Source organism: Sphingobium sp. ZW T5_29, assembly GCF_044987515.1.
Taxonomy (GTDB): domain Bacteria; phylum Pseudomonadota; class Alphaproteobacteria; order Sphingomonadales; family Sphingomonadaceae; genus Sphingobium.
Genome location: NZ_JBJDRM010000008.1, coordinates 112,225 through 169,895 on the forward strand (window position 1 = coordinate 112,225; position 57,671 = coordinate 169,895).

Sequence of the window (57,671 nt, forward strand, 5' to 3'; positions counted from 1 at the left end):
GCGCATCACGGGCGGCGCGAAACTGCTGGCATATGATGCATCCGTTGATCTGCGCGATCCGTGACCGGGCACCTTCAAATTCACGCAGCGACAGGATGCTGTGCTGATATACCGCTTTTGAAAAAATACCTGCCCCCGCCATGATTTCCCGCCCATGTTCACGGGCGGCATAACCATAGGGATCGGCCGCACTTTCGGCGGGAATATCGATGCGTAACATGGATAATATCCTTTCGCAGTCGTAAGTTCCGGCAGGCGAAGACAGCTCCGCCCGCCGGGTCAGTATAATAGCATCAGCCCGCGCCCGGCGCGCCGGGGAAGCCCATATAATATTGGCCAACCACCATGCCGCCATCGACCACGATCTCCGCGCCGGTCAGATAGGATGAATCGTCGCTTGCCAGGAAAAGGCTTGCCTTCGCGACTTCTTCCGGCGCGCCGACCCGTTGCAACGGCACATTGCCATAGGCCTGGTCGACCTGGTCGCGGCTGCGCCCTTCCTGATTGGTCATGACCGTATCGACACCACCGGGATGGACGGAATTGACGCGCACCCCCTTATGCCCCAGCTCCATCGCCGCGACGCGGGTCAGGCCGCGCACGCCCCATTTGCTGGAACAATAAGCGCCCAGGCCGTTCGCGCCCTTCATCCCGTCAACGGACGATATGTTGACGATCGCCCCCTTGCCGCGCGCCACCATGCCGGGGCCGACCGCCTTGATACCCAGAAATTCTCCGACAAGGTTCACGTTCAGGACCCTTTGATAGTCGGCCAGCGTCGTGTCGAACAATGTGCGGAACAGCAGGATACCCGCATTGTTGACCAATATATCAACGGGACCCAGGTCAGCCTCTACCGCGGCAACCAGCTTGGCCCAATCTTCCTCACTCGTCACGTCATGATGGTAAAAGCGCGCGGCGTCGCCCAATTCGGCGGCCAACGCCGCTCCTTCGGCGTCCAGCAGGTCAGCGATGGCGACCTGCGCTCCTTCCGCCGCGAACAGGCGGCTGGTTGCCGCACCCATGCCACGCGCACCGCCGGTTATGATTGCCGTCTTGCCTTGAAGTTTCACGTTTCACCTTCCTTCTGAAAGAAACGCGCCATTCAGTTGGCGCAGGACAATTCTGGGCGTGCAGCATCTTCAACAGCTCTGCCAAGAGGTGCGCCGCGCCTCATTGTCAGGAAAAGGATTGCGACGAGGGCTGTCCCGCCGATGATGAACCAGGCCACCGGGCCATAGCCGCCAGCCGCGTCATGCAGCACCCCTGCCAATGGAGGTAAGCTGAAGGTCAATGGCAGCGTGGCGAGACCATAAATCCCCAATATGCGTGGGAGCGAATGCTGCCCGAAAAGCCGGCTCGCCAACATGTTGACCGCAGGATACACGCCCGCCCCGCTCATGCCGATCAGCAACGCCGCAGCGGCCATCGGTGGATAGGCAGTCGTGGACAGCAGGACGATCCAGCTGGCGCACAACCCGCAGGACATCACAACCAAGGTTTGTGAAGCGCCGATGCGGCCGCACAACATCCCCGACAGCAGCGACCCCAGAATGGCGGCACCGCCCATGATGGATAACAACAGCGCGGCGGGACTGGCCGCAATGCCCCGTTCAATAGCGAACGCGACCAGATGCGACACGCCGGTGATCCCGGCTGCACTGAGATACCCCGCGCCGATCGTCATCGCCCAGAAAGCAGGGCTGCCCAGCACCGCGCGTACGGCAGGCATTTTATACGCTACATGACCATGCGGATCAGGCGCCGGTTTACCGATGACCTCAGGACCGTCCGATACGCCATGGATCACCGGCAGCAGCAGCAGGTGAAGCGCCGCGAGCGTCAAGTAAAATGACCCCAACCCATGGTCCTGGATCAGTGCCAGCCCAACCATCGGCAGCAGCGCGAGGAGCAGCGGCATGTTGGTGATGCCCAACGCCGGACCAGGATTCTGCGCATTCCAGTTGCTGGCGAGCACGCTGGACGGGAAAGAGCCCAGCATCGCCGTCCCTAGCCCGATGGGCAAGGCATAGAGCAGCAGGACCGTCACCATGTCCGGCGCAACCGCAAGCAAGGCATAGCCTATGAAGGACAGAGTCGCACCCAACATCATGGTCCAGCGCAGGCCGATGCGCGTGATCATCGCGCCGATCAGCGGACCGGACAGCCCTGTCGTCAGCACGCAAAGCGCCAGTCCGAGCGCGGCCGCCCCACGGCTTGCGCCAAATTGTTCCTGCAACGGCAGCACCGTGACGCCAAAGGCCCCATATGCGGAGCCAATGGAAACATTCTGGGTCAGGAAGGCGCGAAATACCATCCATCGCGCCGCGTGGGAACCGACGCTGGCGGATGGGCTTGCGCCGTCCTTCGTGCGTGCATGCATCCGTTTATATTCCCTGCTGGCCGCTGCAAAAAGCGCGGTTTAATGTCAGTTCGCGGCTAGCCTGTTTCAGTCAAGTTTCAATTGATACCGGCGGCACTGGCGGCATTTCGGGCGTGTTGTAGGAATAGCCCATTTCTTCGTAGCGTTCCGCGATACGCCAGCCCTTTTCCGTGCGCACCAGCCGGTCGCGATACCAAAGGCCGATGAAGAAGACCTGCTCCACATCATCCTCACCCTTGTACACCATGGGGTTGAATAGGACGGTGCGGCTGCGAGCGACGTCGCCCTCCAGATCCAGCTTGGTCGTCGCGATCATGTGCTGGTAGCGGGGGAAACGCTCCAGCGCGCCGGGCAGCCACGCCTTGATTTCGGCATAGCTTCCCTTGGCCCCGCCGGTTTCGCTGTAATCGATGGTGGCGTCGGGGGTGAACACGTCATCCAATGCGTCCCAGTCCCGAAAATCGATCGCATGGCTGTAGCTGGACAGAAGATCCGATATTTCCATGCGGTCGGAAATTTCCTGAAGGGACAGCATTGGATTTTCCTCCTCCACTCAATCGCATAAATGACCGGGGCCATTCGATTCGCGCTTGCATTGATTTTTACCTGATCATTATTGATATGCGTAGCCGAAGCGCGCAAGTATCGATTGACGTTGCGCTGGGGGAAGAGATTTCTCTATAGCGAAAACACGATGAAGAGCGGCTCGACCGGACTGCGCGACCATGTGCGATCCTGTCGGCACGGTCCGACGGGAGAAGGCGAGGATGACATTCTGTAAAGAGCCTGAGCGCCCGCATTCGCCTGGCCGCGCCCTTCACATCCTTTTCCATTAAACAAAGAGTGATGCCCATGGCCCCTTCATCCCCCACCGCAGGCACCGCGCCTCTCGACCGTGAAACCCTGTTGCAGCAGGCCCGCGACCGGGCGGGCCTTTCCGATTTCGGCGACCTTTGGTTCCTGGAACCGATGGACCGCTATATCGAAGCGTCAAACCTGGAAGGCGCGCTGACCCCCGCGGGCGTCGCGTCCATGACGGAGGTCATCGTCAAGGGCCTGGTCAGCCGCCTGCGCATGGTAGAGGATATCAAGCGCCACCCTGAGATATTGGATGAAAAGGTGGAGGTCGCGGGCATCATCCTGGGCCTGCCCCGCACCGGCAGCACCATATTCCAGCGCCTGCTGGCAAGCGCGCCGGGCATGACGGGCCTGCGCTGGTATGAAGCGCAGAATTTCGCGCCCTTCCCCGGTGAAGAGCGCGGCAATCCGGTGGAGCGCCGCAACTATGCCCAGTCGATGATCGACGGATGGCTGCAGCTTGCTCCCGAACTTGCCTCCATCCATCCGCTCGACCCCGAAGCGCCGGACGAGGAAATATTGGTGCTGGGCCAGATGTTCGTCAGCACGATGGTCGAAGGGATGAACTTCATCCCCAGCTTCGCCCGCTGGCTGAACGGCTATGACCAGTCGCGCGGGCATCAGGATTTGAAGACCATCCTTCAATATCTTCAGTGGCAGGACCCTGCCCGTCGCGGGACCAAATGGATTTTGAAAAGCCCGTCCAACCTTCCCTATGTGGAAACCGCAGCTCGCGCCTTCCCGGACGCGCTGCTGATCATGACCCATCGCGACCCGGTAGAGACCGTCCCGTCCTATGTGTCGATGCAGGCTGCGCTGTATAAGCTGAGCGCGACCATTTCCGACAAGGATGTCAGCGGTTTCTGGTTCCCGCGCCTCGCCGAATGGATGCGCATGTTCGAAGCCGCGCGGGAACGCATCGGCGAAGACCGCTTCATCGACATCGACTATAAAGAGGTCGGCAAGGACCCGATGACCCAGGCCCAGCGCGTGCTTTCGCGCATCGGCGTCCCTATGGACGACCGGCTGGAGGCGGCGCTCACCGAATTTCTGGCGGGGAACAAGCGGGAACAGCGCCCCATGCACGACTATTCGCTGGAACGGTTCGGCCTGGATGAAGAAGCGATCAAGGACGCATTCGCCGCCTATCGGGAGCGCTATATCGTCTAGAAGGAGCGCCAGGTGGCGGCGGCCTGCAATGGAGAGGATGAGCGGATGACACAGGACAGTCCGACGATTTCACGCCGACATTTCGTCGCGGCGGCAGGCGCCGTCGCCGCGACGACCGCCGCCACCGCCGAAGCGGCGACACCGCAACGCGCCGCTGGCCGCTTCGCCGGCAAGGTCGCATGGATCACCGGCGGCGCACGGGGCCAGGGCCGCAGCCACGCGCTGCGCCTCGCCGCCGAAGGGGCCGACATCATAGTGTCGGATAGCCTGACCGCCGTGCGGTCCATCGACTACGCCATGGCGACGCAGGCGGACCTGGACGAAACCGCAGCGATGGTGAGGTCGACGGGCCGCCGCGTGCTGGCGATCAAGTCCGACGTGCGCGATCCCGCGGCGGCGGCGGCGGTCGTGCGCGAGGGCAACAGCATGTTCGGCAGGATCGACCTGCTTGTCGCCAACGCGGGAATCTATGGCACTTCGCCCATGGCGTCGATGAGCGATGCCCTGTTCAACGATGTGGTCCAGACCAACCTGTACGGCGTGTTCCACAGTCTGCGCGCCGTGCTGCCGGGCATGATAAAGCGCCGGTCTGGCCGCATTGTCGCCGTCGCATCGCTCGCCGCACGCAGCGGACAGGTGAATTCCGCAGCCTATTGCGCATCGAAATGGGGGGTCATCGGCATGGTGAAGGCCACCGCGCTTGAAGTCGCGAAGAACAATGTCACGGTCAATGCCGTCTGCCCTACCGGAGTCAATACGCCGCTGCTCAACAATCCCGCCACCTGGAAACGCGCGCTGCCCGGCGACCCCAATCCGACCCAGGCGAAGTTCGAAGCGATGATGCGCGCCAACCCCTTTGCGCCGCAGGGCGTGCCCTGGGTCGAACCGTCCGATGTCAGCGACAGCGTGCTGTTCCTCCTGTCCGACGAAGCCCGGCATATCACCGGTTCCGCCATCGACGTGGCGGCGGGCAGCATGGCAGGGAATGTGGCCTGATGACAGATTTGCAATCATTGCTGGACGAACGGCAAATCGCGCGAGGCCTCAGCCGCTTTGCCCGAATATTGGACCAGAAACGCTGGGACGATCTGAGCGATGTGTTCGCAGACGACCTGACGTTTCATTACGGCGTGGGGGAACAGCAGGGCATGGCGGCACTGCGCGCCCAGATGCGCCGGTTCCTGGATATATGCGGCAATACGCAGCATTTGATCGGCAGCTTGCTGATCGACGTGGACGGCGATCAGGCGGTCAGCCGCGCTTATGTCCAGGCCCGCCACCAACGCAAGGATGACCCCGTTGGCCCGATATTCGATTCGACCGGAGAATATATCGACAAGTGGCAGCGCCGACCCGAAGGCTGGCGCATCGTCCGCCGTGACGCCCTATGGTTCCTCCATCATGGAGATCCGGGCGTGCTCGCCGCCGGTGACGCGGATTTAGGGTGAGCATGCTGAACGATATCGACAGGCTGATCGCCCTGCAGGAGATAAAGGCGCTGAAAGCCCGTTATTTCCGCACCTTGGACAGCAAGGATTGGGCTGGCCACCGCGCGGTCTTTGCCCCGGACCTGATCGCCGACTTCCGGGACTCATCGGGTGAACGCAACGACGCGATGTTGATCCATGGCAGCGAAGCCTATGTCGCGGGCCTGTCCGCCATGTTGGAAAATGTCGTCACCGTCCACCATGGTCATATGGCCGAAATCCAGTTCCAATCAGCAAACGAGGCGACCGGCATCTGGGCCATGGAGGACAAGCTGTGGGTGCCGGAAGGATCGGTCCTGCCGTTCCGGTTCATGCACGGTTATGGCCATTATCATGAAAGCTATGTGCGGCTGGGCGACGGCTGGCACATTCAGGCGACGCGCCTTTCCCGCATCCGCGTCGACCTATCTTGAAGATAACAGCTGCGCGGCAGGCGTTTCCACGCGATGCAGGATCAGGCGGCGGACGGTCGCCCCCGTTGGAGGGTCGCTCAACTGGACATGACCGGGCATCCATAACACAGCGGCAGCGGGGAATTGTGGATCGCCCCAAGAATTCGTGAAGTCGAGCGACATGCCAGCATTTTCCAAAGCGACCATCCGCGCCCAGGATAAAATATGTTCGCACCCTTCGACCCGATCGCCCGCAATATCGATCAGGAAAGCGGTGCGCGCGCCGTCCGCTGTGGCGGGTTCGCCCGATGACAGCGCATATTCCTCCACCCCCGCCGACGCGATGCGGCTGCGATCCATGAATTTTTCCTCGTCAGCTCGCATGATATCACCCACCGGGCCATTCATCAGCGCGGCGGCGGCGGCAATGTCGTCAGCCCAAAACTCGCTGATGGTGTCATAGTCCGGCACGTCACCACCCACGATGTGATTTCGGGCATAGCGCGTGAACGGGAAATGGCGCGCGCCGAGCGGGGCATGTCGATCCTCATAATAGGCATGGAACGCGGCCCGCGTGGAATTGGGCCGGTGGACCAGGGCGCAAATGCTCTTGGTCATGCAAGGCCATCCTTTCCGTCGATCAGCGCCAGCAGGGTCCCGGCGGCGGTATAAGGGTCGATGCGCCGGGCTTCTACATCCGCCAGCACGGCCTGACCCTTTGCGCACAGCGTCCGCGCGGCCAGCCGTTCACGCAGGATGCCCAACGTCTGTTCACGCTCGCGCAACCCCGATCGTCTGGCAAAGCCGTCGCGCGCTTCCAACGCGGCACGGTGCGCGAAGATGGCGTCGGCAATTTCCTTGCCACCTTCGCCACTGGTCGCGACAGCGCGCAGCAGCGGAGTGGACCAGCCTGCATCCCGCGCCACCGCCGCCTGTTCGCGCAGGTGGAGCATCAGTTCATATTGGCGCTGTGTCGCTTGATAGCCGTCACGGTCAGCCTTGTTGATGACGAATATCTCACCCGCTTCCATCAGGCCCGCCTTCACGGCTTGCACTTCGTCGCCCAAACCGGGCACGCCGACAATGATGGTGGTGTGGGCCAGGTTGACGATGTCGATTTCGTCCTGCCCGACGCCGACGGTCTCCACAATCACGATGTCATATCCCATCGCATCCAGAACCAGGCAGGCGTCATGGGTCGACCGCGACAATCCGCCCGCTTGCCCGCGCGTGCCCAGCGAACGGATGAACACGCCGGGATCGAGCGCGTGGCGGGCCATTCGCACCCGGTCGCCCAGAATCGCCCCGCCGGTGAAGGGGCTGGACGGATCGACGGCGATGACCCCGACGCGCAGGCTCCTGCCGCGCAGTTCCGTCACCAGCATGTCGGTCAGCGTGGACTTGCCCGCGCCCGGTGGACCAGTGACGCCAACGATCTGCGCGCGCCCGGTCGCGGGGAAGATGCCTCGCACAAGATCGGCGCCACGTGGGTCGCGATCGTCCAGCCAGCGGATGGCGCGCGCACCAGCGGCGACGACGCCGTCCAGCACCCCTTGCGCGATATCGTCCATTCGTTCAGGCCGCTTCCGAAGCCTGTTTCCCGGCCCACCATTGTTCCAGATATTGGACGATGTCGCGCGTGTCCGCGCCCATGGTGAATATCTTGTGCACGCCCGCTTCCTGCAGGAACGGCTGATCCTCCTGCGGAATGACGCCACCTGCCAGTAACAACTTGTCCCCGCCGCCCTGCTCACGCAGCAGCCGCGCCAGCTTGGGCAAGCTGCGCGTGTGCCCAGCCGACAAAGTAGAAATGCCCACCACGTCGACATCCTCCTGGATGGCGGCGGCGGCGACCATTTCGGGCGTCTGCTTCAGGCCGGTGAAGATCACCTCCATCCCCGCTTCACGCAGGGCATGGCCGATGATGGTGACGCCGACAGTGTGGGTGTCCATGCCCAGCTTGGCGAGCAGCACGCGAAGGCGGCGGTTTGGCTGTTCCTGCATCTCGTCAAACTCCTGCAAGCTGGCTGTCGGGAGTGTGGACGCCGAACACGTCGCGCATCGCGTTACACAGTTCGCCGTGCGTGGCGTAGAGCTTCACCGCTTCCAGACACACAGGGACCAGATTGTCGCCATTGCGCGCCGCTTCGCGCACCTTGTCGAGCGCGGCGTCGACCGCAGGCTGGTCGCGCCGGGCACGAAGCGCCCGGATCTTTTCGACCTGCTGCTCCTCCATATCATCGTTCAGGCGGAAGATTTCGATTTCCCGCTTTTCCTCCGGCAGGACGAGGTGGTTGACGCCCACCCATTTGCGGCGGCCTTCCTCCAGATCCTTGTTCCGTTCATATTGTTCGCGGCCTAGAGCGCGCTGGAAATAGCCGTTCTCGATCGCCTTCACGGCCCCACCCATGGCGAAGATCTTTTCCATCTCCACGAAGGCCGCATCCTCCATCTGTTTGGTTAGCGTTTCGACATAATAGGACCCGGCGAGCGGATCGATCGTTTCCGCCACGCCAGTTTCATGCGCGACAATGTGCTGCAACGCCGCGCCGACCCGGATCGCTTCTTCAGCGGGCAGCGAATGGGCTTCATCATGGAGCGGCGTAGTCATATTCTCGCCCGCGCCGCCCAGCGCGCAGGCGGTCGCCATGATGGCGAGACGGCCGATATTATTGAGCGGCTGCTGAAGCGTGAGCGCGATCGTGGTTGGCGACGTCATAAGCCGAATCTTGAGCGCTTCGGGCCGGGTGGCGCCATAGCGTTCCTTCATCAGCCGCGCCCAGCATTTGCGGAAGGCCCGCAGCTTGCAGATGCCTTCGAAGAAATCCATGTCCACATTGACGACGAAATGGTTGAGGTAAGGCGCAACCGTGTCGATATCCAAACCGCGTTCCAGCGTCGCGTCAATATAGGCGCAGCAGATCGCAAGGCTGAACGCGATCTCCTGCACCGGGTTCGCCTTGGCAGGCTGAAGCTGGGCGGAAATGATGGACAGGGGCGCCCAGTTCGGATGATGGCGAATGATATATTCAATCGCGTCGGTCGCGATGCGAAGGCCATGTTCGGGCGGATAGATGTAACGCCCGACACAGGTATATTCGATCAGGATGCCGTTGACGATGTGAAGAACGAAATCCTTGGAATCAACGCCCTTTTTCTCCAGCGCGGCAATGATCATGGCCAGGTTCACCGGCTGCGGCGCGTTACAAACGCTCATGAGATATTTGAGCTTGTCGAACGGCAAGTCGAACGCGTTTTCCAGATCTTCCAGACTGTCGAGCGCCATGCCTGCGCGCCCCACTTCGCCTTCTACCATCGGGTCGTCGCTGTCATAGCCATTGGTGGTGGCAAGATCATATTCCAGGATCAGGCCGGACAGGCCCTGATCCAACATGAAGCGCGCCCGCTTCGCCCAGTCCTCGCCTTTGCCAAAGCCAGTGACCTGCGTCATCGTCCAGAAACCGGAGCGGTGGCCGTTTGGCCGGGTCGATCGGGTAAAGGGATATTCTCCCGGAAAGCCGACATCCTTGAGATAATCGAAACCCACCGCGTCCAGATCGGCAGGCGTGTAGAGCGGCTTGATCGGCCATTTGAGCGCCTGGGTGACGAAGGGATCGCGGCGTTCCGGCTGCGCCGCGACGAAGGGCGCGCGCGTTTCCGCCTCCCATCGTTCGGTCTCGGCGATGATATTGTCATTGGCCGGGGCGAAAGCGCTGACAGGATGGTTCATGCGACTTCCTTCAGGATCAGAGGTTCGGCAACATCCCACAGGCGGCGCGCATTGCCGGGGTCGAGCGAGGCGGCGGTGACGCCCCACCCGGACGGCAGGGGCGGCGACCATATCGGCGCAATGGCGCAATCCTCCAGATACAGGCCGCCCCGTCCTGCCAATTCCGGTGCGACAGCGGCCCATACCGGCGTCGCCGCGCCTTCTTCCACCGTCTTCATGCTGCCTTGCGGCAAGGTGCCATCCTCATTCACCCAGCCCAGCCGAACGGCGTCCTGAAAGGTGACATGGCGACCCAGATTGGTCATGACCCCGCCGGGCGTGCACGCGTTCATGGTGACGCCCTGCGGTGCATGGCGGCGGCTATATTCCACGGCCAGCAGGTTGGCGCACAGCTTGGCGTGGCCATAGGCTTCGAACTTTTCATAGGCGCGCCGTTCGTAATTCAGGTCGTCCAGCCTCAGTTCCGCAAGATGATGCGAGCCGGATGAGACGATCACCACCCGGCCCCTGCGCGCGGCCAGGTTGGGCAGCAGCAGTTCGGACAGGAGGAACGGGGCAAAATAATTGACCGCCATCTGGCTTTCAAACCCGTCCTTCGTGCGGGTCAGCGGCGGTCCCATAAGGCCGGCATTGTTGATCAGCAGGTCAATCGGGCGCTCGCTCCACCGCGCGGCAAAGGCCCGGACCGATTCCATGGACAGCAGATCGACCCCTTCCACGCTGGGACGGGTGCGTCCATCGGTCGCGGCAGCGATCGCATCAGCAGTCTGCGCGCCAGCCGCGACATCGCGCACCGCCAGTGTGACCTCCGCCCCCGCCTTGGCCAGAGCAGACGCGATGGCCACGCCCACGCCGGACGAAGAGCCGGTAACGATAGCGGTGCGCCCGGCCAGATCGACGCCGCGCAAAATATCGTCGGCGGTCGGCACAGCGGCGCTGCTGTGGTTTGACATTCTCTCTCCTGATTTATCCGCGCAATTTACAGCAAGCTGCCGACCCAGCCAATCTGACCCTTGCGGATTGGCGCACGATTCATGAATATACCGCACGATTTCATAATGGAGCCGATCATGGCGATCCACATTGTCGACGCGCAACGGAGCAAGGACCTGGTGCAGGGGCACATTGCCCTGCCCGGCGTACTGATCGAACTATGCGCCTTTCCAGAAGTAGAAGCCGAAACGGTGGTGGTCACGGAAATGCAAGCGATCCTTTCGCTTGGCCTGTCGCGCCTGCTGGACGGGTCGGAGGGTCGGCTGGCGGGCAATGAGCGTTCACCCTTCATCCGTTTCGGCGCGCTGGGTTTTCGCCCGGCGGGCACACCGATGGAAATGCGCGTGTCGGGCGGGTCGTTCCACACACTGCGATGCCGGTTTGAAGACTGGCGGATCGAGCCTGCGCTGGGCTTAGAGCCACTGGGCCAAGCCGCGCTCGCCGCCTGTTTCGACATCAGGTCGCAGGCGATGGAGGACGCGATGCTGCGTCTGGCGAGTGAGGCGGAACAGCCGCAAGCAGACAGCCCCGGCTTGGCAGAATCGCTGGTCGCCACCTTGCTGATCGACCTTCGACGCTATCTGACGGGGGCAGAGTTGCGAGCGCATCGTCGCAAGGGCGGCCTGACGCCGCGCATGTTGCGCCGGGTGCTGGAACGGATCGACGCTCCCGGCCCACCGCCGGACGTCGACATGCTGGCAGCATCGTGCGGCCTTAGCCGTTATCATTTCATGCGCTGCTTTCGCGACATGATGGGCATCGGGCCGGGCGCATTCACGCGCCAGGCAAGGATGCGGCGGGCAAAGGCGCTGCTGGGCGGAAACGAGCGGCGCCCCCTGGCGGACATAGCGCGGAACCTGGGCTATTCAGGTGCGCCCGCATTTTGCGCCGCTTTCCGACAGCAGGTCGGCCGCTCTCCGTCCGCCTACCGCGCACTCATTCGATAGCGGCCCGCCCGCCCACATGCCCGGCGGCAGGATTTCGCAGGTTGCTCATCGGCGCTCATCGTTTCATAAGATGATATGACAATGCCATTACAGAATGCCCCTTCGCTTTCGAGAATTCAGGAAAACTGGCTCGCCGCGCGGGAACGCCAATTGCTCACCTGGCTGTGCAGCCGGATGCCTCGTTGGGTCACGCCGGACCGCCTGACGTTTCTGGGCATGGTCGGCGCGTTCATGATCTTTTTGGGCTATGTTGCCAGCGCCCTGAACCCGGCGTGGCTGCTGGTCGCCATCGCTGGCTATTTCGTCCAATGGTTCGGCGACTCGATGGACGGCAGCATCGCGCGCTATCGGCGGATCGAACGCCCATCCTACGGCTATTTCATCGATCATAGCTGCGATGGGCTTGCGACGTTGCTGATTTTGGCCGGTATCGGCCTTAGCCCCTATGTGACCATGGACATCGCGATGGTCGCGCTGGCGGGCTATCTGTTGCTGTCGATCCACGCTTATCTGTCCGCCCGCGTGATTGGCGAATTCAAACTGTCCTACCTTGCCGCGGGGCCTACAGAATTGCGGCTGATCCTGATTGCGCTGACGTTGATGATGATGGTGCTGGGGTCCGGCCCCGGACTGTTTGGCAGGGTGTCGGGCTTCGACATTTTCGTGGGGACCGCGGGGACCATCTTGATCCTGCTGTTCATCATCCAAACCCTGGTCACCGGGCGGCGGCTGGCGCAAACCGACCGGGGCGCGCAATGACATGCGGCACCGCCTGATCGCCGCTTGCCCATGATCCAGATACTGGTCGACGCCGACGCCTGTCCGGTGAAGGACGAAATATACAAGGTCGCGCTTCGCCATGACGTGCCTGTCATGGTGGTCAGCAACAGCCCTATCCGAATTCCCACCCATCCCCTGATCAGCCGGACGGTGGTCGGCGATGGATTCGACGCTGCGGATGACTGGATCGCGGAGCGCGTGACGGACGGCACGATTGTGATAACCGCCGACATATTGCTGGCGGACCGTTCCTTGAAAATGAGTGGCGTGGTGATCGCGCCTACGGGCAAGCCGTTCACCACCGCATCGATCGGCAACGCCATCGCGGTTCGCGCGATCATGGCTGATCTGCGGGCGGGCGGCGACAATGTCGGCGGGCCTGCCGCCTTCAGCAAGGCGGATCGGTCGCGTTTCCTGTCCACGCTGGACGAAACGCTGGTCCGACTGATCAGGACGCAGCGCCGCGTGGCGCAGCAACCGCTTTGACATTGACCGCTGGCGGCTGCACGGGTGGCCCGGTCAGCTTCGCGAGCATTCATGCAACTTCATAATTTCGATATCGACCGTTTCCTTCGGGATTATTGGCAGAAAAAGCCGCTGCTCATCCGCAACCCATGGGCGGCGTGGACCAACCCACTCGCCCCCGACGAGCTGGCTGGGCTGGCCTGTGAGGAGGATGTCGAATCCCGCCTGATCGAGCGGACGGGCGACAATTGGGCGCTGGATCACGGCCCCTTCGCGGCGGAGCGTTTCAGCACATTGGGCGACACGCCATGGACCTTGCTCGTCCAGGCGGTCGATCATCACGTCCCCGACGTCGCGGCGCTGATCGACCCGTTCCGCTTTGTGCCCAATTGGCGGATCGATGATGTCATGGTCAGCTATGCCAGCGATCAGGGCGGGGTAGGACCGCATTTCGACCAATATGACGTGTTCCTGTTGCAGGGACTGGGCAAGCGCCGCTGGCGGGTCGGGCCACTGTGCGATGAGACGAGCATATTGCTGCCCCATGACGATCTGCGTTTGCTCGCGACGTTCGAGGCAAGCGATGAATGGGTCCTGGAACCGGGCGATATCCTTTATGTTCCGCCGGGTTACGCCCATGACGGCATAGCCGTGGGCGACGACTGCATGACCTATTCCATCGGTTTTCGCGCGCCTTCCCAAAGCGAACTGATCGAAGGGTGGTGCGATCATCTGGTCGATACGATCCAGTGCGACGACCGCTATGCCGACCCGGATCTGCATGTGCAGGACAATCCGGGCGAGATTTCACCGGACGCGCTCGCCCGGCTGCACGGGATGATGACGCAAAAGCTGCTCGACGCGCAGGGCTTTGCCCGTTGGTTCGGGGAATATAATAGCAGCCGGAAATATGCCGAGGCGGACTGGCGTCCCGAAGACCCGGTCCAACCCGACGATCTGCGCGAACAGCTGGCCAAAGGCGCCGTCATTCTGCGCAACCCGGCCAGCCGCTTCTCCTTCATTCGCGGTTCGGGCGACGCCGTCATCCTCTTCGCCGATGGACAGAGCTTTGACTGCTGCGGTCAGACCGCAACGTTTGCCCGGCAGATTTGTGCGCAGGACCATGTCCTCGCCAGCCCGGACCTTGCCAATGAGCCGCCATGCCTGACCCTGATCGCCGCGCTGATCGATCAGGGCAGCATAGCCATTGAGGAAGATTGAGCATGACCCGCCTGATCCTGTTCAACAAACCCTATGGCGTGATGTCGCAATTCACCGACGTTCGATCAGAAACGGTGCGCCCCACATTGTCGGCCTTCATCGACGTGCCGGGCGTTTACCCTGCCGGGCGGCTGGACCTGGATAGCGAAGGCCTGCTCCTGCTCACCGATGATGGCAGGCTCCAGTCGCGGATCGCCGACCCAAAATACAAGACGCCGAAAACCTACCTCGTGCAGGTCGAAGGCGATCCGCAGGAAAGCGCGCTGGAGCAGCTGCGGCGCGGCGTCCGTTTGAAGGATGGCATGACCCTGCCCGCGCAGGCGAAACGCATCGACCCGCCCGACCTGTGGCCGCGCGACCCGCCGGTGCGGTTCCGCAAGAGCGTGCCGGACTGCTGGATCGAACTGACCATCAGGGAAGGCAGAAATCGGCAGGTGCGCAGGATGACGGCCGCCGTAGGGCACCCAACACTACGGCTGGTGCGGTGGCGGATCGGGGACTGGTCGATTGAAGGTATGCAGCCGGGCGAATGGCATGACGGCTGAACGAAGGAGAAGCGAAATGCTGCCAGCCCGCACTTTCAGCGTTACGATCAATCGCAATTGGCAAGAGCTTTACGATATGATCTGGCGTCCTGAATTTTTCCCGAAATGGGCGTCGGGCCTTGTGGACTCCGGCCTTCGGCAGGACGGCGACCATTGGGTGGCGGACGGCCCCGAAGGTCCTATCCGCATCGGCTTTTCACCGCATAACAGTTTCGGTGTGATGGATCATCATGTCGACCAGGGCGATGGCGTCAAAATCCATGTTCCCATGCGTGTCATCGAAAATGGGGATGGCGCGGAAGTCATGCTGACCTTGTTTCGCCAGCCAAGCATGGACGATGAACGCTTTGCAGCCGACATCAAATGGGTGAACCGCGATCTCAAATCCTTGAAGAGCCTGGTGGAGCGATAAAGCCGCTCAATCGAGCAGCAGGTGCATCCTTCCGGTAGCGACCGGCTTTTCACGATCCTTCTGCCAACAGGTTGCATCGACATTGACCACTTGCCGCCCGACGCGGACCAACCGCGCCTGCGCATAGCTGTCGATCATCAACCCGCCGCGCAGGAAATCGAACGACATGTTGATGGGCTTGGGCCAGGGTTTGCCCGCTTCCCGCGCGACCGCTTCCAGGCACGCCAGTTCCAGCAGACTGGCGATGACCCCGCCATATAGAAAACCCGCCCGGCCTTCCAATGAAGGGGCCGCGGGCATCATCAGCGTCGTCACGCCAGCTTCGTCAGCCATGGCCTGAATGCCAAGCATCCGTGCATAGGGCGTGTGAACGATCATGACTCTTCCATGAAGAAAAAGCTGGCGGTTGCAGAGGCGATTGGCCGATCCGCATCGCCGTCATGGACGCTGCAACGGGTAAATGCGACCTTTCGCGTCACATGATGGCAATGCGCACGCGCATGCAGAGCCTGTCCCGCGCGGGCCGGTCTAAGATAATCAATGTGCAGGTCCAACGTCGCCATGGGGCGCCACTGCCGCGTCCGCGCTATGATCGCCGCGCCCGCCGCAGCATCGACGAGCGACACGACCGGGCCGGACGATACCAACCCCGACTCCAGGTCCATCAGGAATCCGGGGGCGAAGGGGCAGGCCAGTTCGGCCCAATCGGGTCCATTATCAACGGTGTAGATGCCCAACAGCGCATGATGCCCGCGCGGCGGAAAGTTCTTCAACCGTTCAAAGGCATCTTCTTCTTCCGCCACTCACGCCGTCCCGCGCGGCTCACGAGGCAGGCCCAGGCCGCGTTCCGCGATCAGGTTGCGCTGGATCTGGTTGGTGCCGCCATAGATGGTGTCCGATCGCGAAAACAGGAACAGGTTTGGCAGCGTATCCCATTCATATTCCGCATGGTCGCTGATCTCGCCGCCCTGCCCCAACACGTCCATCGCCAGCTCGCCCAGATTGCGGCGCCAGCTGGCCCACTGAATCTTGTAGGTCAGCGCCGCACCATCCATGCTGGAATGATCCGTCTGCGACAACATCCGCAGCGCGCCATAGCGCATCAGGCGCAGGCCGACCTCCGCCTTGGCCAACCGCTGGCGGATCAACGGATCATTCGCCGCGCCATTGGCCTTTGCCACTGCGATGATTTCGTCCAGTTCATTGCGGAACCCCATCTGCTGACCCAGCGTGGACACGCCGCGTTCAAACGCCAGCAGCCCCATGGCAATGCGCCACCCCTCGCCCACTGCGCCTATCAGGCTATCCGCCGGACATCGTGCATCGGTAAAGAAGGTCTCGTTGAATTCCGCATCTCCGTTAATCTGGCGAATGCCCCTGATCTCTATGCCCGGCTGGTCGATCGGCATCATCAGGAAGGTCAGGCCCTTTGGCCCCTTTGACCCTTCCTCGGTGCGGGTGATGACGAAAATCCAGTCGGAAATATGGGCCAGGCTGGTCCATATCTTCTGTCCGTTGACGACCCACTCATCACCTTCCAGCCTCGCCTTGGTCCGCACGCTGGCGAGGTCAGACCCGGCATTGGGTTCGGAAAAGCCCTGGCAGAATATGGTTTTGCCCGCCGCGATGTCGGGCAGGAAACGCTGCTTCTGCTCCTCCGTGCCGAACGTCAGGATGGTCGGCCCCGCCAGTTCGACCCCGATATGGTTGACCCGGCCCGGCACGCCTGCGCGCGCATATTCTTCGGCAAAGATCACCTGCTGCGCCAGCGTCGCGTCGCGCCCGCCCCACTGGCTGGGCCAGCCGATGCAGGACCAGCGATGGGCGGCCAACTGCTGTTCCCATTCCTTTCGCCGTTCCGGGCTGCCGGTCAGCTTGGTAACGCCCTTTATATCGCTGAATTCGCCTGCCATCTGGCCGTTCAGCCAATCGGCGCATTCCTGCCGGAACAGTTCGTCTTGCGGTGAAAAGCCCAGTTTCATGCCGCTTCTCCCAATATCATCGCAGCAATCCTTTCGCGGTGCCAATCGCCGCTGCCCAGCATCGTCTGCAGCGAACGGGCGCGCTTGAAGAAAAGATGCGCATCATGTTCCCATGTAAAGCCGATGCCGCCGTGCAACTGGATCATGTCCCCGGCGCAGCGGAAATAGGTGTCCGTGGCAAAGGATTTGGCGGCGTGGACCGCCATCGCCGCGTCGTCGGCCCCTTCATCGATGGCGCAGGCAGCCCAGTATACGGCGGATCGCGCCTGTTCGATTTCAACCATCATGTCGGCCAGCCGGTGCTTATAAGCCTGGAAGGATCCGATGGGGCGGCCAAACTGGATGCGCTCTTTCGAATAGGCGACGGTGCGGTCCAGACAGGCTTGCGCGCCGCCCAGTGCTTCCGCTGCGGCAGTGATGAAGGCTGCGCGATGGGCTGCCGCCAGCGCGGCGGTCGGATTGGAAAGCCGTTCACCCGGAACATTGTTCAGCCGCACATGGGCCAGAGGACGCGTCTGGTCCATGCTGGTCTGCGGCGTGACACTGACCCCTGGCGCATCGGCGCGGACGAGCCAGACCTGACGCATGTCTGTGACGACGAACAGGTCGGCGCTGGCTCCATGGGTGACGAACCGCGACCCGCCGGTCAGCCGGTCCCCGTCCGCATGCAACGCGGCGTCATGAAAATAGCCGGCGATGGCCTCCCCGGAAATCAACTGGGGCAGCCATTGCGTCTGCTGAGCCTCACCACCGCCCGCCGCGACCGCCTGCGCCGCCTGAGCCAGACTGCCCAGCATCGGCAGGGCGGCGACCTGCGCCCCTGCCGCTTGCGCGATGATGGCCAGTTCGACCATGCCCAGCCCCGCACCCCCGGCGCTTTCGGGAAGGCCGATGCCGGACAGGCCCAGTTCCTGACAAAAGCCGTGCCATAACGCGCGGTCGATGCCGTCGGTCGCCATCGCCTTGCGTGTACGATCACTGGTGGCATTTTCAGCGAAGAAGGCTCCGGCCGTCTCTGCAATCATCATTTGTTCGTCGGAAAACGCGAATTCCATTTTTCGCCTGCCTTTGCATATCCGGCTGGTAATCAGGCCCACGCCCCACGGGGTGTCATGATGCCGCCTCCACCGACCATAGTCGATAATACGCATCAATGAACCGATGAAATTATGCTATACCAGCTTAACAATGACTTCAAGCATCAATTTGCGGATTTTTATCCAGTAGGAATTCCGTATTTCGATTAGGGCCCTTTCAGCCTCCGCTCTCCGCGTCGGTGATCCGCACAACCCTGTTGCTGAACTTGACCGTCCTGACCACCAGCGACGTTTCCACATGCCGAACCCCTTCGACCTCCAACACCTTGCCGGACGCCAGCTTATGCAGATCATCCAGATCATCGTAGAGGCAGGTCGCCATGATGTTGAACGGGCCAAGGGTGATCATCACTGCCTTCACCAACGGAATATCCGCTATGTTGCGCGCGATCTGGCGTACGTGGCCGACATCGGCCTGAATGGCGATGAAGGCGATGTTGGTCGCCTTTTCCAGCTTCATGCCGGTCAGCGCGGTGAAGGCGATCAGCCTTTCCTGCTGCAACCGTTTGATCCGACCCCGGACCGTGCCTTCATTGACGCCCAGGTCGCTCGCGATCTTGCGATTTGAAACGCGCGCGTCCTGCGCCAATATGCTGATCAGCTGGTGATCCAGATCGTCCAGATCGGGTCTGCTCATGCAAGCCTCCTGCTGTCGATCGGGCCGGTGTCCAGGCCATAGCGAACGACATCCAGCCCGACCGCAGGGATCATCGACTTTATACCCGGTACTTTCGACAATTGATCCGTGATCAGGGACGGCAGCTCATCAATGTCACGCAGCGTCAGCAGCAGGCTTATTTCATAGCTGCCGGTGACAAGGTGTGCGGCAAAGACTTCGGGGAATTCCGCCAGATCTTCCGCAACGTCCAACGCGGGCCGCCCGCTGACCTGGACGGCCACATGAATGATGACGTGATAGCCATGGACCGCAAAGTCCGACACAGCGACCACACGCAGCATCCCGGCTTCTTCCATCCGCCGGATACGCGTGGACACGGTGGAAGCGATCAGATTGAGGGACTCTGCGATCTGCTGATTAGTCGCGCGACCATTTTGCCGCAATTGTTCGACAATCTTGCGATCCGTGTCGTCGAACACGAAGGTTTCGCTCATAGACCTTACTCATCCCCTTTCAGCCGCTGGTCTTGCCAGCAAAGGGTCGACAGGTCGAATCGAAAGCGCGACATCCAGTGCGGCCCGGTCACGCTCCACACGCGCCCCAGCGGCCCAGCCGAGCAGCGCCGACAGGAAACCGAACGGGATGACGATGGTCAACGCCATGCGGAGCGATGCGGCGTCATTGCCCATGGCCTGGCTCAACCACCCCGTCACCCACGGCCCGATGAAGAATCCGATCAGGGTCGTCACCGCCAGAAATATCGCCGTGGACGCCGCCCGGATGCGGGGCGGCAGCATATATTGCAGCGTGGCGAGGAAACCCACCGACCATCCTCCCCCCAGCAGGCCCGCAGGAATGGCTGCCAGGCGTGCCATGTCGAAACTGCCTGCCCAACTCGCCAGCAGGATCGCGGCGGTGGCCGCGCCGAGCGCCAGCGCCGAAAGGCGGGACGGCCATTTCATACTGCGCCGGGAAAGCCGATCCGACAAGGTTCCGAAGAGCAGCATGCCCACCAATCCCGACAGGCCGAAATTCAACGCAAAGGTCGACTTCACCGTGACCGGGTCGAGCCCGTAGGCGCGCGTGAACAGTTCCGGGGCCCAGAAGCCGAACGACACGCCCGACAGCACGCCAAAACCGAACGCGAACATCATGAAGATATAAGCCGGGTTACACGCCAGGCATTGGATCAGCAGCCAAAGCGGCATCACCACCACCTGCTCCGCGCCAGTGCTGCTCCGTCGCGGTTCCCGGATCAGGAACAGGGCGGCCACGCCTAGGAACAGGCCGATGGCGCCCATGCTGTAAAAGGCCATGCGCCAATCATATACGGCCGCGATCGCCGGACCTCCCGCCTGCCCGGCAATCTGCCCGGCATAGGCCGCCACCCCCAATATTGCGAAGGCCAGGCCACGCTTTTCGGGCCGGAAATAATCCGACAACAACGAATAAGCGGGTGCGACGAACGCCGCCTCCCCCACGCCCACGGCGACCCGCGCCAGAGTCAGGCTGACAGCGCCGCTGGCCATGCCTGTTGCGATGGTCGCACCGCTCCACAGGATGCACCCCGCCGCGATGATATGAACCCGCGATGTCCGATCCGCCAAGCGCGCGAAGGGAACGCCCAGCACTACATAGAGGAACACGAACGCGGGACCCATCAACATGCCGACCGTGGCGTCGCCGATGCCGAACTGCGCCTTGATCGGGCCGATCAGCCCGGTGATCAGATAGCGGTCGGCATAGTTCATGATGTAAATCGCGAGCAGTGTCGCCAGCACGACCCACGGGTTTGACGCAATGCGCATCTTCAGTCCCGCAACAGCGAGCGGCAGCTGACGCACCCGTCACCCGCGACGATAGCTGCCCTGCCTTCAAATCCGCGCATCATTTTCTCCAAATATCTTAAAGCGTCGGACGCCTGTTCTTCCAGGGCGCAGCCTGTTCCAACTGACCCGCCAGCCGGAACAGCGTGGCCTCATCACCATAGCGGCCCATGAACATCACCCCGATCGGCAGGCCGGTAGCGGACATGGCGAGCGGCACCGACATTGCGGGCTGGCCCGTCATGTTGGCGATCTGGGTGAAGGGCGAAAATGCCCCCGCGCGCTGACCCCATGCGGCGAAATCCACGTCGGGGGTCAGGTTGATCTGCCCCAGCTTCAGCGGGGGGGCTGCAAGCGTCGGCGACAGAATGACATCATAGTTCGCCATGAACTGCGCCATCGCAATGGCAGCCGCCTGCAGCGTGCTATTCGCCCGCGCGAAGTCCATACCGGTCGTTTTCTGGCCATAGGCGACAAAGCCCAGCGTGATCGGCTCCAGCACATCCGGCCCGATCGCGACGCCGGTCGCCTTCGCGCGATCGGCCATATCTGCCGCGACCGATGATCCGATCAGCACGAAACTGGCCGCACCCATCGCCGCTATGTCCAGCTTTGGCGCGGCTTCCTCCACATGATGGCCCAGGTTCTCGCACAGCCGCGCCGCCTTGCGCGCGGCTTCCACACATTCGCGATCAACCGGCGATCCCGCTGGCGCGTCCAGCATCAATGCTATCCGCAAACGGCTGGGGGCTTTGCCCACCTGGGACAGGAAAGTGTCGTCAGGTGTAGGCGCGGCATAGCGGCTCCCCGGCTCCGGCCCCTGCGTCGCGTCCAGAATGGCGGCGGAATCGCGAACACTGCGCGTGACAGCATGATGCACCGACAATCCGCCCCAGCCTTCCGTGCGCGGCGGCCCCATCGGCACGCGTCCCCGGCTGGGCTTCATCCCGAACAGGCCGCAGCAGGACGCCGGAATGCGGATTGATCCGCCCCCATCCGTGGCATGAGCGGCAGGCAGCACACCAGCCGCCACCGCCGCCGCTGCGCCGCCCGATGACCCGCCGGTGATCCGGCTAACGTCCCACGGATTGCGCGTATCGCCGGTCAGCTTGTTCTCGGTCGTGCCTGTCAGGCCCAGTTCCGGGACAGTCGTCTTGCCGAAAATGACGAAACCCGCCTGCTCGATCCGCCGGACGAGTTCGGATGTCACCGCAGGACGATAGTCCTTATAAAAACGGCTGCCATTTTCCGTCGGCAGACCCGCAATATAGGTGTTCAAGTCTTTTAGCAGCCACGGAACGCCGGTGAACGGCCCTTGCGGCAGTCCATTGGCGATGGCCGCCCGACCATGTTCATAATGTTTCTGCGCGATGAAGTTGAACCGGGGATTGAGCGCTTCGGTTCTGGCGATTGCGGCGTCCAGCAGTTCGCTGGGCGAAATCTGCTTGTCCCGCACCAGCTGGGCCAGTCCCAATGCGTCATGCGTGTCCAGCGGACTGGAGCGGGTCACCGCGGCCTTGGCCGTTCCAGCCATCCCCGCCAACGCCGCCGCGCCAACATTTGCCATGCTTTCCCGGCGTGTCATGTCCATTCCTGCTCGCTCCCCTCAACGCGCTCCTGCGAAAGAGCCCAGTTCCGCCGTTTCCATTAGGCTCCTGCCTTCGCAGGAGCACGCAGCGTCGCGTCACATCAAATCACGCAACTTCAGGCCATCTTACGCCGCATCCTGATCGGCATAATAACGCGCATAATATTTGCGGAATTGCGGGATCGGACCGTCGCCATCGCAGATGATCGGATTGGGTTCGAACCTCTGCCGGTCCCACACGACCTTGTCCTGATCGAACTGCTTGCAGATGTCGCGGATGATCGCCTTGGCGACACCGGCCCGTTCCCCCTCCGCCTGCGCCTTGGGCTGGGTGAAGCAAAAGCGGACATGCACATGATCCAGTTCGACCGGCGCGAGGCAGGCAACCAGCAGCGTCTCCGAAATGCCGGTGAAGCGCGTCCAGCTTTGCCCCGGACCCATCGTGTCATAGCTGATACAGCCATCGACTTCGCCCCAGGGCGTGCCCATTTTCGCCTTCACATCCGCGCCGCGACCCCATTCACCCCAGCGCAATTCGCCCAGCGGCACATTGGCGGTGCCGTGAATGAAACGGAAATGGGCAACATCGACGCCATTTTCGGCCATGTTCTGGATCGAACCCCAGACATTCCATTCATGGATTTCATAGTCGGTCCAGTCGGGATCGCTCGCTTCCGGCAGCACTGCCACTTCGAACAGCGGCGCAACATCCTGTGGGTGATACCAGGCCCAGATAAAGCGGTTCGCTTCGGTAATATGCCAATTGCGCGTGCATTTGCGTTTCACCTGCGGCGGGATGTTGCGGGCATAGGGAATGTCCTTCACCACAGCCTCGTCGCCATCATAGCGCCAGGCATGGAACGGGCATTCCAGAAGATTGCCATGTACCTTGCCGCCATGGCCCATATGCGCGCCCAGATGCTTGCAATAGGCATCGAGCATGCGGACCTTGCCATCCTCCCCGCGCCAGATCGCCAGATCCTGAGAGAAATAGCGCAGCGGCTTCACCTCACCGACCTGCAGTTCCGACGACAGCAGGACCGGATACCAGCCGAAGGGGATGCCGATATCCAGGTTACGCTCCTTGATGGAGGCGCGATCCTTGACCTCGGCCATCCGCCAGTCGAGCAGATCCTGCCCTTTCAGTTTCTCAAGGATTTGCCACACGGCCACTGGCGGGGTGCGTGCATCGGTCGCGGCGGCGATTTCGGGATTGGACATGGATAGCTCCGTCAGATTATTCAAAGGTCAAAGACCTTGATGGCGTTTTCGCGCAGGAATTTCGGCCAGACTTCATCCTTGAAGGGCACATTCTGCATGTCGCTGAAAATGCGCTCCAGGCTTAGACCCATCGGGAAATATCCCGCGTAGATTATCTTGTCGGCGCCGCGCGTATTGGCGTAGTCGATGATCGCCTTGGGATAATGTTTTGGCGCAAAGGCGCTGGTCGAATAATAAAGGTTGGGCCATTTCAGCATCAGCTTGACGGCCAAAGCCTCCCACGGCTCCGCGCCATGGCGCATGACGACTTTCAGGTCTGGAAAGAACCAGCAAACTTCGTCCAGATGTTCGACCTTCTGCGTTTCCATTGGAATACGCGGGCCCGGAATCCCCGCATTCAGAAGTACCGGCAGCCCCAGTTCAGCCGCGCAAGTATAAAGCGGGAACATATATTTGTGGTTGATCGCCACCTGCGGCAGCGTGCCTGCTGGAAAGACGCTGATCGCCGACAGACCGACTTCGGCATGGATTCGCTTGATCCGGCGAACTTCCTCCATACCCTTGTTGGGATCACAGGGCAGGTCGAAGAAGAAACGATTCCCGAACATCTCCTTGGCGCGATAGGATGTGGGATTGTCGTTCCACCCGACCAGCGCCTTGTCGATGCCATATTGATCCATCTGATCGACAGTCCAGGACACGAAATCATCGACCTTGCCGGTCTGCGGAATGTCCTTGAACATATATTGCGCCGGCATCGCGAATTGCTGAAGCGTCTGCTGATCCTTGATCAGCGGGCGGAAGGGATCGAACCAGGCAGAACGGTCCTCGGCGTCGGGGATGCCCAGCATACAATCGATTATCTTTATGTCCTTGGGCATGCCCATGGCGAAACTCTCCTGTTCAGTTGTTGGCGGCCAGGACTGGCCACAGCGCGCGCAACGCGATCTTGTTGATTTTCTGGGCCTGGTTGCGCGGCAGCGGCTCGCGCGAAAAAGCGACGCGTGTTGGCGCCTTATAGGGCGCCAGCCGCCCCGCCACCCAATCGATGATGCTGCGTTCGTCAAGGCCGTCTGCCTGCACAACCGCGACCAGCGCTTCGCCCAGTCGCTCATCCGCAATGCCGAACGTCGCGCATTCGGTAACCTGCGGCATTTCGCTCAGCACCCGCTCGACTTCGGCGCAGTAGATATTCTCCCCGCCCGAAATGACCATGTCCTTGGCGCGATCGACGATGAAGATATAGCCTTCCTCATCCTGAAATCCGATGTCGCCGGTGCGCAGCCAGCCATCGGTCGTAAAGCTCTTCGCCGTCTCGTCCGGCCGGTTCCAATAGCCGCTCATGATCATGGCGCTGCGCACGATGATTTCGCCGGTTTCATCGGGGCCGCAGACCGTCCCATCCTCCCGCTCGATCCGCAGGTCCACCAGCGGCAGCACGCGGCCCGCCGATGCCCGACGCGCCAGGAAGTCGGCACCGACCGCCTGCGCAATCGCGCCTGATGTTTCCGTCATGCCATAGCCGACGCCGATCATGGAATGAGGGCAGAGCGCCCGCACCTCTTCCAGCAGGTTGAGCGGCAACGCCTGCCCGCCCGACCCGATATTCCGCACGGAACTCAGGTCAGCATCTCTGGTGCGCGCGCGGTGCACCATGTCCCACAACATGGTGGGCACGGCCGACAGCTGGGTCACACGCTCCCGCTCGATCAGACGCACGGCTTCTTCCGCGTCCCAGCGGCGCATGACGACGATCTTGCCGCCCGACAGAAATGGGGCAAGGAAACCCGCGCCCAGCCCTGAAATATGGAAGAGCGGATAGACCAACAAAATGGACTGCGGCGGCACCTGCGCGATGAGCGTATCGACCGGCACGCCATAGTCGCGGGCCATATTGTGCAGCACCATCGACCCGGTCAGTTGCGTGCCCATCAACCCCGTGATCAGGCTGCGATGGGACAATACCGCGCCCTTCACCCGGCCCGTCGTGCCCGACGTGAACAAAATGGCGCAGGGGTCGGCGGGGCCAGCGCTTTGGGGGGCCGCATCCTGGCTGCCTTCGCCGTCCGCTCCCTGCCCATTCAAGGGCTGCGTCACGTCGATCATCCGCCCTTCATAACCCGCTTGGCGCAAAAGCGCCGCGCGTTCGGCGTCGGCCAGGATCAGGTCGGGCGTGACTTCGTCGACCATCGCCAACAATTCTGTCGCCGACCCACGGCTGTTGAGCAGCGCCGCGACGCCGCCCAATTTCATGACCGCCAGGAATGCGACCATCCACTCCGCGCGGTTACGCATGCAGATGGCGACCCTTTGGCCGCGTCCGACGCCCAATTGCTCTGCCAGCTGGTCCCGCCATTCGAACATATCGGCAAAGCTCAACCGCCGCTCACCGTCAGGCCCGGCCATATCCACGACGCAGGTTTGATCGCCGAAGCGGCGCGCACCTTCAATCAGCTGATTAAGGTCAGATGGCGCGTTCACGAAAAAGCGCAGCCCGTCCTGCTCACCTATTTCAAAAGGCGTGCCGGGTGCGGTCACTGCCGCGAAAATGGGGTCGATCTTGCTCATGCCATCCTTGGGATCAATGCGCCGCTGGCGGGATAGTCCGACGAGGCGGCAGCATCAGGCCGCAGCCTTCCGTTGATCCCGACATCCTCATCCTCGACTCGCTTTACCTGCTCTGTCTGCGCATGAGTGTATTCCAGCATACGCGTAATTCAATCATATTTTTTCTCCGCATTTTTTTCGTGCCCGAATAAGCACCATGTGCGCAGCTAAAACCAGCGTTATCTTCTTGTAATTGCTAATTTTACTTGGCGCCTGTTCGCGCTTGCAAAACCGTAAATCGCCGCGTCACCACCGGTGATAACGATCATATTCGGAATTTATCATTTTACAAAATCCGCATTTTGAGGAATCCTCTCGCCACATCGCATCGCGGACGATCGCATGTGGGCGGTTGAGCAGTGGCAAGGTTGGGCATCGAATGAGCAAGGATTTCGAAGGGCGCGTGGCCATCATAACAGGTGGCAGCGACGGCATAGGACTCGCCACCGCGGCTCTGCTGGCGAAACGCGGCGCTCAGGTCGTCATCTGCGGTCGCCGCCAGGCGCTGCTCGACAATGCGCATGACATGATCACTGCGCAAAGCGGCGCCGTGGAAGCCATTCAACTCGACGTCGCCGACACTGACGCCCTGAACGCCATGATCGAATTCACGGCCCGAAAATATGGCCGCCTCGACATGCTGGTGAACAACGCGATGTCCACCCATTATGCGCCGATCAGCAAGCTGACGCTGGACCATTGGCGCAAGGATTTCGCCGTCAACAGCGACGCCGTCTTCGTCAGCACCAAGGCGGCGATGAAGGTCATGACGCCGGCGGGCAAGGGATCAATCGTCAACATCGCGTCCACCTGCGGAATCCGCGCGACGGTGAACATGGCCAGCTATTCCGCATCCAAGGCCGCGCTGGTCCATTTCACCGCCGCCGCCGCGATGGAGGCCGCGCCGCTGGGCATCCGCATCAACGCCATCATCCCCGGTCAGGTGCAAACCGCCCCGACGGAAATGTTTTCCGCGCGCGCCGCAGACGCTTCGACGCGCACGACCCAGGCCATTCCCATGCAACGCGGTGGCCAGCCAGAGGAGCTGGCGCAGGCCATCGCCTTCATGCTGTCGGACGCCGCCAGTTACATCACCGGTACCGCCCTGCCCGTAGACGGCGGAAAGGCAGCGCAGCTCTACATCCCAACCTAGCCCCCCGGCGACCAGCTTTCATCCATCTGGATGCCGCACCCGAACAGAATAGCTGCACAGCAGCACAATTTCGGAAGGCGCGCGGCCATCATTTACCAAATGTCATAAAATCAAGGGAGAGATAATCATGAACAGGCATAATGCATCCAAGGCGCTTCATCTGATAATCGGGGTCAGCAGCCTGGCCCTTACCAGCCAGGCACTGGCGCAGACTGCAACAACATCTGCCGAACCGGGCCTCGATGAAATCGTCGTCACCGCTCAAAAGCGCGCCCAGAATCTTCAGGATGTTCCTATCGCCATCAGCGCGATCAGCGCCGAAAAGGTTGAGCAGCTCGGCATCCGCGACAGCCGCGACCTGAGCGGCCTTGCCCCCAACGTCGTCGTGACCCAGGGCACCACCAGCAACAGCGCCGCTGTCTTTTCCATGCGCGGCATTTCCAACGGTGGCAGCGAAAGTTTCGGTGTCGACGCAGCCAACGGCCTTTATGTGGATGGCGTCTATATCGCACGCGGCGGCGCGATGGGCCTTAGCGTTTCGGACATCGAACGAGTGGAGGTTCTGCGCGGGCCGCAAGGCACCCTGTTCGGACGCAACACGACCGGCGGTGCAATCCACTTCATCTCCCGCGCGCCATCATCGACTTTCCGCCTGAAGGCAGAGGCTGGCTATGGCAATTTCAACGCCTGGAACGGCAAGGTCACCATCGACCCAGGTGAGATCGCAGGCATTTCCACCAGCTTTTCCTACAGCCATAGCGAGCGTGACGGGGTCATCGACAACATTCTGCAGCCGCGCGATTCCCGTGATCCTGGTGCGCGCAAGTCCGATGCGTTTCGCGCCGCCGCGCGCATCGACCTGGGCGGGACCGGCAGCATCCAATATATATTCGACTGGAACCGGATCAAAGGCACCCCCCTGCCCTTCGTCCTGACCAATGTGGCGGATGGCACGCCTAACGCGCCGATCACTATCGACGGCCAGCAGGTGCTGGTCACACAGCAGGCCCCGGTCGCCCAATATCTGGCTGGCGCAACCTTTGCCGACCCGTCATGCGCGGCGCTGGCCGCGCCGTCCCGCTCCTATCGTCATGAAGTGTGCAACAACATATTGAGCAGCGCTTTCGACAAGAGCTGGGGCCATAATATCCAGGTCCAGAATGACTTTGGCGGGTTCAAGGTCAAATCGACCACAGGTTATCGTTTCTGGAACAGCGACTATGTGACCGATCTCGATGGGATTGGCGCGTTCAGCGGTCCAGCTTTCTCCAACGCGACATTGTTCAACGGCATGCCCGCATTACTGTTGCAAAGCATCCCCATCATACCGGCAGCCGCCATTCCTTTTATCTCCGCCGCACCTGTGCCAACGATCAGCCAGGACCTGTTCTCTGTCGACAATGAACGGCGACACAAGCAGTTCAGCCAGGAAATAGAGATTTCCGGCGACACCGATTCGCTCGACTGGGTCGTGGGCGGCTTTTATTTCTGGGAAAAGGGGTCCGAAAACGGCGTTCAGAGCAGTGGGTTCGTCCTCGACACCAACTCCATCTTCCTTGGCAACTTTGGCCCACTCGGGCCGGACCTGGCTGCTGAGAATCCGGCACGCTACCGGCTTGTCCAGACGCTTGCCCGGCTCAATTACACGACCTCCGCCGAAAGCACTGCGGTTTACGGCCAATTCACCTTCTATCCAGGCGGTCGTGACAGTGGGGTCCGCCTGACCGCAGGGGGACGCTACACCTGGGATGAGAAGAAGATGCTGCGCCTGCAGAATGGCGCAGCGCCGCTTGCAAGCCCCGAATCGGGCGATGCCAAATTCAGCAAATTCACCTGGAACCTGATGGCGGGCTATGACATCGCCGATGGCGTCAACCTCTATGCACGCGCCGCCACCGGCTATCGTTCAGGCGGCTTCAATTCGCAGGACCCGGCGATCACCGGCACCAATCAACTCGGCAGCTTCGATCCTGAGAAGGTGACATCCTATGAAGTCGGCGTGAAGACGGAATTGTTCAATCGCCGTCTGCGCCTCAATGTCGCCGCCTATCATAACATCTATGATAATCTTGCCGTACTCGGCCCAGTCACGAATGCGCCCGTCGGCACTTTCGCCACCCGCATCATCAATGCTGGCAAGGTGATCTATAATGGCGTCGAAGCGGAAGCGCAGGCCGTGCTTTCCGACAATTTCTCGATCGACGGCAGCATCGGCTATATCGACATCAATTATAAGGAGTTCCTGGCCGGACAGTCGCCCACCCCCGGCGCGCCTCCGGTCAATATCGCGCCGGTCGTGACGCCGGGCTTTACGTCTCCGCTGACCGCCAATGTCGCGCTCAACGCGCAATTCCCGCTGAATTGGGGCAATGCAACGCTGCGCGGCCGGGTCGGATACACCCATGAAGACGGGAAGTATAATTTCAGCAGCTCCATCGGCTCGCCTTTCAACGAACAGGTCAAGGGCGACAATATCGACCTGATCGACGCGCAGATCGGCATAGACGGCATTCCGCTGGGCACGGGCGAAGGCGAAGTTCGGCTGTGGGTAAAGAACCTCACCAACGCGAAGGATTTCGTCCGCAGCGTCGATTTCGGCCAACTCGGTTTTGCGGGCGGATATTATGCCGAACCGCGGACCTATGGCATCACCGTCGGCATGAAGTTCTAAGGCACGTCTCCCGTGGGCATGTGCTGTCCTCCGCCTGCAATCCTACAGGCGGAGGACAGCGGTCGCGACACGTCGACGATCATGCGCATGCACAAGAACTGGCAGAGCGTAAGCGACCAGCGTGACCGGAAAATGCTTTAGTGATCGTTCGCGCTGAAAGCGCCATAGCCGGTTTCGGCCCGGACCCGTTGCGCCGGATAGCCCGCCCGGTCCACGGCTGCGCGCGGGGAACGGTCCAGCACGGAAATCAGCCAGATCGCGATAAAGCCCGCGGGTACGGAGAAGATGGCCGCGGAACTATAGGGGAATGGCGCAGCTCCGAAGTCAAAAGTGGCGGTCCAGACGGCGGGCGACAGCAACGTCAATATGAAGGCGGTCAGGAGTCCGATGGTCCCGCCGATCGCCGCGCCCCGCGTCGTACAGCCATCCCAGAGCAGGGACAGGATCAACACCGGGAAATTGCCCGATGCGGCCAGCGCAAACGCCAGGCTGACCATGAAGGCCACGTTCTGCTTTTCGAAGATCAGGCCAAGCAGGACGGCCAGCGCACCCATGGCCAGCGTCGTTAGCCGCGACACGCGCAGTTCACCGGTCGAACTCGCATTCCCGTGGCGGAACACGGTCGCATAGAGATCATGACTGACCGCCGACGCCGCCGACAATGTCAGCCCGGCCACGACGGCAAGGATGGTGGCAAAGGCGACCGCCGATATGAAGCCGAGGAAGATATTACCCCCAATCGCATGAGCAAGGTGGACGGCCGCCATGTTGCCGCCGCCCCGTAGCGCCCCTTCGCCATCCATATAGCTGTCGTCCGTACCCACGAGCACGATCGCGCCGAACCCGATGATGAAGGTGAGAATATAGAAATAGCCGATCCAGCCGGTGGCCCACAGCACCGATTTGCGCGCCTCCTTCGCGTCGGGGACGGTGAAAAAGCGCATCAATATATGGGGCAGGCCTGCCGTGCCGAGCATCAGCGCGAGGCCGAAGGAGATGGCGGACACTGGGTCCTTGATAAAATTGCCCGGCGCCATGATCGATTGGCCGCGTTCGGCTGCCTCCGCCGCAGGGGCGCCGCCTGCCAGCGCCGCCTGCGTCTTTACCTCGACCGCCTTGGCGAACAATGCTTCGAGCGAAAAGCCCGTCATTGCCAGCACCATCAGGGCCATGAAACTGGCCCCGCCCAGCAGCATCACCGCCTTGATAATCTGAACCCAGGTCGTCGCGCGCATGCCGCCGAAAAGGACGTAGAGCATCATCAACGCGCCGACGATCACCACGGCAACGGCATAAGGCAGGCCGAAAAGCAGCTTAATAAGCTGGCCCGCCCCGACCATCTGCGCGACCAGATAGAAGGATACGATCAATAGGGTGCTGATCGCCGCGAAACTACGCACCGGCGGCTGGGCAAAACGATAGGATGCCACGTCAGCAAAGGTGAAGCGTCCCAGATTGCGCAAGCGTTCGGCCATCAGGAACAACAGGATCGGCCAGCCGACAAGAAAGCCCGTGGAGTAGATCAGCCCGTCATAGCCATCATTGAAGATCTGGGCCGATATGCCGAGGAAAGATGCGGCGGACATATAGTCCCCAGCCATCGCCAAGCCGTTCTGGAAACCCGTAATCCCGCCGCCAGCGGTATAGAAATCGGACGCCGTGCGGGTCCGGGCGGCAGCGGCCTTCGTAATCCACAGGGTCAGTCCGACGAAGGCGACGAACATCGCAATGGCCACCCAGTTGACCGGTTGGCGCTGCGCTTCGCCTTCCAGTGCGGCGGCCAGCGCCGGATCGAATGGCAGGCAAAGCAGAGCGGCCGCAGCCAGCGCCACGAGCCGCATCATGCGCCATGATCCCGGACAATAGCCGCCATGCGCGCGTCAAAGCGCCGGTTGGCATAAGCGACATAGACGCCCGTCAGCGCAATGGCGAAGAGGATGAGGCCAAGTCCAAGCGGAATGCCCAGCGACGTGACGCCATCACTGATGGGCGTCGCAAGCAAATCTTTGTTAAAGGCGATCAGCAGCAGGTAAGCGGCGAACGCGCCGAACACCAGCGCGGACAGAAACCAGCCCAGACGTAATCTTTGCCGGACGAGGTCAACATAGCGCGGGTCCGCCAATATGCTGTCGACCAGCGCTACCGCCTCTTGCTCCCGAACCACTACAGCCCCTCCACATTCATTGGCGCGGAACCTGCGCGAACAAGGGGATGAATGCAACAGCCTGACATTGGCAGGCAGGACAGGGAGCTTGACCGCCGATCTGGTGCGCGTAAGCTCTCACCCCAGTGCATCATATAAGGTGGAAGCTCATGGACGCTCGCCTTTCCAGCGCCTGTCCGTTCGATCGGGGCAGCGATGATCGCAAATCCGCCGCCGCATCCGGGGGCGGCGGCACGGTCGATCCCGACATCCGCACCCAGGATTTTGCCGAAGCGCGCGCCATATTGCGCAACGGTCACGCGCGGCAGGCGGGTTTCCTGGCAGAGCAGGTGGGCAGGATCGGCAATGCAACCCGCCAGCCCATCCTGTTTCTGGAAGGCGAAGCGCACAGGGTCCAACGCAGCGCCACTGCGCGATTTTTCACGCCGCGCATCGTGACGACCCACTATCGGGAATTGATGGTCCGACTGAGCGATGGCCTGATATCCCGTTTTCAGCAGGAAAAGCGTGCCCGTCTGGACAAGTTAAGCCTGGAACTGGCGGTGGCGGTCGCCAGCCAGATCGTGGGACTGACCGACAGCGAGCCAGATGGTCTGGCCAGACGGCTGGACGTGTTTTTCACCGGTGATTTCCATCGGCCCCGCAACAGGGTGGCCGCCTTCGCATATTTCCTGCGGTCACAATATCGCGTGCTGGCCTTTTATTATCGCGATGTCGCGCCAGCGATCCGGTCGCGCAGGCGTCGGCGGCAGGATGACGTTATCTCTCACCTGATCGATCAGGGATATAATGGTCGGGAAATACTGACCGAATGCCTAGTCTATGGCGCTGCTGGCATGGCGACAACGCGCGAGTTCATCGTCATGGCCGCATGGCACATGCTGGACCGAGAGGATCTGAAGGCCGCGTTCCTGGCGGCCGATGAAAGCGGGCAGATCGCGCTGCTGGAGGAATTGCTGAGGCTGGAGCCGGTCGTGGGCTATATCTACCGCCGGATGCCCGACGATGCGCCCGCGCAGCCAGGCGCAGCGGTCGCGGTCGATGTGCGCGCGGCGAATACGGACCCGACCGCATTCGGCGAACGACCGTGCGAAGTGGTGCCGGGGCGGCAGGTCAGCGCCAAATATGGCAATGCCGGACTGTCGTTCGGGGATGGTGAACATCGCTGTCCAGGGGCACAGGTGGCGCTTCAGGAAACCTGCCTGTTTCTGGACCGGTTGATGCGGGTGCCCGGCCTGAAACTGGCGCGCGCGCCGACGCTGGCGTGGAACCCGCTGGTTACCGGCTATGAATTGCGGGACGCAATGATAATCTGCGATTAGAGGAGCACGCTTATCACGGCATCGCCGCGCTGGTGTCCGCCATTTTCGCGCCCCTGCTGCCCATCGGCTTTTCCGGCCCTGTGGTCGTATCCTGCGCGGTCTGCCGTTCCAATTCGGCATTGACCAGACCGCCAATCAGGACCGCATAGGCCGACACATAAAGCCACATCAACAGCACAACGACCGCGCCCAGCGACCCGTAAGTCGCGTCATAATCACCGAACCGGGACGCATAAAAGCCAAAGCCCAAGGTTGCCGCCAGCCACAACAAGGTGGCCAGAATCGACCCGATGTTGAGCCATTGCCACCGCGCATCCGACCGATCTGGCGCAAAGCGGTACATGCCACCAATAGCGGTGCTGCACAGGGCGGCGGCGGTGATCCAGGTCAGCACCTGCACCGCCGCGGTGGCGACCCATCCCCATCCGCCCACCATAACCCCGGCTAGGCTGAGCATCGATGCTGCCAGAAGCCCCATGATACCAACCATCACGGCAGCCATCACCAGGCCTGCGGATAACAGGGTGGACCGCAGTATCGACCGGCGATCCTCTTCCTCATAGATGATGTTGAGCGAACCGATCATGGCACCCGACGCGCGTGACGCACCGTAGATGGAGATCAGCAGCGCGATCATCAGGCCCAGCCCCTTCTGACCCGCCGCCGCCTGCGTCAGTTGCTTCAACTGGTCGTAGATCAGTTGTGCCGCGTCAGCCGGGACGAGGTCGATGATGGTCCGCATATGCTGGGCCACGGTCGCGGGGTCGGCGATCAGTCCATAGGACATGACCAAAGCACCCAGAAGGGGGACGAAGGATAGAAAGGCGTAGAAGGCCACGCCAGCCGACAGCAGGCTGAGATTGCGGCGTCCGTTATTGACCCACACCCGCCCGATCACGGCCTTCCATGCGGGCCAGGGCAACGACCGGGGCGTGTCTGCGCCAGCGCCCCTTTTCTTTTGCGTCGGCGACATATGGGTTGGGTTCATCTTTTTGTCCCCTCGATAATGTGCTGGAATCGCACCGACGTTGCGCATGCCCCTGATCCCGCATTCCATCAGCCAAAGCGCGAAGGTGGCGGAGGTTCCCTGACGTTTGCGGGGGAATCCGGCGTGGGTGCCGTCGGCCCGGTCATGAATCTGCCATCAAACAATCATCATTGTGCAACCTGACCGCCATCACGCCGTAAGCTGACGCGTTCAGTGGGACCCCACTCAAAAGGGGGACTTTACATGAAACATCTGTTTGCGAGCGCCAGCCGCGCCGCCATCATCTTGGGCTTTGCGATGCCAGCCGCCGTAATGGCAGGCACCATCACCGGTTCGGTATCGGACGGCACCGGCACGCGCGCGCTGCAATCGGCGCAGCTTCGCATCGTCGAGCTGAACCGCGTGGCCGAAGCCGACCGCGACGGGTCCTTCCGCTTCCCCGATGTCGCGCCGGGCACCTACACGATCGAGGCGCGCTATGTCGGCATCGATACGGTCCGCAGCACCGTCACCGTCCCGGCGGACGGCGATGTGAACGCGAACATATCGATGGGGTCGAAGGCCGATGCCCCGATCATCGTCGTCGGACAGATCGCCAACCTGACGAGCGCCCTTTCCCGCCAGCGCGCCGCCGACGGCGTGGAAAGCGTGCTGACGCGCGACGCGGTGGGGCAGTTCCCTGACCAGAATGTTGCGGAATCGCTGCGCCGCCTGCCGGGCATCAATGTGCTGAACGACCAGGGCGAAGGCCGGTTCGTGTCCGTGCGCGGGCTTGACCCCGAACTCAACGCGACTTCGGTCAACGGCGTCCGCCTGCCCGCGCCGGAAAGCGACGTGCGATCTGTCGCTCTGGATGTCATTTCCAGCGACAGCATCGAATCGATCGAGGTCAAGAAGTCGCTGACGCCGGACATGGACGCCGACACGATCGGCGCTTCGGTGGAAATCCACACCACCAGCGCCTTTGAACGGCGCAAAAACCTGCTGACCGCGAAGGCAGAGGGCAGCTACAACAACTATTCGGGTAAGCTGACGCCAAAGGGCAGCTTCGATTTTTCGCAGCGCGTGCCCGACAGCTTCGGCGTGTCGGGCGGCCTGTCCTATTATCAGCGCAAGTTCGAAACCGACAATATCGAAGCGGACGGATGGGACCAGGATAACGGCCTGACCTTCCCTGACGAGGTCAACTATCGCGACTATGATGTCGAACGGAAGCGGCTGTCGGCCAACCTCAATTTCGACCTGCGCGTGGGCGAAGCGACCAAATTATATGCGCGCGGCGTCTACAGCCAGTTCGACGACCAGGAATATCGCCGCGAAACCAGCCTGAAGTTCGACGCAGCGCCTTCGTCCGGCAGCGGCAGCAACGTCGAATATGACGACACAGACGGCGAAATCGCGGTGCAGCGGTCGATCAAGGACCGGTTCGAGCGCCAGCGCATCCGCAGCCTGGTGCTGGGCGGCGAAACCGACAGCAATGGCTGGCACGCCCGATATTCGGTGAGTTATGCCAAGTCCACCGAGAGGGAGAATGGCTCCATCGACCCCGCCAATTTCGAACGAAGCTTTGACGGGGACGGACTGACCATCGGCCTGGACTTTGCCGACCCGCGCAGGCCACTCTATTCCGTTGGCGGCGCGCCGGGCGCGGTCGCCGATTTCAGCGATCCTGCCGAATATGAACTGGACAGCATCCAGGTCACCGCCCTGTCCGACGCACGCGACCGCGAATGGGCGGGCAAGTTCGACGTCGGCAAGGAATTCGCAATGGATGGCGGCAGCGTCACCATACAGGCTGGCGTCAAGGGCCGCTGGCGGGACAAGAGCTATAATCTTGAAACCCAATATTGGGAAAATGACGACATGACGCTGGCCGATGTGGTCGGCAGCCAGACCTATCGCATCACCGACATATCGCCCGTCCCCGGCAAGACCAGCGCGCGCGCCTTTTTCAACGCCAACCGCGCAGACTTCGAACTCAACGCATTTGACTCGCTGCTCGATTCCAGCGTCGAAGATTATTCGGTCAGCGAAGACATCAGGGCCGCCTATCTGCTGGGCCGGTGGGACAGCAGCACTTTGCGCGTGATCGGCGGCGTGCGTTACGAACATACAAAGAATGACATCCGCGCCAACACGGTGACCACGATCGAGGAAGACGGCACGCTGCCCGACGGTTCGACCGCGACCGAAGACACGATCCTGATCGAACCAAACCGTTTCAACCGCAGCTATGGCGACTGGCTGCCCAGCCTGACCGTCCGGTGGGAGCCGCAGCAAAATCTGGTCCTGCGCGCGGCGGCCTACAAGAGCCTGGTGCGGCCCAAACTGTCCAAGCTGGCCCCGCGCTTCAGCATCGAGGAAAGCGACGCGGGCGCGCGCGAAGGATCGTTCGGTAATCCCGATCTAAAACCCTACAAAGCATGGAATTTCGACGCAGGCGTCGAATATTATCTGCCCAACAACGGCGCATTATCGGCGGGCCTGTTCTACAAGGACCTGAAGAACTTCATCGTCGATACCAATGTCGACGATCCGGGCACCTATAACGGCATCGCTTTCGACGAAGCCACTATCCCGATCAACGGCGAAAGCGCCAGGATCTGGGGCCTGGAACTGAGCTATGCGCAATCGCTGCGGTTCCTGCCCGCGCCACTGGACGGAATGCTGGTGCAGGCCAATTATACCTACACCGACGCGACCGGCGATGTGCCGACCGATGGCGATGCGACCGACCTGCGGGAAATCAACCTGCCTTCCAGTTCGAAACACACGTTCAACGTGGCGCTGGGATATGAAAAGGGTCCGGTTTCGCTCCGTCTGGCGGGCACCTACCGGTCCAGATATCTGGACGAACTGGGCGATACGGCGCCCGAAGACCGGATGGTGGACAATCATTTTCAGCTCGACCTGGCCGCGCGGCTGAATGTGACCCGCCGCGTGCAGGTGTTTTACGAATGGGTGAACATCAACAATGCCAAATATTTCGCCTATAATCGCGTGGGCGCTGGCAGAAACCTGCTGCAGTTCGAACAATATGGCTGGACGATGAAGTTCGGCGCACGGGTGAAATTCTGATGCGTATCCCTTCCCTCACCCCCCTCCTGCCGCTGCTGGCGCTGGCGGCCTGCGCCACTGGAGAGCGGGAGGTGCCGATCGACGTCCGCATCGCCCGTGCGACCCCCGCCGTTTCCGTGACGGCGCGGGGGGAAACGACGCCGGTCGGCACGTCCAATGCCGACGCGGCGGACGACCCGGCAATCTGGCGCAACGCGGCCGATCCGGCGCAAAGCCTGATCGTGGGCACTGACAAGAAGGCCGGGTTGTACGTCTATGGCCTGGACGGCAGGACCCGCGATTTCCTGGATGCGGGCCGGGTCAACAATGTCGATCTGCGCGAAGGCATTGCCATTCAGGGCAAGCCCGGCCTGCTGGTGGCGGCAAGTGACCGTAACGACCCCGCTCAGGCAAAGATCGCCCTGTTCCGCCTCGACCCCGCCAGCGCCAAGCTGACGGCGTTGGGCCGGGTCAATGCCGGGCAAGGGGAAGCCTATGGCGTCTGCCTGTATCGCGCGGCGCAAGCGACATACGCCTTCATCGTGTTGAAGGACGGCACGGTGAACCAGATCGCCATCGATGCTTCCGGGCCAACCCCCACCGGCCGGACCGTGCGGACCATGAAGCTGGGCACCCAGTCGGAAGGCTGCGCGGTCGATGACCGCACCGGCGTCCTGTATGTCGCGGAGGAGGATATCGGCCTGTGGCGTTTCGACGCACGGGCCGATGCCGCGCCGTCGCCGGTGAAGATAGCCGCCGCCGATGATCGCAATCTGGTCGCCGATGCGGAAGGCGTCGCCATCGCCCCGATGGGGGAACGGGACGGATATGTCATCGTGTCGAGCCAGGGCGACAACGCCTACACGCTCTACAGGATGAGCGGCGACAGCTATGTCGGACGCTTCCGCATTGTCGATGGCGCGGTCGGCGGCGCGGAAGAAACCGACGGCATCGACCTGATCCTGGGCGATTTCGGCCCCGCCTATCCGGGCGGACTGTTCGTTGCGCAGGACGGGTTCAATGCCGCCGCCGCCCAGAATTTCAAGCTGGTGGCATGGGACGACGTTGTAAAAGCATTGGGATTGAAGGACTGATTATCTTCCGGCCTGCCCCGCATTGATGGGGGTGGGTCGGATCAGACGCGTTCCACCGCCATCGCCGTTGCTTCGCCCCCACCGATGCAAAGGCTGGCGACACCCCGTTTCAGGCCGCGATTTTCCAGCGCCGCCAGCAATGTGGCGATGATGCGCGCGCCCGATGCGCCGATGGGGTGGCCGAGCGCGGTAGCGCCGCCATTGACGTTCAGCCTGTCAGCGGGGATGCCCAGGTCGCGCGCGGCGATCATCGCCACCACGGCAAAGGCTTCGTTGACTTCGAACAGGTCGACATCCTCCACCGCCCATCCTGCCTTCGCCAGCGCCTTGCGGATCGCAGGCACGGGCGCGGTCGTGAAATTTGCCGGTTCATGCGCATGGGCGGCGGTGGCGATAACCCGCGCGACGACTGGCAGGCCTAGCCTTTCAGCGACACTGGCGCGGGTCATCACCAGCGCGGCCGCGCCATCCGAAATCGACGAGGCATTGGCCGCCGTGATCGTCCCATCCTTTGCAAAAGCAGGCTTTAGCGAAGGAATCTTGTCCGGCCGGGCCTTGCCCGGCTGCTCGTCCGTGTCGATGACGGTGTCGCCGCCACGTCCCGGCACCGTCACCGGCACGATTTCGCGTGCAAAGGCTCCGCTGGCGATGGCTTCGTTGGCGCGCGCAAGCGACCGGATGGCATATTCATCCTGTTCGGCGCGCGTAAACTGATAATCGCGCACCGCCTGCTCAGCGAAAACGCCCATCGCCTTGCCCGGTTCATAGGCGTCTTCCAACCCGTCCATCATCATCGTGTCGATGATGCGATCATGGCCGATCCGCGCGCCCGACCGATGCTTTGGCAAGGCATAGGGCGCGTTGGTCATGCTTTCCATGCCACCTGCTATGACAATGTCGGCGGCGCCCGCACTCAGCGCCTCATGCGCCATGATCGCCGCCTGCATGCCCGACCCGCACATCTTGTTGACGGTAGTCGCTTCGGTATTAAGGCCAAGGCCAGCCCCCACCGCCGCCTGACGCGCGGGTGCCTGGCCCAGGCCGGCGGGTAGGACGCAACCCATATAGATGCGATCTGCGGCATCGGTCGCGATCCCGGCGCGATCCACCGCCGCCTTTACCGCCGCCGCGCCCAGTTGAGTAGCCGTCAGGGGCGACAGCGCGCCCTGAAAAGCGCCCATCGGGGTGCGCGCATAGCTGACGATGACTATGGGGTCGTCCTGCATCTTCATCTCCTTTGGCCGGCGTGCGGAGCAACGCTGCCCTGCCTATATAATCACGGAGCCACTGCCTGGGGTAATAGGTGAAACGGAAACCAGTGAAACTTATATAATCATCGGGCAGGTCGCTTTTAAGCGCCCGAACCGGACCGGTCCCGCAGGCTCAACCAATCATCATCAGGCTGGCATTGCCACCCGCCGCGGTCGTGTTGATGGAGGTCGAAACCTCTTCCAGCAACCAGTCCAGGCAATAGCCCGATCCTTCGGCATGAACAGGCACGATCGGCCCATCGCGGTCGGCCAAGGCCTGGGCCATGGCGACGATAGCGGCAGCGTCTCCTTCTACCAGTGCGGCGGCGTACGGTGCGTCAGGGCGCATGGGGAAACGGGCCGCTATCGCTGCAGGCAAGCTCGCGGGGTGCGCCATGCCTTCGATCACGCCACGATTGCCGGTAGCCAGTGTCGCCCCCATCTGCCGCAACAGTCCCTGCGCGGTCGAGGGCCGCAGCAGGATCAGGCCGCGCGGATGCAGCGCATAGATGTTGCGTTCGCCGACTGGCCCCGGAAGCGTCAGTTCAACCCCCAATGCCGATGCGCCGCCCGCCTGCCGGGCATAGGCGGCAGCCTGAACCTCCCCCTCTCCATCCAGCCAGTCGGCAAAGGCGTGCAGCAGTGCCGGGGGCGTGTTGTCATGTTTGAGAAAAGGCGGTGGAATCTGGACCAGACGGTTGAGATAGAGCGGCCCGCCCGCCTTTGGCCCGGTGCCGGACAGGCCGCAGCCGCCAAAAGGCTGAACCCCTACAACTGCGCCGATAATGTTGCGGTTCACATAGATGTTGCCCGCCTTCACGCGCGCGGTAACGCGGTCGATGGTTCCGTCAAGCCGGGTGTGAAGGCCGAAGGTCAGGCCATAGCCGGTCGCGTTGATCTGATCGATCAGGACGTCCAGCCCATCGCGCCGGAAGCGCAGGACATGCAGCACGGGGCCGAATACTTCACGGCTGAGATCGGCGATGGATTGAATTTCGATGATGGTTGGCGGGACGAAGGTGCCATGGGCGGCGACGGACGGCAGCGGGCTTTGTTCGACCGTGCGGCCCAGCGCCTTCATGGCGTCGATATGCTGGTTGATCCCATCCCGCGCCGCCGCGCTGATCACAGGGCCGATATCGACATTCAACGCGTCGGTGCGACCGATGCGCAGTTCCGCCAGCGCACCCCGCAGCATCGCAAGCGTGCGGTCGGCCACCTCCTCCTGCAGGCATAGGATACGCAGGGCGGAACAGCGCTGCCCCGCGCTGTCGAAAGCGGATGCAATGACATCCCCCACCACCTGCTCGGCAAGTGCGGAAGAATCGACGATCATCGCATTCTGCCCCCCGGTTTCAGCGATCAGGGGAATGGGTCCGCCGGATGAGGACAAACGCGGCGCAAGCTGGCGCTGAATCAGGCGGGCAACCTCTGTCGATCCGGTAAACATGACGGCGGCGGCTTCTGGCGCGCCGACCAGCGCCGCGCCGATGCTGCCGTCGCCAGGCAGCAGTTGAAGCGCGTCGTCTGGCACCCCCGCTTCATGCAGCAGACGGACAGCCTCCGCGGCGATCAGGGGCGTTTCCTCCGCTGGCTTGGCGAGGACAGGGTTGCCCGCAGCCAGCGCGGCGGCGACCTGTCCGGTGAAGATGGCCAGCGGAAAATTCCACGGGCTGATGCAGACGACAGGACCTAAAGCAAGCTGTTCCAGGCCGAAGTTGGCGCGGGCCTGCGCTGCATAATAGCGCAGGAAATCCACCGCCTCGCGCACTTCGGCAACGGCGTTGGGCAGCGACTTTCCGGCTTCGCGGACGATCAGGCCCAGTAGGATGGGCATCCGCGCCTCCATCGCATCGGCGGCACGATCCAGCATGGCGGCGCGTTCGGCGACGAGCGTGCTGGACCAACAGGATGCTGCGGCGCGGGCGGCGGCGGCGCGCGCTTGCGTTGGGGTCGCGTCGCTGACTTGTCCGACGACATCGCGATGATCGGCGGGGTTCAGCACGGCGCGGGCTACCCCTGCCCCGCCGGTCGGCGCGGCGGTCCAGGCCAGCGTCGCACTGTGGCGGAGCGCTTGTGTCAGGCTGACGAGCGCGCTTTCGTCAGTCAGGTCCAGACCCTGGGAATTGCGGCGATCGGGGAACAGGTTAGCGGGCAGCGCGACCAGGTCATGGCCCTGGCCGGGGCGATCCATGGCGCGCACGATATCAACCGGATCGGCCGTCAGTTCCTCCGGCGTCACCTGCGGATCGGCGAGGCGATGGACAAAACTGCTGTTCGCGCCATTTTCCAGCAGGCGGCGGACCAGATAGGCGAGCAGCGTTTCATGCGTGCCGACCGGGGCGTAGATGCGGCACGGGCGGTTCAGCTTCGCAGGGCCGACCACTTGTTCATATAGTGGCTCGCCCATGCCGTGCAGGCACTGAAATTCATAGTCGCCCGTTCGGAAATCCGGCCCGGCGAGGTGATAGATGGTACTGAGTGTCTGGGCATTATGGGTCGCGAATTGCGGAAAGACCGCATCGCTCGCGGCCAACAGCCTGCGCGCGCAGGCAATATAGGCGACGTCGGTATGCACCTTGCGCGTATAGACCGGGAATCCGGCAAGGCCGTCCACCTGCGCCCGCTTGATTTCCGCATCCCAATAAGCGCCCTTGACCAGCCGAACCATGATGCGACGGCCAGAACGGCGGGCGAGGTCGATAATCCAGTCAATGACGAACGGACAGCGCTTGCCATAAGCCTGGACAACGAAGCCCAGCCCGTCCCAGCCCGCCAGATCCGGGTCCAGCGCCAAGCTTTCCAGCAGGTCGAGCGACAGTTCAAGCCGGTCCGCTTCCTCAGCGTCGATGTTGAAACCGATGCCGTAGCTTTTCGACAGAGTCGCCAGTTGCTTCACGGCAGGCAGCAATTCCCCCATGATAGGATCCGCCTGCGCGCGGCTGTATCGCGGGTGGAGCGCCGACAGCTTTATCGAGATGCCGGGTCCCTCATTGACGCCGCGCCCTCCCGACGTCTGGCCGATCGCGTGGATCGCCCGCGCATAGTCGGCATGGTAGCGCGCGGCGTCGGCGGCGGTCGTGGCCGCTTCGCCCAGCATGTCATAGCTATAGGCGAAGCCCTTCGCTTCCATATGCGTCGCGCGGTCCAACGCCTCCTCAATCGTCTCACCAGTGACGAACTGTTCGCCCATCATCCGCATGGCAAGGTCGACGGCCCGGCGGATAACCGGTTCCCCCGCGCGCGCGATGAGGCGGGTCAGCGCCGCGCCCAGTCCGGGGTCGTCAGCACTGCCCACCAGCTTGCCGGTGACGACCAGTCCCCAGGTTGCCGCGTTGACGAATAGCGACTTGCCACTCCCCAGATGCAAACCCCATTGTCCGTCGGCGATCTTGTCGCGGATCAGGGCGTCGCGAGTGTCGTCATCAGGAATACGCAGCAACGCTTCCGCTAGGCACATCAGCGCCACGCCTTCCTGGCTGGACAGCGCATATTCGTGGATCAGCGCTTCGACGCCGCTGCCTTTGGGATGAGCGCGAAGGGCCGCAATCAGGGCGCGGGCGGTCACCGCAATGGCGGCGCGCGTGGAGTCCGGCAGGGTGGCCGCTGCGATCAGTGGGTCGAGCGCCTGAGCTTCATCGCGGCGGCAGGCGGCGGTGATGGCCTTACGCAGGGGAGTAGCGGGTCGGATCGCGGGCGCTACCGCCGCGAAGAGGGCAAGGTCGGCCTGAGTTTTCATAGGACGATCCTCCCTATACCGCCGACTCCATCATCGGGCGACACGCGTTCATATGATGTTGTCGCAGATGGAGGTCCTTTATAACCACATCAACTGGCTTGCAGTGAACGGCCAATGGTATAAAGAGACAGATGCGTGCGATTTACAGATGCCGATGGATGCCAGTGTCGGTCGAAAGTACGAACAGGGAGCGAGGATCGATGAAGCTTTTCACATCGCAATGTCTGGCAGGCATCAAGGTGCGGGATTGCGCCATCGCCTTTGCAGCCTTGCTGGCCATGGCCATCTCCACCCAGCCCGGCTTGGCCGCAGACTGGATCAGCGCGCCCGAAGCCGCGCAGGCCGACAGCAAACAGGCACCCGTGGCGCTGCAGTTCCGGCGTGAACTGACGCTCCCCCGCGTTCCACGCGCGCTGCCCGTTCGCGTCAGCGCCGACCAGCGCTATGTGCTTTACGTCAACGGCGTGCGCGTCGCGGCTGGGCCGTCGCGGGGCGACCTGAAGGCATGGCGATATGCACGCATCGACCTGGCCCCCTATTTGCGCAAGGGCGCCAACGTCATCGCCGCCCAGGTGTGGAGCGACGGGCGTAGCGCGCCGGTGGCACAGATTACTTCAAAGATCACCGGTTTCTACCTGGCTGCCGAGGACCAGGCGTTCGCGGCAATGGTGGACAGCAGCACCCAATGGACCGTGCGCCAGGATGTTTCGCGCAGCGTCAGTCCCGGACTGGTGCCGATGATCAAGCAGGTTGGGCCGATCTATTATGCTGCGGGCGGCCCGGAAACGATCGATGCCGCGCGGCAGGCGACGGACTGGACTTCGCCCCAATCTACCGCGCCCGGTTGGCAGGCTGCTATCCCGGCCCTGACCACGAAAACAGCGCCCTGGCATATGGTCGCTGACGCCCTGCCTGCGCAGCGTTATGAGCGTGTGGCCAGCGGCAAAGTGGTGCGACAGAAGGGCGTAAAGGCGGACGGCTTTCCCCGTCGTCCCGTCACCATCGCGCCCAATTCGGAAGCATCGCTGCTGATCGATTATGGCCGGGTGCTGGCAGCCTATCCTGCGCTGCGCACCTCCGGCGGCAGCGGCGCGACGATTACTGCCACCTATACCGAAGCGCTGTACGATCCCGCCGGGAAGAACAAGGGCAACGGGCGCTCATGGCTGCGGTTCGCCGACCGGGCAAGGGTGGACGACGGGCTGGCGCTGGGCGTAACCGACACGTTCAAGACAGCGGGAAAAGATAGTGTGGTCGCGCCATTCTGGTGGCGTGCCTGGCGTTTCGTCGAACTGCGGATCAAGACCGGCGACCAGCCGTTGACGCTCAATGGGCTCGACGTTCATGAAACGGGCTATCCGTTCGAACAGCGCGGTCGATTTGTCAGCGACGATGCCCAGTTGAACAAAATCTGGAACATCGGTTGGCGCACTGCATTGTTCGACGCCCATGAAACCTACATGGACACCGCCTATTGGGAACAGCTGCAATATATTGGCGACACGCGGTTGCAGGCGCTGCTGTCCTATGATGTCAGCGGCGACCCGCGTCTGGCGGTACAGGCGATCGACGCTTTCAATTCGTCGCGGCAGTTGACCGGCTTTCCACAAGCATCGTGGCCACAGGCAACTAGTAACGTGATCCCGCCCTTTGCGCTGCTGTGGGTGGGCATGCTGCATGACTATTGGATGCGACAGCCCGACACCGCGCCCCTGACCCGCAATCTGGAAGGCGTCCGGTCGGTGTTGGACTGGTATGCCCCCTATGTTCGGGAAAACGGTATGGTTCGTCCGACGCCAGACTGGCCGTTCATCGACTGGCGACCTTCGATGGACGGTCGGGCCTACATGAACGGCAAAGGCCCGGACAACTGTGTCATCACCATGATCTATTATGGTGCGCTACGGCAGGGGGCCGATCTGGAAGGCGCGGTCGGCGACGCACAACGCCGCACCGCCAATCTGGCGCAGGCTGACCGGGTGCGCGCCGGTATCGACCGCCAGTGCTGGAGCGCGACCCGTGGTCTTTACGCCGACACGCCTGCCAAGGACAGTTTCAGCCAGCACGCCAATGTCCTGGCCGTGCTATACGACATCGTCCCCAAATCGGACCAGGCGCGGGTGCTGGACCGGATCATGTCGCCCGATGGCGGTATCGAAGCGCCCGAAGGCATTGTCGGCACGACCTATTATTTTTCCTATTATCTGGCCGAAGCGATCAATCATGCGGGGCTGGGCGACCGTTACATCGGGCTGTTGAACACATGGCGCAAATTGTTGAGCCAGAATTTCACCACCTGGCCCGAAGAGGATGACCCGACGCGGTCGGACAGCCACGCCTGGTCCGCCCATCCCACCAGCGGCCTGTTGACCTATGTCGCGGGTATCCAGACCGCAGCGCCAGGATTTTCCAAAGTACGGATCACGCCGCATCTGGGGCATCTGAAAAAGCTGGACGCGGCGATGGCCCATCCCGCCGGACTGATCGAAACGCGGTACAGCCAGCGCAACGGGCGCTTGTCCGCGCGCGTGACATTGCCCGCCGGTCTCACGGGCAAGTTCAGCTGGAAAGGGCAAACGCGCCAGTTGCGGCCGGGCGTCAACCGGATCGCGCTGCGTAGCGCTAATTAGCGGTCGGCGCTGCCGATGTCGCTACAGCCGGTCCATCCGCAGCCATCGCGGATCGCCGGCCCAGGCGCGTTTCTGCGCGGCATCGGCGGCAGCAGCTTCCGCGCCATAACCGCGCGCGCGCTGCGATGCCGCCAGACCGTAAAGCACCCAGCCATTATTGGGTGACTGCGCCAGCGCCTGGGTGAATGCCTGTGCCGCATCATCATAGCGCCCCTGGCGATACAGCGCCGCGCCCAGCGACTGATGAACCGGATAATACCAGAAGGGCGGCTCCATATAAGGGATCTTGTCCTCCAGCGCGATCGCCTGGCGGTAGAGCTTTTCCGCCCGACCATATCGCCCGTTGGCGTAGGCCCAGCGGGCCGTCGCCACGGCTTCCGCCAGCTGCATCAGGTCGCGTGCAGGCACACCCTGATCGATCATCGACTGCACAGCTTGGCCATCGCGAATAGCGCGCAGCTTCGCCATTTCCCGGTCGAACCCGGCCCGGTCACGCTGTCGCGCCCGCGCCACCGCCCGCGCATAATGGTGCATGGCGATGGCATAAGGCAAACGTGGGTCGGGCGCGTGCATCGCCAATATCCGTTCAGGCGTGGCGAACTGGGCCGCGGCGAAATAGGGCGACGCATGGATCGCCTGGACCCAGGCAATCTTTGCACTGACCGCCGGGTCCAGCATCTGTTCCAGCTTCGTGGCATGGCTGATGGCGGTGCCCATGTCACCGGCCATCTGCGCCGACGTGACGATGAAATGGATGTTGTGGGGATAATAGCCATAACGCATCAGCCCCCGGTCGCCGCTGGCCTTGATCCATTCCTCATCCACCTGCGCTGCGGCCAGATTGACGCGCAGCGAATCCCGCCAGCGGCCAAGGCGGTAATAGATGTGCGCCGGCATGTGGACGAGATGGCCAGCCTTTGGCGCGAGCGGCGCGGCCAGCCGATCCGCCGCCGCTTCGGCACGGCGGGGGTCCGGCCCATTTTCCATCAGATGAATGTACAGATGCGACGCCTGTGGATGAGCAGGATTGCGCGCGAGCACCGTTTCGACCAGCTGGACGCCGTCGTCCAGCCGTGGCTGCGGCGTTTTTCGGTCGGCCATCCAGTAATCCCATGGCCGCGTATCCATTGCTGCTTCGGCCGCGAGCAGGCTGACATCGTCATGCGCGGGGTGGGCCGCCGCAGCAGCGAGCATCGCGTCGGCATAGGCCGCGTTCAGCGCAGGCTGATCGGCGGCGGGGTCGGGCGAATAACGCCGCATCATCGCGGCGGTCAGCGCCTGTTCCACCGGCATCGCGCCGCGCGACAGCCAGTCGGCATAGCGGGCCAGTCCAACCGCGCGGGCATTGGTGGCCGGGTCCATGGGCGCGTTGATGTTCGGACCATAGGCCAGCGCCTCGCCCCAGAAACACAGCGCGCAACGCGGATCGATCCGTTGCGCTTCGCGGAAAGATGCAATCGCCCCAGCGTGGTTGAATCCGTAGGCAAGCGCCAATCCCTGGTCGAAATAGCGCTGCGCAACCGGGCTGGACGTAGTGATCGGGAAGTGGATTTTTCCCAGATCATCGTAAAGTTGGACGCGTGCACCGGATGCCGCAGGCGCAAAGGCCGCCGCCAGCGCGAGCTTGTCCCGCATGGAAGCCGCGCCATTTTTCCCGCCACACAGATTACGCACCTTATTGACGGGATCGAGGGACGCTAGCAGGTCAGGCGAATAATAGCGGCCCGGAGCCGGATCCCCGCTCATTAAAATGCCGGTAGCCATCAGGAGCGCCAGCGAAGGAACGATTTTTCGCATCGCCATCCTCCATATCCAGAGTCGGTCGAAGGTTGCCACCCATAGCATATTTCGCGGGCGCTGACATGGGATTGGAACCTTTTCCCACTTGGGTCGTGGAGTAATCATTCCATGGCAAAAGAGCCGCTCATTACGCCGATTATGGCAGCGCCGGACTGGACCGTGCCGCAGGACTGGGACGCATACACGCCGCAGGACCATGCGATGTGGGATAGGCTTTTCGAACGGCAGGCGAGCATGCTGCCGGACCGCGCGGTCAGTGAATTTACCGATGGGCTGGACGTGCTACGCATGACGCGGAAGGGCATTCCTGACTTTGCCGAACTGTCGGACCGACTGATGAACCTGACAGGGTGGCAAGTCGTGGCGGTGCCGGGACTGGTGCCGGACCGGGTGTTTTTCGAACATCTGGCAAATCGCCGCTTCGTCGCCGCGCGCTTCATCCGTTCGCCCGAACAGCTGGATTATCTGCAGGAGCCGGACGTTTTTCATGACGTGTTCGGTCACGTCCCCTTGCTCGCCCACCCAGTGTTCGCCGATTATATGCAGGCCTATGGCGAAGGCGGGCTGAAAGCCGATGGGCTGGGCGCAATCGAATATCTGGCGCGGCTTTACTGGTATACGGTCGAATTCGGCCTGATCCGGCGGGGCGACGCGCTGAAACTATATGGTGCGGGCATCGTGTCGTCCCATGGCGAATCGCTGTTCGCGCTGGATGACCCGTCGCCCAACCGACTGGGCTTTGACCTCAAACGGGTAATGCGGACGCGATACCGCATCGACGATTATCAGCAGAGCTATTTCGTCATCGACAGCTTCGACGACCTGTTGAGGCACACGGTCGAAATGGATTTCTCGCCCTTGTATAGGGAGCTTGAAGGGCTGGCCGACCTGGAAGCCGATACTGTGTTGCCACAGGACAAGGTGATCAGCCGAGGCACCCAGGCCTATGCGCTATCGCGGGGCAAGGCATGAGCCGGGCGCAGCCAGATGTGCCGCCGCCGGGAGGAGAGGATGTCATGGCCGACGCAACCGCCAATCCACTGGGCCTCAACGGTTTTGAATTTGTCGAATTCACATCCCCCGACCCGGACGCCATGGCCCGGCAGTTCGAACAACTGGGCTTCGTGCCATCGCACCGGCACCCGGTGAAGAACATCACCCGCTACAAACAGGGTCGCATCAACCTGATGCTGAACCGCGACGATGCAGGCCGGGTCGCTGCGTTTCGCGGGGAACATGGGCCATCGGCCAGCGCCATGGCCTTTCGCGTCGCCGATCCGCAAGGCGCAATGGCTTGGGCGCTGGATCATGGGGCAAAACCGACCGAGGAAGACGATACCGTCATTCAGGGCATTGGCGGTTCCTACCTTTATTTCGTGGCGGACGGTGAAGACCTGTATGCCGACTGGGCCGAATTTCCCGGATGGCGGGAAGCTGAGGCAAAGAATAATGTCGGCCTGGACCTGCTCGATCACCTGACCCACAATGTCCGCCGGGGACAGATGCGCGTCTGGAGCGAATTTTACCGCACGCTCTTCAATTTCGAGGAGCAGAAATATTTCGACATCAAGGGCAAGGCGACCGGCCTGTTCAGTCAGGCCATGATCGCGCCCGATCATGCGATCCGCATCCCATTGAACGAAAGCCAGGACGACAACAGCCAGATTGAAGAGTTCATCCGTCAATATCATGGCGAAGGCATCCAGCATCTGGCCATGACCAGCCGCGACATCCACGATACGGTCGAACGGCTGCGCGCACGCGGCGTCAGGCTGCAGGATACGGTCGAAACCTATTATGAACTGGTGGATCAGCGCCTCCCCGGCCATGGCGAAGACCTGGAGCGGTTAAAGAAGAACCGCATCCTGATCGACGGCAGCGTCGAAACGGGCGAAGGCATATTGCTGCAGATTTTCACTGAAAACTTGTTCGGCCCGATCTTCTTCGAAATCATCCAGCGCAAGGGCAATGAAGGTTTCGGCAACGGCAATTTTCAGGCATTGTTCGAAAGCATCGAGCTGGACCAGATCCGGCGCGGCGTGATTTCCGTCCAGACATGAGGACCGGCATGAACGCACCCCATTCCGACAGGCCGCCCCCTGCAGAGGACAGCGTCATCCAGGATAGCGGGCCGATGCTGCCGGGGTTTGGCAATCTTCATTCGACGCAGGCCGTGCCCGGCGCGCTGCCGATTGGCCGTAATTCGCCGCAGCATGTCCCCTATGGCCTTTACGCCGAACAATTTTCCGCGACGGCTTTCACCGCGCCGCGTCATCAGAACCATCGCAGCTGGCTTTACCGCATGCGCCCGTCGGCGGCACATGCGCCTTTTGCGCGTTACGCAAAGGACAGCCGCCTGCGGTCGGCGCCGGTCAGCGACTATCCCCCCTCCCCCAACCGCCTGCGCTGGGACCCGTTGGACCTGCTCGCCGCGCCCGCAGATTTCATCGATGGGCTGGTAACTTATGTGGGCAATGGCGATGCGGGCATGGGACAGGGATGCGCCATCCATCTTTACGCCGCCAACCGGTCGATGGTGGACCGCGCCTTTTTTTCAGCAGATGGCGAATTGTTGATCGTGCCGCAAATGGGCGCGTTGCGGGTCGTGACGGAGATGGGGGTGCTGGACATCGCTCCGTTGCAGATGGCGTTGATCCCGCGCGGCATCCGTTTTCGCGTCGAACTGATCGACGGACCGGCGCGTGGATATATTTGCGAGAATCACGGCAGCCTCTTTCGCTTGCCGGAGCTGGGCCCGATCGGCGCCAATGGCCTGGCCAATCCGCGTGATTTCGAAGCGCCCGCCGCCGCGTTCGAAGATATCGACCGGCCATGCGAGATCGTGCAGAAATATCTGGGCGCCCTCTGGACTACCACCCTGCCCCATAGCCCGTTCGATGTCGTCGCCTGGCACGGCAATGCCGCACCATATCGTTATGACCTGACACGGTTCAACACGATGAACAGCGTCAGCTACGACCATCCCGACCCGTCCATCTTCACCGTGCTGACATCGCCTAGCGACATCGCAGGCGTGGCCAATATCGACTTCGTGATATTTCCCCCGCGCTGGTTGGTGGCGGAAGATACGTTCCGGCCGCCCTGGTTTCACCGCAACGTCATGAGCGAATTCATGGGGCTGATCGAAGGGGAGTATGAGGCAAAGTCGGGCGGCGGCTTTAATCCCGGCGGTGCCAGTCTGCACAATATCATGTCCGCGCACGGCCCCGATGTGGAAAGCCATGGCAAGGCGGTGACGGCGGCGCTGGCCCCCAGCCGGATCGATGGGACAATGGCGTTCATGTTCGAAAGCCGTTATCCATTCAGGCCGACGGCATGGGCGATGGGAACGCCCCTGTTGCAACCCGATTATGATGATTGCTGGCGCGGCTTTGCCAAGGCGCGCCTGCCGTCGGACGGCGGAGGCGCGGCCCGGTGAACTGGTGGACGACCGACGACACCCACGATCCCGAACGGACCAGCTGGGTAGACAGCGCGCAGGGGCATTGCGATTTTCCGGTGCAAAACCTGCCCTTTGGCCTGTTCGCGCCATTGGGATTAGAGCCCCGGATCGGCGTAGCGATCGGCGACATGATCCTGGACCTGCGCGCCTGCGCACGCGTCGGCATGGTGGACCCGGCGGTCAGCGGCAGCCTGCAGGAAACAACGCTTAATCAATTGCTATCATTGCCGGGCGGACAACGCCGTGTCCTTCGCCATCACATAAGCGCGCTGTTGTCCGACCCGGCGCATCGTCCCGCCTTGTCTGACAAGCTGGTGCGAGCGGCCGATTGCGTGATGCATGTTCCCGCTACCATTGGCGACTACACCGATTTTTACGCCGGCATTCACCACGCGAACAATGTCGGCAGGCAGTTCCGGCCCGACAATCCGCTGCTGCCCAATTATAAATATGTGCCCATCGCCTATCATGGTCGCGCATCGTCCATCAGGGCGTCGGGCGTACCGGTGCGGCGGCCGATGGGGCAGCGCAAGCCGCCGGAGGCCGACGCCCCGACGTTTGGACCGACTGAGCGGCTGGATTATGAGTTGGAACTGGGAGTGTGGATCGGCGCGGGCAACGAACTGGGAACGCCCATCCCGATCGCGCAGGCGGGGGACCATGTTGCAGGCTTCTGCCTGCTCAACGATTGGTCCGCGCGCGATTTTCAAGCCTGGGAATATCAACCGCTGGGGCCGTTCCTGGCCAAGAGTTTTCAATCGACCATCTCTCCTTGGATCGTCACGGCGGAAGCGATGGCCCCTTTCCGCATCGCCCAGCCACTTCGTCCCGAAGGCGATCCTGAGCCGCTATCTTATCTGCTGGACGCCGACGACCAGCGACATGGCGCATTGGCGATCACGTTGGAGGCGCTGTTGCTGACGCGAGCGATGCGAGATCAGGGCCTAGCGCCGATGCGCCTGTGCCAGGGTCCTGCCGCCAACCTTTATTGGACCGTGCAACAAATGGTGGCCCATCACGCGTCCAATGGTTGCAACCTAAATCCCGGCGACCTGCTGGGCACGGGCACGATTTCCGCACCGACCCGCGATGGTCTTGGCAGCATGGTGGAACTGACCGTCGGCGGCAAGGAGCCGATCCACCTGCCGTCCGGGGAGACGCGTGGGTTCATCGAGGATGGCGATGAGATAGTGTTGCGCGCCACCGCGCAGGCTGAAGGCTTCGTGCCTATCGGACTGGGCGAATGCCGGGCCGTGGTGATGGAGGCGAAATGAGCAAGCTGGTCCTGCACGGCTATTGGCGATCATCCGCCGCCTATCGGGTGCGGATAGCGTTGAACCTGAAGGGCGTGGCCTATGATCAGGTCAGCCATGATCTGCGCGCGGGGGAGCAGCGATCGCCCGATTATCTGGCCATCGCGCCCCATGGGCTGGTCCCCGCCCTGCAACAGGGAAACACCGTCCTGATCGAAAGCCCTGCCATATTGGAATGGATCGAAGCGAAATGGCCCCTGCCCGCCCTGCTGCCGGGCAGCGCCGAGGATATGGCCATAGTCCGGGCGATGGCGGCGCTGATCGCGTGCGACGTGCATCCGCTGAACAATCTACGGGTGCTCAATGACCTGCGAACCCGGTTCCAGGCGAGCAAGGATCAGGTGCAGCATTGGGTCCATCACTGGATTGGCGAGGGTTTCACCGCGCTGGAAAAGATGATCGCGCAACATGGTGGGGCCTTCGCTTTTGGCGACGCGCCGACCATGGCGGACTGCTACATCGTGCCGCAGCTCTATAATGCGCAACGTTTCAAGCTGGACCTTTCGCCCTTTCCCCGCATCGTTGCGGCGGGTGAAGCGGCAGGGCAACTCTCTGCGTTCAAGGCCGCCCACCCGGATGTTCAGGCCGACGCCGGTCAGGGCTGACCGCCCACATCATTGTAATTCCGAAAGCGGTGGAAAGGCTGCCAGAAATGCGGCGTCGATATTCTGCGCCTGCCCATTGATCCCCGCCGCGCCCCGGCCCAGCAGGAACAGCGCCGCTTCCGCGACATGCTGCGCCTCCAGACCGCCGCGATAGGATGGGTCAGGCAGATCCATGGGGTCCGCAAGCGTCTCCAGCCCCGCGCCACCAGTCATGCCCGATAGCACCATGCCCGGACATATGGCGTTGATGCGCAGGCCGCGCCCGGCGAAAGGCCCGGCGGCGGAACGGACGAGGCCGATCAGCCCATGTTTTGAAATGGAATAGGCGGCGGCTTCCGCAAAACCGACCTGTGCGGCGAGCGATGCGGTAACGACACAACTGCCCCTTGGCCGCAACCGGGCTAGCGCCTGCTGCACGCCCATGAAGGTGCCGCGCAGATTGACCCCGATCAACTGGTCGAACAGGTCCAGCCCCACCTGTTCAAACGGGATATAAGGCTGAAGGATGCCCGCATTCAGGAAGGCATGGTCGATCCCGCCGAAACGATCCGCCGCGACGTCGAACATGGCGCGATTATCATCTTCACTGGAGATGTCGGCCCGCACGGCAATGGCTTCTCCACCCGCATCTTCGATCAGTTGGACGGTTCGCCGCGCCTGGTCGATCGCGATGTCAGCGACCACCAGCTGCGCACCTTGTGCGGCCAGCCGCCTGCTCGCGGCCCGGCCAATGCCTGACCCACCGCCCGTGACAATCGCGACTTTCCCGGCGAAGTCCTTGCCGCTCATCAGCCCATCCTCTCCCTATTTTCTGGGGCGACGCTATGCGCGAAGCCGGGCGGCCGCCATCCTCCAATTGGATTAGGCGGGCCGGAACGCTTCGCCCTGATCGTCCTGCAGGCCGGTCGTGCGGAATGGCCGGATGGCGCACAGCATCGCAATCCATTGGCGCTGGAGCAGGCTGTTTTCGCGATCCCGTTCGGCCAGCGCATGGGCGTCGCGGCGGAACCGTTCCATCATCTCGGCCAGTTGGGCGATGCCTGCATTGGACAGTTTGAGCAGTTCGGACGCATAGACCGCATCGGGCGCGGCAAAGTCCATAGCCAGGAATTGTTGCTTCATATGCTTTTCGAACAGGCCCCGCATGGGCAGCTTTCGAAATACGAGCGCGCGGTCGACCAGCGGGCGCACCTTGTCATCGCGGATACGGTCGATCAACGCCAGCCGTTCCAGCTTGGCCAGTGCGATGTCCAGGGTCGCGGGCGCCAGTTCGAAATCCTGCGACAATTCGCGCGGCGTTGCCCCCGCCATCAACGCCATGAACAGCAGCGACAGAAACGCGTCCGCCGACAGCGCCCGCTCCTGCGCCAGCGTCAGTTCGCGCGCCAGGCCCGACCGCGCCTGTTCCGCTTCATGCGCCAGTTCCATGATGGTGGTGCCGCACAGCCCGGCCAGCCGCTCCAGCCGGTCAATCGACAGCGACCTGCCCGCCAGCCACCGCTTGACCGTCGCTTCACCCACGCCCAGCTCACGCGCCAGCCGCACCGCCGTCCACCCTTCGCTGCGCAGGTGGCGGCGCAGGACGCTCAGCATCGCGGCGCTTGTGGAATCGGATCGCATGATGATCCGATGATGCGCAAATTACGATCCTTTTTACAAGCCCGGCCTTCGGCATCACCGGCCAGGGGCGTAGCATGCTCTGCGCAAAAGCCCCCCTCGCCACAAACCAGCGGCGGGGAGAGGATCGTAGGAGACGGAGAGCGATGAACGATATTCTGATCAGGAACGGCACGGTCGTCGACGGCACCGGCGCGCCCGCATTCCGGGCGGACGTGCGCGTGCGCGGTGGCAAGATCGCGGAGGTCGGGCCGGACCTTGAACCGCAGGGCGAACGGCTGTTCGACGCGGCGGGCTGCTATGTGACGCCCGGCTTCATCGAAAGCCACACCCATTATGACGGCACCATGTGGTGGCAGCCCGACCTTGATCCCCTGCCCGGCTATGGCGCGACCACGATGATCCTGGGCAATTGCGGATTTTCCCCCGCGCCGCTCCACAAATATATGCCCGCCCAGCGCGAAATGATCGGCATTTTCTCATTCTTCGAGGATATTCCCGAAGGGCCGTTCATGCAGAACCTGCCCTGGGATTGGAACACATGGTCGGAATATCGCGCGTCGGTCGAACGCAATGTGAAGGTGCCACTGAATTATGCGGCCTATACCGGCCACATCGCTATCCGATTGGCGGCGATGGGCGTGGAAGCATGGGACCGGGAAGCCACGCCTGAAGAAATCGATCGTATGTGCGAATTGCTCGACGATGCACTGGCGGCGGGCGCGCTGGGCATGTCGGACAATATGCACGACCATGACGGGCAGGACCGGCCCGTGCCCAGCCTGATGGCCAATGACGCCGAATTTTCCGCTTTATTCGACGTCATGGAGCGTTACCCCAACTGTTGTTACCAGGTGATCGTCGACACATTCATGCGGATGACCGCCCCCGCCAATCTGGAACGGCTGTCCAGACTGCTGTCGGGCCGCAAGATCCGGGTCCAGATTGCAGGCGGCGTGCCGACGCTGGATTTCCAGAAAGGCATCCTGCCCGCAATGCAGGAAAGCCTGCGCCAGATGCGGGAAGCCAATGTCGATGTCTGGCCCGGCTTTGCCCATGTGTCGCCGACATCGACGCTAAGCCTGGTCAAGTCGCTGATCTTCGCCCAGTCCAATGACTATGTCTGGCATGAAGTGGTGCTGGCCGACGACCATGCCGAAAAGGCGCGGTTGCTGGCTGACCCTGATTGGCGCGCCCGTGCCCGCGAAAGCTGGGACAATAATGCCTGGCCGCACTCGCCGCTGAAAAACCCGCAGGACCTGTACCTGTTCGACAGCGAAAATGGCGCCGGTCCGCTGAACATCACGTTGAAGGAATATGCCGATTCGCTGAGCCTGCACCGGTCGGACGCGATGGCCGAATGGATATTGAAGAACGGCACCCGCTCGACCGTGCACATGGCCCCGTTCCCCAAGGATGAGGAATTGACCATCGAACTGATGCGCGACCCCAAGACGGTCGGCAATATTTCGGACGCGGGCGCGCACCTGCAGATGCTGTGCGGCGGCGGCGAGAATGCGCTGTTGCTGACCCAATATGTCCGCGACGAAAAGAAGCTGAGCATCGAAGAAGCGGTGCACGTCATGACCGGCAAGCTGGCGGGCCATTTCAACCTGGCCGATCGCGGCGTTATCGCAACGGGCAAGCAGGCGGACATTGCCGTTTTCAACCTGGACGAGGTTAAGCGGCAGGCCATGGAAAAGGTGTTCGACGTGCCTGACGGACGCGGCGGCACGACCTGGCGTTTCACTCGCAAGCCGATGCCGGTTCGACTGACACTGGTGAACGGCGTGCCCACGTTCGAGGACGGAGCCTATACCGGCGCGAAGCCCGGCACGTTCCTGTCGCCCGCGATCGGGTCGCCTGACCTCGCCATCGCCGCTGAATGACATATGCGGCGCGCCCGGACAGAAAGGATGCATGACATGAACGAAGCCAAGATCGGCGACGCCGACCGCGCATATTTCAACGGCGGCATAAAGACCGTGACGACCGACAGCAGCGTGCTGGTCAGTTCGTCCCGTTACCTGAACCACGGCCCGCTGCGCGCCCTGATCGCCCAAGAAATGTTGCGGCGAAACGGCCCGGACATGCCCAACACCGCCTATATTCCAGAGGTCGCGGCGATCTTGCACGAGTTGGAAGATATGCCGCGCATCATCGAACTGTTCGAAATGGAAAAGGCGCGACTGCCTCAGTTCGCCCGATGGCTGGCGGACAGGCATCTGGCCGATTTCACCATTGCCGAACTTGCCGACTGCAAGGCAGGCACGCTGGGCGCGGCGATCCGTGATTTCATGGTGAATTCAGGCTATCAACTCGACTTGTTCTTTCAGGAAGTGCAGGTCGTGAATGACTTTACATTCTACCTGCGCCAGACCGCACTGACGCACGACATCGAACATATGGTGACGGGGTTTGGCCCCAATCACGGCGGCGAAGTGGCTTTGCTGACTGCGAACATGCACGCCAAGGCCCGCTA

At 62.2% G+C, this 57,671-nt stretch carries 51 protein-coding genes (2 of these 51 only partly in view); 23 read left to right on the forward strand and 28 right to left on the reverse strand.

What is annotated here, in order from left to right:
* The 4 genes from ACI3KQ_RS08855 to ACI3KQ_RS08870 form a co-directional block, all read right to left on the reverse strand.
* On the reverse strand, positions 1–220 hold the beginning of the coding sequence (locus ACI3KQ_RS08855) for a carboxymuconolactone decarboxylase family protein (RefSeq protein WP_404956759.1). 341 nt of this gene lie to the left of the window's left edge; only the first 220 of its 561 coding nucleotides appear in the window; its start codon is at positions 218–220; its stop codon lies beyond the left edge, outside the window.
* 73 nt (positions 221–293) lie between these two features.
* The gene (locus ACI3KQ_RS08860; RefSeq protein WP_404956761.1) at positions 294–1,073 is read right to left on the reverse strand and encodes an SDR family NAD(P)-dependent oxidoreductase; all 780 of its coding nucleotides are present in this window, start codon (positions 1,071–1,073) and stop codon (positions 294–296) included.
* A gap of 32 nt (positions 1,074–1,105) precedes the next feature.
* Positions 1,106–2,383, reverse strand: a complete 1,278-nt coding sequence (locus ACI3KQ_RS08865; RefSeq protein WP_404956763.1) for an MFS transporter — start codon at positions 2,381–2,383, stop codon at positions 1,106–1,108.
* A gap of 70 nt (positions 2,384–2,453) precedes the next feature.
* Positions 2,454–2,918, reverse strand: coding sequence for a nuclear transport factor 2 family protein (locus ACI3KQ_RS08870; protein ID WP_404956765.1), 465 nt, complete (start codon positions 2,916–2,918; stop codon positions 2,454–2,456).
* Between the two features lie 317 nt (positions 2,919–3,235).
* On the opposite strand from ACI3KQ_RS08870, the gene ACI3KQ_RS08875 reads away from it, so the two are divergent.
* The 4 genes from ACI3KQ_RS08875 to ACI3KQ_RS08890 are packed head-to-tail and all read left to right on the forward strand — an operon-like array spanning position 3,236 to position 6,311.
* Positions 3,236–4,411 carry a sulfotransferase family protein gene (locus tag ACI3KQ_RS08875; protein WP_404956767.1) on the forward strand — a complete coding sequence of 392 codons (1,176 nt, stop codon included), beginning with the start codon at positions 3,236–3,238 and terminating at the stop codon, positions 4,409–4,411.
* Between the two features lie 12 nt (positions 4,412–4,423).
* A complete protein-coding gene (locus tag ACI3KQ_RS08880) occupies positions 4,424–5,407 on the forward strand; it encodes a mycofactocin-coupled SDR family oxidoreductase (RefSeq protein ID WP_404956769.1) in 984 nt (327 codons plus the stop codon).
* Positions 5,407–5,859, forward strand: coding sequence for a nuclear transport factor 2 family protein (locus tag ACI3KQ_RS08885; RefSeq protein WP_404956771.1), 453 nt, complete (start codon positions 5,407–5,409; stop codon positions 5,857–5,859). The genes ACI3KQ_RS08880 and ACI3KQ_RS08885 overlap by 1 nt, the downstream gene beginning before the upstream one ends.
* Before the next feature lie 2 nt (positions 5,860–5,861).
* Complete coding sequence (locus ACI3KQ_RS08890) at positions 5,862–6,311, forward strand: nuclear transport factor 2 family protein (protein ID WP_404956867.1); 450 nt, start codon at positions 5,862–5,864, stop codon at positions 6,309–6,311.
* Here ACI3KQ_RS08890 and ACI3KQ_RS08895 read toward each other — a convergent pair.
* Genes ACI3KQ_RS08895 through ACI3KQ_RS08915 form a run of 5 tightly spaced genes read right to left on the reverse strand, consistent with a single transcriptional unit; the run spans position 6,303 to position 10,973 of the window.
* Positions 6,303–6,908, reverse strand: a complete 606-nt coding sequence (locus ACI3KQ_RS08895) for an EthD domain-containing protein (protein WP_404956772.1) — start codon at positions 6,906–6,908, stop codon at positions 6,303–6,305. The genes ACI3KQ_RS08890 and ACI3KQ_RS08895 overlap by 9 nt on opposite strands.
* Positions 6,905–7,861 (reverse strand): methylmalonyl Co-A mutase-associated GTPase MeaB, encoded by a 957-nt coding sequence (meaB, locus tag ACI3KQ_RS08900; protein ID WP_404956774.1) that lies wholly within the window; start codon positions 7,859–7,861, stop codon positions 6,905–6,907. The genes ACI3KQ_RS08895 and meaB overlap by 4 nt, the downstream gene beginning before the upstream one ends.
* A gap of 4 nt (positions 7,862–7,865) precedes the next feature.
* Entirely contained in the window at positions 7,866–8,294 is a 429-nt protein-coding gene (locus ACI3KQ_RS08905) for a cobalamin B12-binding domain-containing protein (RefSeq protein WP_404956776.1), read from the reverse strand.
* Between the two features lie 4 nt (positions 8,295–8,298).
* Complete coding sequence (locus tag ACI3KQ_RS08910; RefSeq protein ID WP_404956778.1) at positions 8,299–10,020, reverse strand: methylmalonyl-CoA mutase family protein; 1,722 nt, start codon at positions 10,018–10,020, stop codon at positions 8,299–8,301.
* The gene (locus tag ACI3KQ_RS08915; RefSeq protein WP_404956779.1) at positions 10,017–10,973 is read right to left on the reverse strand and encodes an SDR family NAD(P)-dependent oxidoreductase; all 957 of its coding nucleotides are present in this window, start codon (positions 10,971–10,973) and stop codon (positions 10,017–10,019) included. The genes ACI3KQ_RS08910 and ACI3KQ_RS08915 overlap by 4 nt, the downstream gene beginning before the upstream one ends.
* A gap of 117 nt (positions 10,974–11,090) precedes the next feature.
* On the opposite strand from ACI3KQ_RS08915, the gene ACI3KQ_RS08920 reads away from it, so the two are divergent.
* From ACI3KQ_RS08920 to ACI3KQ_RS08945, 6 genes are all read left to right on the forward strand, one after another.
* Positions 11,091–11,960 (forward strand): helix-turn-helix transcriptional regulator, encoded by an 870-nt coding sequence (locus ACI3KQ_RS08920; RefSeq protein WP_404956781.1) that lies wholly within the window; start codon positions 11,091–11,093, stop codon positions 11,958–11,960.
* 75 nt (positions 11,961–12,035) lie between these two features.
* Complete coding sequence (locus tag ACI3KQ_RS08925; protein WP_404956783.1) at positions 12,036–12,719, forward strand: CDP-alcohol phosphatidyltransferase family protein; 684 nt, start codon at positions 12,036–12,038, stop codon at positions 12,717–12,719.
* Between the two features lie 30 nt (positions 12,720–12,749).
* A complete protein-coding gene (locus tag ACI3KQ_RS08930; RefSeq protein WP_404956785.1) occupies positions 12,750–13,226 on the forward strand; it encodes a YaiI/YqxD family protein in 477 nt (158 codons plus the stop codon).
* 51 nt (positions 13,227–13,277) lie between these two features.
* A complete protein-coding gene (locus tag ACI3KQ_RS08935) occupies positions 13,278–14,426 on the forward strand; it encodes a JmjC domain-containing protein (protein WP_404956787.1) in 1,149 nt (382 codons plus the stop codon).
* Between the two features lie 2 nt (positions 14,427–14,428).
* Entirely contained in the window at positions 14,429–14,971 is a 543-nt protein-coding gene (locus tag ACI3KQ_RS08940) for a pseudouridine synthase (RefSeq protein WP_404956789.1), read from the forward strand.
* A 16-nt stretch (positions 14,972–14,987) separates the two neighbouring features.
* Complete coding sequence (locus ACI3KQ_RS08945; protein ID WP_404956791.1) at positions 14,988–15,383, forward strand: polyketide cyclase; 396 nt, start codon at positions 14,988–14,990, stop codon at positions 15,381–15,383.
* A gap of 6 nt (positions 15,384–15,389) precedes the next feature.
* Here the strand turns inward: ACI3KQ_RS08945 and ACI3KQ_RS08950 are convergent, their stop codons facing one another.
* From ACI3KQ_RS08950 to ACI3KQ_RS09000, 11 genes are all read right to left on the reverse strand, one after another.
* Positions 15,390–15,761, reverse strand: a complete 372-nt coding sequence (locus ACI3KQ_RS08950) for a PaaI family thioesterase (protein WP_404956793.1) — start codon at positions 15,759–15,761, stop codon at positions 15,390–15,392.
* Positions 15,758–16,186, reverse strand: coding sequence for a PaaI family thioesterase (locus ACI3KQ_RS08955; protein WP_404956795.1), 429 nt, complete (start codon positions 16,184–16,186; stop codon positions 15,758–15,760). Before ACI3KQ_RS08955 ends, ACI3KQ_RS08950 begins: the two co-directional genes overlap by 4 nt.
* A complete protein-coding gene (locus tag ACI3KQ_RS08960) occupies positions 16,187–17,365 on the reverse strand; it encodes an acyl-CoA dehydrogenase family protein (protein ID WP_404956797.1) in 1,179 nt (392 codons plus the stop codon).
* On the reverse strand, positions 17,362–18,420 hold the full coding sequence (locus tag ACI3KQ_RS08965) for an acyl-CoA dehydrogenase family protein (RefSeq protein ID WP_404956799.1): 1,059 nt from the start codon (positions 18,418–18,420) through the stop codon (positions 17,362–17,364). Before ACI3KQ_RS08965 ends, ACI3KQ_RS08960 begins: the two co-directional genes overlap by 4 nt.
* A gap of 199 nt (positions 18,421–18,619) precedes the next feature.
* Positions 18,620–19,099, reverse strand: a complete 480-nt coding sequence (locus ACI3KQ_RS08970) for an Lrp/AsnC family transcriptional regulator (protein WP_404956801.1) — start codon at positions 19,097–19,099, stop codon at positions 18,620–18,622.
* Positions 19,096–19,575, reverse strand: coding sequence for an Lrp/AsnC family transcriptional regulator (locus ACI3KQ_RS08975; RefSeq protein WP_404956802.1), 480 nt, complete (start codon positions 19,573–19,575; stop codon positions 19,096–19,098). The genes ACI3KQ_RS08970 and ACI3KQ_RS08975 overlap by 4 nt, the downstream gene beginning before the upstream one ends.
* Before the next feature lie 9 nt (positions 19,576–19,584).
* Positions 19,585–20,889 carry a spinster family MFS transporter gene (locus ACI3KQ_RS08980; protein WP_404956804.1) on the reverse strand — a complete coding sequence of 435 codons (1,305 nt, stop codon included), beginning with the start codon at positions 20,887–20,889 and terminating at the stop codon, positions 19,585–19,587.
* 97 nt (positions 20,890–20,986) lie between these two features.
* Entirely contained in the window at positions 20,987–22,492 is a 1,506-nt protein-coding gene (locus tag ACI3KQ_RS08985) for an amidase (RefSeq protein ID WP_404956806.1), read from the reverse strand.
* 129 nt (positions 22,493–22,621) lie between these two features.
* Positions 22,622–23,716: a Rieske 2Fe-2S domain-containing protein gene (locus ACI3KQ_RS08990; protein WP_404956808.1), complete on the reverse strand. Its 1,095-nt coding sequence runs from the start codon at positions 23,714–23,716 to the stop codon at positions 22,622–22,624.
* Positions 23,717–23,736: 20 nt separating this feature from the next.
* On the reverse strand, positions 23,737–24,603 hold the full coding sequence (locus ACI3KQ_RS08995) for an amidohydrolase family protein (protein WP_404956810.1): 867 nt from the start codon (positions 24,601–24,603) through the stop codon (positions 23,737–23,739).
* 16 nt (positions 24,604–24,619) lie between these two features.
* Complete coding sequence (locus ACI3KQ_RS09000; protein ID WP_404956812.1) at positions 24,620–26,284, reverse strand: class I adenylate-forming enzyme family protein; 1,665 nt, start codon at positions 26,282–26,284, stop codon at positions 24,620–24,622.
* Between the two features lie 418 nt (positions 26,285–26,702).
* On the opposite strand from ACI3KQ_RS09000, the gene ACI3KQ_RS09005 reads away from it, so the two are divergent.
* Both ACI3KQ_RS09005 and ACI3KQ_RS09010 read left to right on the forward strand, forming a co-directional pair.
* A complete protein-coding gene (locus ACI3KQ_RS09005; protein ID WP_404956814.1) occupies positions 26,703–27,476 on the forward strand; it encodes an SDR family NAD(P)-dependent oxidoreductase in 774 nt (257 codons plus the stop codon).
* Between the two features lie 127 nt (positions 27,477–27,603).
* Entirely contained in the window at positions 27,604–30,147 is a 2,544-nt protein-coding gene (locus ACI3KQ_RS09010) for a TonB-dependent receptor (protein WP_404956815.1), read from the forward strand.
* 137 nt (positions 30,148–30,284) lie between these two features.
* On the opposite strand, the gene ACI3KQ_RS09015 is transcribed toward ACI3KQ_RS09010, so the two are convergent.
* Entirely contained in the window at positions 30,285–31,991 is a 1,707-nt protein-coding gene (locus ACI3KQ_RS09015; protein WP_404956817.1) for a cation acetate symporter, read from the reverse strand.
* The gene (locus ACI3KQ_RS09020; RefSeq protein ID WP_404956819.1) at positions 31,988–32,311 is read right to left on the reverse strand and encodes a DUF485 domain-containing protein; all 324 of its coding nucleotides are present in this window, start codon (positions 32,309–32,311) and stop codon (positions 31,988–31,990) included. The genes ACI3KQ_RS09015 and ACI3KQ_RS09020 overlap by 4 nt, the downstream gene beginning before the upstream one ends.
* Before the next feature lie 149 nt (positions 32,312–32,460).
* Here ACI3KQ_RS09020 and ACI3KQ_RS09025 point away from each other — a divergent pair, with 149 nt between their 5' ends.
* Positions 32,461–33,633, forward strand: coding sequence for a cytochrome P450 (locus tag ACI3KQ_RS09025; RefSeq protein ID WP_404956821.1), 1,173 nt, complete (start codon positions 32,461–32,463; stop codon positions 33,631–33,633).
* Between the two features lie 13 nt (positions 33,634–33,646).
* On the opposite strand, the gene ACI3KQ_RS09030 is transcribed toward ACI3KQ_RS09025, so the two are convergent.
* The gene (locus ACI3KQ_RS09030) at positions 33,647–34,621 is read right to left on the reverse strand and encodes a YihY/virulence factor BrkB family protein (RefSeq protein WP_404956823.1); all 975 of its coding nucleotides are present in this window, start codon (positions 34,619–34,621) and stop codon (positions 33,647–33,649) included.
* Positions 34,622–34,864: 243 nt separating this feature from the next.
* On the opposite strand from ACI3KQ_RS09030, the gene ACI3KQ_RS09035 reads away from it, so the two are divergent.
* Together ACI3KQ_RS09035 and ACI3KQ_RS09040 are read left to right on the forward strand one after the other, a co-directional pair.
* Positions 34,865–37,699, forward strand: a complete 2,835-nt coding sequence (locus tag ACI3KQ_RS09035; protein WP_404956825.1) for a TonB-dependent receptor — start codon at positions 34,865–34,867, stop codon at positions 37,697–37,699.
* A complete protein-coding gene (locus ACI3KQ_RS09040) occupies positions 37,699–38,772 on the forward strand; it encodes a phytase (protein WP_404956827.1) in 1,074 nt (357 codons plus the stop codon). The genes ACI3KQ_RS09035 and ACI3KQ_RS09040 overlap by 1 nt, the downstream gene beginning before the upstream one ends.
* A gap of 41 nt (positions 38,773–38,813) precedes the next feature.
* Here ACI3KQ_RS09040 and ACI3KQ_RS09045 read toward each other — a convergent pair whose 3' ends face one another.
* Both ACI3KQ_RS09045 and putA read right to left on the reverse strand, forming a co-directional pair.
* Positions 38,814–39,998 carry an acetyl-CoA C-acyltransferase gene (locus ACI3KQ_RS09045; protein ID WP_404956829.1) on the reverse strand — a complete coding sequence of 395 codons (1,185 nt, stop codon included), beginning with the start codon at positions 39,996–39,998 and terminating at the stop codon, positions 38,814–38,816.
* Positions 39,999–40,155: 157 nt separating this feature from the next.
* Positions 40,156–43,761, reverse strand: coding sequence for a trifunctional transcriptional regulator/proline dehydrogenase/L-glutamate gamma-semialdehyde dehydrogenase (putA, locus tag ACI3KQ_RS09050; protein ID WP_404956831.1), 3,606 nt, complete (start codon positions 43,759–43,761; stop codon positions 40,156–40,158).
* 200 nt (positions 43,762–43,961) lie between these two features.
* Between putA and ACI3KQ_RS09055 the strand changes: the two genes are divergently transcribed.
* On the forward strand, positions 43,962–46,391 hold the full coding sequence (locus tag ACI3KQ_RS09055; RefSeq protein WP_404956833.1) for an alpha-L-rhamnosidase C-terminal domain-containing protein: 2,430 nt from the start codon (positions 43,962–43,964) through the stop codon (positions 46,389–46,391).
* 21 nt (positions 46,392–46,412) lie between these two features.
* Here the strand turns inward: ACI3KQ_RS09055 and ACI3KQ_RS09060 are convergent, their stop codons facing one another.
* Complete coding sequence (locus tag ACI3KQ_RS09060; RefSeq protein WP_404956835.1) at positions 46,413–48,194, reverse strand: tetratricopeptide repeat protein; 1,782 nt, start codon at positions 48,192–48,194, stop codon at positions 46,413–46,415.
* Between the two features lie 105 nt (positions 48,195–48,299).
* Between ACI3KQ_RS09060 and phhA the strand changes: the two genes are divergently transcribed.
* The 5 genes from phhA to maiA all read left to right on the forward strand — a co-directional run bounded on the left by phhA (position 48,300) and on the right by maiA (position 53,572).
* Positions 48,300–49,163: a phenylalanine 4-monooxygenase gene (gene phhA / locus ACI3KQ_RS09065; RefSeq protein ID WP_404956836.1), complete on the forward strand. Its 864-nt coding sequence runs from the start codon at positions 48,300–48,302 to the stop codon at positions 49,161–49,163.
* 44 nt (positions 49,164–49,207) lie between these two features.
* On the forward strand, positions 49,208–50,251 hold the full coding sequence (gene hppD, locus ACI3KQ_RS09070; RefSeq protein WP_404956868.1) for a 4-hydroxyphenylpyruvate dioxygenase: 1,044 nt from the start codon (positions 49,208–49,210) through the stop codon (positions 50,249–50,251).
* 74 nt (positions 50,252–50,325) lie between these two features.
* Positions 50,326–51,630 carry a homogentisate 1,2-dioxygenase gene (gene hmgA, locus ACI3KQ_RS09075; protein WP_404956870.1) on the forward strand — a complete coding sequence of 435 codons (1,305 nt, stop codon included), beginning with the start codon at positions 50,326–50,328 and terminating at the stop codon, positions 51,628–51,630.
* A complete protein-coding gene (fahA, locus tag ACI3KQ_RS09080; protein ID WP_404956838.1) occupies positions 51,627–52,928 on the forward strand; it encodes a fumarylacetoacetase in 1,302 nt (433 codons plus the stop codon). The genes hmgA and fahA overlap by 4 nt, the downstream gene beginning before the upstream one ends.
* Entirely contained in the window at positions 52,925–53,572 is a 648-nt protein-coding gene (maiA, locus tag ACI3KQ_RS09085; RefSeq protein WP_404956840.1) for a maleylacetoacetate isomerase, read from the forward strand. The genes fahA and maiA overlap by 4 nt, the downstream gene beginning before the upstream one ends.
* A gap of 9 nt (positions 53,573–53,581) precedes the next feature.
* Here maiA and ACI3KQ_RS09090 read toward each other — a convergent pair whose 3' ends face one another.
* On the reverse strand, positions 53,582–54,361 hold the full coding sequence (locus ACI3KQ_RS09090; protein WP_404956842.1) for an SDR family NAD(P)-dependent oxidoreductase: 780 nt from the start codon (positions 54,359–54,361) through the stop codon (positions 53,582–53,584).
* Positions 54,362–54,433: 72 nt separating this feature from the next.
* The gene (locus ACI3KQ_RS09095) at positions 54,434–55,192 is read right to left on the reverse strand and encodes a helix-turn-helix domain-containing protein (RefSeq protein WP_404956844.1); all 759 of its coding nucleotides are present in this window, start codon (positions 55,190–55,192) and stop codon (positions 54,434–54,436) included.
* A 143-nt stretch (positions 55,193–55,335) separates the two neighbouring features.
* Between ACI3KQ_RS09095 and ACI3KQ_RS09100 the strand changes: the two genes are divergently transcribed.
* Together ACI3KQ_RS09100 and ACI3KQ_RS09105 are read left to right on the forward strand one after the other, a co-directional pair.
* On the forward strand, positions 55,336–57,078 hold the full coding sequence (locus ACI3KQ_RS09100) for a D-aminoacylase (RefSeq protein WP_404956845.1): 1,743 nt from the start codon (positions 55,336–55,338) through the stop codon (positions 57,076–57,078).
* Positions 57,079–57,114: 36 nt separating this feature from the next.
* Positions 57,115–57,671 carry the 5' portion of a Coq4 family protein gene (locus ACI3KQ_RS09105; protein WP_404956847.1) on the forward strand. It continues 322 nt past the right edge of the window, so 557 of the gene's 879 nt are visible here — the first part of the coding sequence; it begins with the start codon at positions 57,115–57,117; its stop codon lies off the right edge, out of view.

What these genes read in the sequence shown, in the direction of transcription:
- ACI3KQ_RS08950 (WP_404956793.1), bottom strand. Translation starts at nt 15,761, where the DNA reads ATGATCGTTCACACGCCCTATGCACGGATGCTTGGCATTCAGGCCATG.
- ACI3KQ_RS09040 (WP_404956827.1), top strand. Translation starts at nt 37,699, where the DNA reads ATGCGTATCCCTTCCCTCACCCCCCTCCTGCCGCTGCTGGCGCTGGCG.
- ACI3KQ_RS08975 (WP_404956802.1), bottom strand. Translation starts at nt 19,575, where the DNA reads ATGAGCGAAACCTTCGTGTTCGACGACACGGATCGCAAGATTGTCGAA.
- ACI3KQ_RS09035 (WP_404956825.1), top strand. Translation starts at nt 34,865, where the DNA reads ATGAAACATCTGTTTGCGAGCGCCAGCCGCGCCGCCATCATCTTGGGC.
- ACI3KQ_RS09060 (WP_404956835.1), bottom strand. Translation starts at nt 48,194, where the DNA reads ATGGCGATGCGAAAAATCGTTCCTTCGCTGGCGCTCCTGATGGCTACC.
- ACI3KQ_RS09100 (WP_404956845.1), top strand. Translation starts at nt 55,336, where the DNA reads ATGAACGATATTCTGATCAGGAACGGCACGGTCGTCGACGGCACCGGC.
- ACI3KQ_RS08935 (WP_404956787.1), top strand. Translation starts at nt 13,278, where the DNA reads ATGCAACTTCATAATTTCGATATCGACCGTTTCCTTCGGGATTATTGG.
- ACI3KQ_RS08875 (WP_404956767.1), top strand. Translation starts at nt 3,236, where the DNA reads ATGGCCCCTTCATCCCCCACCGCAGGCACCGCGCCTCTCGACCGTGAA.
- ACI3KQ_RS08970 (WP_404956801.1), bottom strand. Translation starts at nt 19,099, where the DNA reads ATGAGCAGACCCGATCTGGACGATCTGGATCACCAGCTGATCAGCATA.
- hmgA (WP_404956870.1), top strand. Translation starts at nt 50,326, where the DNA reads ATGCTGCCGGGGTTTGGCAATCTTCATTCGACGCAGGCCGTGCCCGGC.
- maiA (WP_404956840.1), top strand. Translation starts at nt 52,925, where the DNA reads ATGAGCAAGCTGGTCCTGCACGGCTATTGGCGATCATCCGCCGCCTAT.
- phhA (WP_404956836.1), top strand. Translation starts at nt 48,300, where the DNA reads ATGGCAAAAGAGCCGCTCATTACGCCGATTATGGCAGCGCCGGACTGG.
- ACI3KQ_RS08915 (WP_404956779.1), bottom strand. Translation starts at nt 10,973, where the DNA reads ATGTCAAACCACAGCAGCGCCGCTGTGCCGACCGCCGACGATATTTTG.
- ACI3KQ_RS08965 (WP_404956799.1), bottom strand. Translation starts at nt 18,420, where the DNA reads ATGGAATTCGCGTTTTCCGACGAACAAATGATGATTGCAGAGACGGCC.
- ACI3KQ_RS09025 (WP_404956821.1), top strand. Translation starts at nt 32,461, where the DNA reads ATGGACGCTCGCCTTTCCAGCGCCTGTCCGTTCGATCGGGGCAGCGAT.
- ACI3KQ_RS08945 (WP_404956791.1), top strand. Translation starts at nt 14,988, where the DNA reads ATGCTGCCAGCCCGCACTTTCAGCGTTACGATCAATCGCAATTGGCAA.
- ACI3KQ_RS09010 (WP_404956815.1), top strand. Translation starts at nt 27,604, where the DNA reads ATGAACAGGCATAATGCATCCAAGGCGCTTCATCTGATAATCGGGGTC.
- ACI3KQ_RS08925 (WP_404956783.1), top strand. Translation starts at nt 12,036, where the DNA reads ATGACAATGCCATTACAGAATGCCCCTTCGCTTTCGAGAATTCAGGAA.
- ACI3KQ_RS09090 (WP_404956842.1), bottom strand. Translation starts at nt 54,361, where the DNA reads ATGAGCGGCAAGGACTTCGCCGGGAAAGTCGCGATTGTCACGGGCGGT.
- ACI3KQ_RS08910 (WP_404956778.1), bottom strand. Translation starts at nt 10,020, where the DNA reads ATGAACCATCCTGTCAGCGCTTTCGCCCCGGCCAATGACAATATCATC.
- ACI3KQ_RS09055 (WP_404956833.1), top strand. Translation starts at nt 43,962, where the DNA reads ATGAAGCTTTTCACATCGCAATGTCTGGCAGGCATCAAGGTGCGGGAT.
- ACI3KQ_RS08865 (WP_404956763.1), bottom strand. Translation starts at nt 2,383, where the DNA reads ATGCATGCACGCACGAAGGACGGCGCAAGCCCATCCGCCAGCGTCGGT.
- ACI3KQ_RS08885 (WP_404956771.1), top strand. Translation starts at nt 5,407, where the DNA reads ATGACAGATTTGCAATCATTGCTGGACGAACGGCAAATCGCGCGAGGC.
- ACI3KQ_RS09000 (WP_404956812.1), bottom strand. Translation starts at nt 26,284, where the DNA reads ATGAGCAAGATCGACCCCATTTTCGCGGCAGTGACCGCACCCGGCACG.
- meaB (WP_404956774.1), bottom strand. Translation starts at nt 7,861, where the DNA reads ATGGACGATATCGCGCAAGGGGTGCTGGACGGCGTCGTCGCCGCTGGT.
- ACI3KQ_RS09095 (WP_404956844.1), bottom strand. Translation starts at nt 55,192, where the DNA reads ATGCGATCCGATTCCACAAGCGCCGCGATGCTGAGCGTCCTGCGCCGC.
- ACI3KQ_RS08995 (WP_404956810.1), bottom strand. Translation starts at nt 24,603, where the DNA reads ATGGGCATGCCCAAGGACATAAAGATAATCGATTGTATGCTGGGCATC.
- ACI3KQ_RS08990 (WP_404956808.1), bottom strand. Translation starts at nt 23,716, where the DNA reads ATGTCCAATCCCGAAATCGCCGCCGCGACCGATGCACGCACCCCGCCA.
- ACI3KQ_RS08930 (WP_404956785.1), top strand. Translation starts at nt 12,750, where the DNA reads ATGATCCAGATACTGGTCGACGCCGACGCCTGTCCGGTGAAGGACGAA.
- ACI3KQ_RS09030 (WP_404956823.1), bottom strand. Translation starts at nt 34,621, where the DNA reads ATGAACCCAACCCATATGTCGCCGACGCAAAAGAAAAGGGGCGCTGGC.
- ACI3KQ_RS08980 (WP_404956804.1), bottom strand. Translation starts at nt 20,889, where the DNA reads ATGCGCATTGCGTCAAACCCGTGGGTCGTGCTGGCGACACTGCTCGCG.
- ACI3KQ_RS08985 (WP_404956806.1), bottom strand. Translation starts at nt 22,492, where the DNA reads ATGACACGCCGGGAAAGCATGGCAAATGTTGGCGCGGCGGCGTTGGCG.
- ACI3KQ_RS09015 (WP_404956817.1), bottom strand. Translation starts at nt 31,991, where the DNA reads ATGATGCGGCTCGTGGCGCTGGCTGCGGCCGCTCTGCTTTGCCTGCCA.
- putA (WP_404956831.1), bottom strand. Translation starts at nt 43,761, where the DNA reads ATGAAAACTCAGGCCGACCTTGCCCTCTTCGCGGCGGTAGCGCCCGCG.
- ACI3KQ_RS08905 (WP_404956776.1), bottom strand. Translation starts at nt 8,294, where the DNA reads ATGCAGGAACAGCCAAACCGCCGCCTTCGCGTGCTGCTCGCCAAGCTG.
- ACI3KQ_RS09005 (WP_404956814.1), top strand. Translation starts at nt 26,703, where the DNA reads ATGAGCAAGGATTTCGAAGGGCGCGTGGCCATCATAACAGGTGGCAGC.
- ACI3KQ_RS09045 (WP_404956829.1), bottom strand. Translation starts at nt 39,998, where the DNA reads ATGCAGGACGACCCCATAGTCATCGTCAGCTATGCGCGCACCCCGATG.
- ACI3KQ_RS08895 (WP_404956772.1), bottom strand. Translation starts at nt 6,908, where the DNA reads ATGACCAAGAGCATTTGCGCCCTGGTCCACCGGCCCAATTCCACGCGG.
- ACI3KQ_RS08940 (WP_404956789.1), top strand. Translation starts at nt 14,429, where the DNA reads ATGACCCGCCTGATCCTGTTCAACAAACCCTATGGCGTGATGTCGCAA.
- ACI3KQ_RS08960 (WP_404956797.1), bottom strand. Translation starts at nt 17,365, where the DNA reads ATGAAACTGGGCTTTTCACCGCAAGACGAACTGTTCCGGCAGGAATGC.
- ACI3KQ_RS08870 (WP_404956765.1), bottom strand. Translation starts at nt 2,918, where the DNA reads ATGCTGTCCCTTCAGGAAATTTCCGACCGCATGGAAATATCGGATCTT.
- hppD (WP_404956868.1), top strand. Translation starts at nt 49,208, where the DNA reads ATGGCCGACGCAACCGCCAATCCACTGGGCCTCAACGGTTTTGAATTT.
- ACI3KQ_RS08890 (WP_404956867.1), top strand. Translation starts at nt 5,862, where the DNA reads ATGCTGAACGATATCGACAGGCTGATCGCCCTGCAGGAGATAAAGGCG.
- ACI3KQ_RS08920 (WP_404956781.1), top strand. Translation starts at nt 11,091, where the DNA reads ATGGCGATCCACATTGTCGACGCGCAACGGAGCAAGGACCTGGTGCAG.